The organism is Bacillus sp. JJ1773 (assembly GCF_036962035.1).
GTDB lineage: Bacteria > Bacillota > Bacilli > Bacillales > Cytobacillaceae > Cytobacillus.
Genome location: NZ_JBALNX010000027.1, coordinates 1 through 57671, shown reverse-complemented (window position 1 = coordinate 57671; position 57671 = coordinate 1). Strand labels below are relative to the sequence as shown.

The following is a 57671-nucleotide window of genomic DNA, read 5'->3' as shown; positions in this document are numbered from 1 at the left end:
TGGAGAAATCTGTTTCCTCTAACTTTCTTTGGGAACAAGTTTTAAATGAGTGGCAAGCATCTCCTTGGCTTAAGAAGCTTCAGCAGAACTTATTATTTTGGCTTCAGCTGTTAGCCCTTCTACTGTTAATGTTTTCACTTGTCCGGCCGTTTTGGTTTGAGAACGTTATAAAGGGGGATCATGTCATCATGATTATTGATTCTTCAGCCTCTATGTCAGCTAAATTTGAAAAAAGCAGCCGCTTTGATATAGCAAAGCAGAAAATGCTTAATTTAGTAGAAAAGCTTGAAGGGCAGGAGGTCACGTTGATAAAAGCGGGGAAAAAGCCGGAAATTCTTTTAAGCCATGAAAGGAATGCTGCTGTAATAAAAAAGCTAGTCAATAGCTTGCAATTGACCTATGAGCATGAGCAGATGGATAAAGCAATGAACCTAGCAGCCTCGCTTTCTACTGAAAAGGATACGTCCATCCATATTTTTTCAGACGGAGTTACGAAGTCAAATGTTGAAGAGGCTATGAAGGATCAATTTGTTGAGGTTCATAATATCGGGGAGGATGTCAACAATGCTTCACTTGTTTCATTTGGGGTTGCACCTGTTGATGGACAAATTACTGGTGTTGCTTTAATTGAAAATCAAACAAATGAAAAGACGGAAATTGATTTTATAGTGAAAAGTGAAGGAGATGAGCTTTTCGGACAAAAGTTTACTATCGAAGGGGAGCAGCAATATGTCGTGCAGATTCCTTCCCTGCCTGAGAAGCCATATTACGAAGCAATGATCTTAACTAAAGATGGATATGAAGCCGATAATTTCTCAACCTCAATTTATACAGAAAGTAATCCAAAGGTATATACAGTAGGAGAGGTAAACCCATTTGCAATAAAAGGTTTTCAAACAATCGGAGCGGAGCTGCTGCAAACAAGTACAGGAAATGCTGACCATGTCCAAGGAATCCTCTTGTCGGAAGGCACCGAGTTGCCAAAACAACTCGAACAGCCAATAATTTTTTTCAATACAAACAATGACAAAATAAAGCTGTCTGAACCGTTGGCAGCGAAAGATGATCGGCTGCTTCAATATGTTGATTATGGAAAAATATATATTGATGCAGCATCGAAGGAATTACAGGGTGATTGGGAAACGATTTTAAGAAGCGGCAATCTGCCATTAATCCAAGGGGGACAAGTAAATGGCTACCCCATCATCATCGTAAACTTTTCATTATCGGATTCTGATTGGCCACTTCAGCCAAGCTTTCCAATTTTTCTATATAACGCATACGAGTGGCTTTCGAAGCAGACAGACTTTCTAGGTTACTTTGGACCAGGTGAGGAAAAATGGTTGAACATTAGTCAAGGAAATCACAGCATCGAAATTTTCAATAACGAAGATAAGAATTTATTTTCTTTAGATTTAACGAAGGAAAGCTTTAAAGCACCTATTGAGCCAGGCACCTATCAGGCTGTTTCAGGAAATAAAATATTCTATTTTTCAGTCCTGCTTGACGATCAGGAGAAACATCCAAAGACGGAGCCAGCTTTTCATTTCAATGAGCAGCAAGCTCAAGAGAATGGGAAAAGGGAAAACCCGAATGATAAACTTTGGTTTTGGCTTGCCTTGATAGCTTTATGTTTTATTGCTTTAGAATGGGAGGTATTCAGGCGTGGGCATAGAGTTTAATTATCCCATTCTATTTTTGCTGCTAATTCCAGCGGTATTGGCAGTCTATCTATACCTTAAGCATAAAAATCAAATTCATTCCAAGGAATCCTATTGGATAGCAAGTATTAGACTGACTATATTTGCTCTATTAATTTTTGCCTTAACGGTCCCGCAAATATTACTTCCAGCAAAGGGCGAAACGGTTGTTTTTCTAGCTGACCGTTCTGCAAGTGTCAGCCAATCTGACCACCATCTTCTTGAATGGATTGAAAAGAGTGTCATGGATAAGCAACAGGATGATTCTTTCGCTGTAGTCACTTTTGGTGAAAATGTTTCACTGGAACAAAATACTGGAATCAGAAAGAATCCGGTTCAGCAATTTAATAGCGAGATTGATGATGGAGAAACAAATATAGAAGCTGGAATACAGTTTGCAGCATCATTAATTCCTCCTAATTCCAGCGGCAGAATCGTGCTGCTATCGGATGGAAATGAGACGGTAGGGAACAGTGGGGAGGCGGCTAATCTTCTTAAAAATCGCAATATTGAACTTGATTATGTTCTGTTAAAAAATCATGTCGGGGAAGATATGTCATTATCTGAGATAAATGTTCCTCCTTCACTGTATAAAGGTGAGGAGGCACTAGTTTCCTTTATCATTGATAGCAACGCTGATAAAAATGCTGTCATTCGGCTCTCAGTAAATAATCAAGAAATTCTCAAAGAGATCGTTCATGTGAAGGAAGGAAAGAATGTCTATACTTTTACTCACAAAGCGGATACATCGGGACTTACAGTATATAAGGGTGAGATTGCTGCCGAAAACGATACTTTTATAGAAAATAATATCATGCATTCTGTTGCAAACGTTAAAGGGACACCTAAAATATTAATTGTTCAAGGAAAAGATGGCGGCAATTTAGAAGCTATTTTAAGTAATTCTGGAGTAGAGGCTGAAACTATTTCGCCGGAAAAACTTCCGACTTCACTATCAAGCTATCTTCAGTACCAAGCTATTATTTTCAATAACGTACCAGCAACCGTCATCACAGAGAGCCAGATGAATATGATTGAGAAAGCAGTAAAGGAATTTGGTACTGGCTTTGTGATGGCAGGAGGGGAGGAAAGCTTTGGTCTAGGAGGGTACTTTAAAACACCTATCGAAAAGCTTTTGCCTGTAGATATGGATCTTAAAGGGAAACAAGAGATGCCTTCTCTCGGTCTGATGATTGTAATGGATCGGTCTGGAAGTATGGCAGGATCAAAGCTTGAACTCGCAAAGGAAGCAGCGGCAAGATCTGTAGAATTATTGCGGGAAGAGGATACCCTTGGCTTTATTGCTTTTGATGACCGTCCTTGGGTAATTGTTGAAACAAAGCCCTTAAAAGATAAGAAAAAAGCGGCCGATCAAATTCGATCTGTTACACCAGGCGGCGGAACTGAAATTTATTCTTCTTTGGAGCTCGCTTTTCAGGAGCTAGAGGATCTGAAGCTGCAGCGAAAGCATATTATCCTGCTGACGGATGGTCAAGCGCCCGGCGGTGATTATGAGGGATTAATTGAAAGGGGAAAGGAAAAAAATATTACCCTGTCAACAGTAGCGTTAGGAAGCGATGCTGATCGAGGTCTCCTAGAGGATTTAGCCAATATGGGATCTGGCCGTTTCTATGATGTGACAGATTCTTCGGTGATCCCAAGCATTCTCTCTCGTGAAACTGTCATGGCAACTAGAACATATATTGAGGACAATCCTTTTTTTCCTAGTATCCAGCCCTTTCCTGACTGGTCAAAATTATTTCAGGATGGGGTTCCGAAGATGAACGCATACATTGCCACAACACCAAAGGGCCGAGCACAGGTGCCTATTTTAAGTGAAAAAGAAGATCCGATCGTTGCAGAATGGCAATATGGTATGGGGCATACGATTGCCTTTACATCTGATTTTTCAGGAAAATGGTCAGGTGACTGGGCTCGCTGGGAAAATTGGCCGCTATTTATTAATCAGCTTGTGACAAAGACTCTTCCTCAGTATGAAAGCGAGCCATACCGAATTCAATTTTCTAAGGAAGATGGCAATCCGATTTTAACATTAGAATCAGCAACAAACCAGACTTTGCCAATTGAAGCTTCTCTCGTTTCAGAGAGCGGGGAAGTCCTTAATACGAATACGAAGCTTGTGGCTCCAGGAAAATACGAGCTTTCTATGCCAAATTCGTCAGGTATGTTTTTTCTAAGTGTAAAGCAAACAAATCAAGACGGATCGATTCATACTTATCAAACTGGATTCACTGTTCCATATTCAGATGAGTATTTAATCAATGGTCCGAATGAAGCCCTTCTTACGGAATTAGCTAAAAAGACCGGGGGAAAAGCTTTAGTGACCGAAAAGGAAACCTTTAGGCCCTTATTGTCCAAAAAATATGAGAAGCAGCCAATAAGTCAATGGTTAATTCTAGCTGCCTTTTTGCTATTTTTTATCGAAATCGCAATCAGACGATTTGGGTTAATTACTATATTCAGTCACAATAGAAAAACGAAATTGGAAAAACGGGAAAGCAGTTTGGATAGGAAAGAAAAAATAAAACAGGCATTTCCTATTAAGGAGGAGCCCACTGTTAATATTGAAGAAAAATCGGTGAAGAACCCGCAAACAAATGGCAAAATGAAACAAGTTAAGCCGAAGAAAGCACAAAAAGAGGTTCAAGCTTCAGCAGAAGAACGTGCTGAAAGAATGAAGAGGCTGCTTGAAGCAAAAAAACGGAAGAATTAAAGATTATGGCTATTAAGACAATATTTACAAGTTTACTTTTGACTAATTCGGAATGTAAAGATAATTTCTTGACATATTCAAATGTCCTAGGTAAACTATGTTTGTAAAGGCTTTTCACTTAACAAGGGGGAGTAGGGATGTTAGAAAAGACAACGAGAATGAATTATCTTTATGATTTTTATCAATCGTTGTTGACTCCTAAGCAACGAAGCTATATGTCCCTTTATTACCTGGATGATTTTTCGCTTGGAGAGATTGCAGAGGAGTATGATGTCAGTCGTCAAGCAGTTTACGACAATATTAAACGCACCGAAGCAATGCTTGAAGAGTATGAAGAAAAGCTGTTATTATTTCAAAAATTTCAAGAGCGAAGTAAGCTGATTGCAAGCATGAAGGACATTCTTAAAGAAAATCCCGAGTTTCAAAAGGTAATGGATTCAATGATTGCTGAGCTTGAGAAATTAGATTAGGAGGCGGCAACATGGCATTTGAAGGATTAGCCGACCGACTGCAGAATACAATCCAGAAGATCCGCGGCAAAGGGAAAGTAAATGAAGCGGATGTAAAAGAAATGATGCGAGATGTTCGTCTTGCATTATTAGAAGCAGACGTTAACTTTAAGGTCGTCAAAGAGTTTGTCAAAAAAGTTAGTGAACGGGCTGTCGGCCAGGAAGTGTTAAAGAGCTTAACACCAGGGCAGCAGGTTGTTAAAGTCGTTAAAGAAGAATTGACTCAGTTAATGGGTGGCGAGCAAAGCAAAATTGCTGTCTCTAACCGTCCGCCGACTGTCATTATGATGGTTGGTTTACAAGGGGCAGGTAAAACAACTACAACTGGTAAGCTTGCGAACTTGCTTCGTAAGAAGTACAACCGAAACCCATTGCTAGTTGCAGCTGATATTTATCGTCCGGCTGCTATCAAGCAGCTCGAAACTCTTGGGAAACAGCTAAGTATGCCTGTTTTTTCATTAGGAGACAAGGTGAGCCCTGTCGAAATAGCTAAGCAAGCCATTGCAAAGGCAAAGGAAGATCATAATGATTATGTCTTGATTGACACGGCGGGACGATTACATGTTGATGAAGCGTTGATGGATGAGCTAAAGCAAATTAAAGAGTTGTCTAAACCAGATGAGATCTTCCTAGTCGTTGATGCAATGACAGGTCAAGACGCTGTTAATGTTGCGCAAAGCTTTAATGAGCTGCTTGGATTAACTGGTGTCGTGCTGACAAAGCTTGATGGTGATACTCGTGGAGGAGCTGCTCTATCTATTCGCTCCGTCACGAATACTCCTATTAAATTTGTCGGTTTAGGTGAGAAATTGGATGCGCTTGAGCCATTCCATCCTGAAAGAATGGCATCAAGAATTTTAGGCATGGGTGATGTTCTTACTCTTATTGAAAAAGCCCAGGCGAACGTTGATGAAGAAAAAGCGAAAGAAATGCAGCAAAAAATGCGCACAGCTTCCTTAACGTTTGATGACTTTTTAGAGCAGTTAAGCCAGGTTCGCAGTATGGGGCCATTGGATGAATTGCTGAAAATGCTTCCCGGAGCCAGCAAAATGAAAGGCTTAGACAAGCTTCAAGTTGATGAAAAGCAAATTTCACAGGTTGAAGCCATTATTAGATCGATGACAAAGGATGAGAAAATTCATCCAGAAACGATTAATGCAAGCCGTCGGAAGCGAATTGCAAAGGGAAGCGGCACAACTGTACCTGAAGTAAACCGTTTGCTGAAGCAATTTGAAGATATGAAGAAAATGATGAAGCAAATGTCAGGAATGCAGCAAAAAGGGAAGAAAAAGGGCGGATTTAAACTTCCATTTAATCCTTTTTAATCAAAATGAAACTTTTTCTTATGCTGTAAAGAAAAAACCCTTTACAAACTTATTGAATATCTGATAATATACTATCTTGTGTGAAACTATTCGGAGGTGCTTTAAATTATGGCAGTAAAAATTCGTTTAAAACGTATGGGAGCAAAGAAATCTCCTTTCTATCGTATCGTTGTAGCTGATTCTCGTTCACCACGTGATGGACGTTTCATTGAAACAGTAGGAACTTACAATCCAGTTACTGAGCCAGCTATCGTTGATATTAATGAAGAGCTTGCTCTTAAATGGCTTCAAACTGGTGCAAAACCATCTGACACTGTTCGTAACTTATTCTCTAAGCAAGGCATTATGGAGAAATTCCATAACGCTAAAAACGGCAAGTAATTTCTAATAAGATGAAAGAGCTTATCGAAACGATTGTTAAGCCCCTTGTTGATTTTCCGGACGAAGTGCATGTGAATGTACTTGAAGAAGACAACCGCGTAACCTATCAGCTTTCTGTCAACAAGAATGACATGGGGAAAGTAATTGGGAAGCAAGGGCGCGTTGCGAAAGCAATACGAACTGTTGTTTATGCAGCAGGATCATCACAGCAGAAAAAGGTTTTTCTAGAAATCAGTGAATAATGCTTCTCTAAGCGCTATAACTGAAACATACGAAAGTATTGGCAGATTTTATGCCATGCTTAATTAGCAAAAAGGAGGGGTCCCTTTAGGTCCCCTCCTTTTTGCCAATTACATGATTCTTCAGTCACTTATTCAGAACTAATGCACGATTAAAGCCTTAGGAGGCATTAAAGATGAAAATCATTCAATCTGTCGTGGTTAAACAAGTTCTTACCGAAAATAGTAAAAGTGAACTATTAAATAAATATCACTCTAACAAGCTGCAGCTCCAAAAAGAATGCGATCAGCTTCGATTCGAGATGAAAAAACAAGAAAAGTCTAAAAAATTCAATGCAGCCAATTTAAAGAAGCAATTTGAGAAAGAAATTCAAACGCGCAAGGAAAAGATTAAGCTTCTCGATTTTCAAATTGAACAATTACATATACTACCACTAGGAAGCGAACTTAAAGAAAAAGAAGTCAATGCCATTATTGATATTGAAATTGGAGATCGCTGGGAAGATATTCAAAGCGGAAAAACAATCATTATTAAAGACGGAATCGTTCAGGACATACGTTAGAGGTGAAGGCAATTGGAAAAATGGTTTAATGTTGGAAAAATAGTGAACACCCATGGCATTAGAGGAGAAGTGAGAATCATTTCAAAGACTGATTTTGCAGATGAAAGATATAAGTCTGGGAATCGATTATTTTTATTTATGCCTCAATCTAAGAGCCCTCTTGAATTAACCGTTAAAACGCATCGAACACATAAAAACTTCGATTTAGTTACATTTGATGGCTACAACAATATTAATCAAGTTGAAAACATGAAAGGTGGAATTTTAAAGGTTCCAGAGAGCCAGCTTGGTGCTTTAGATGAGGATGAATTTTATTACCATGAAATTATCGGCTGCATCGTAACCACGATAGATGGCGAAGAAATTGGGAAAATCAGTGAAGTTCTCTCGCCAGGAGCAAATGATGTATGGGTAATAAAAGGCAAAGGCGGCAAGGAAGTTCTAATTCCATATATTGAATCGGTTGTAAAAGAGGTTAATGTGAATGCAAAGATGGTCATAATTGATCCAATTGAAGGACTGCTATAATGATGAAAATCGATGTTCTAACACTTTTTCCCGAAATGTTTAATGGAGTCTTTGGCCATTCTATTTTAAAAAAGGCAGCAGAAAATAATGCTGTTGAATATAATGTCGTTAACTTTAGGGAGTATGCTGATAATAAGCATCAAACCGTAGATGACTATCCTTATGGCGGCGGTGCAGGAATGGTGTTAAAGCCACAGCCGATTTTTGATGCTGTTGCAGATTTACGTGAGAAAGGCAAATCCAATCCAAGAGTCATCCTTCTCTGTCCGCAAGGGGAAAGATACACTCAGAAAAAAGCAGAAGAGCTCGCAGGGTTGGATCATCTTATTTTTGTTTGCGGCCATTACGAAGGTTATGATGAGAGGATTCGTGAGCATGTGGTGACGGATGAAATATCCATCGGTGATTTTGTCCTAACTGGTGGGGAACTCGGAGCTATGGTAGTTATTGACAGTGTAGTTCGTCTCCTTCCTGGTGTCCTTGGAAATGAGGAATCCCACCGCAAGGATTCTTTTAGTACAGGCCTTCTTGAGCATCCGCATTATACCCGGCCTGCTGACTTCAGAGGAATGAAAGTGCCAGATATTCTAATTTCAGGCAATCATCGCTTAATAGATGAATGGAGAACGAAGGAATCATTAAGAAGAACATTCACTCGCAGACCAGATTTATTAGAACATATTCATTTAACTGATGTGCAAAAAAAATGGCTGGAAGAAATAAAAAATGAACAGAAATAACATTGAAGTTGGACCTTATTTATGATAGAATACTCTTTGTGACTTAGGCTGGACTATTTCAGTTTTTTGTCCTATAAAGATGTTCCGCTGCAATGTAGAAGAAAAGATGTGCATGAGCGTCTGTTGGAAGGAGTTGAAAACGATGCATAAATTAATCGAAGAAATCACAAAAGAACAACTTCGTTCGGATGTTCCTGCGTTCCGTCCTGGTGATACTGTACGTGTACACGTAAGTATTGTTGAGGGAACTCGTGAGCGTATTCAGGTTTACGAAGGAGTCGTGATTAAGCGTCGTGGTGGTGGAATTAGCGAAACTTTCACAGTTCGTAAGATCTCTTACGGTGTAGGCGTAGAGCGTACATTCCCTGTTCACACACCAAAGATTGCGAAGCTTGAAGTTCTTCGCCGCGGTAAAGTACGCCGTGCGAAACTTTACTACCTACGTAACCTACGTGGTAAAAAAGCTCGTATTAAAGAAATCCGATAATCTAAGAAAAAGGAAGGAGCTTGTAATTACAAGCTCCTTTTTCTTAGCTTATAATATTACATAATTGTTAAATAATAATGACATAAGTTCCAAAGTGTGAATGTTGACGAGGATTTTTGTACAATAAAAACGCGGGTACAAAAGTGCCCTCAGTTGATAGGACATGCTATTGATTTTTACTGAGATTGGTGGGGAAATAATGACAAAGAAGAAAAATGAATTATGGGAATGGTCTAAAGCGTTAGTAATTGCAGTTTTATTAGCGGCAATTATTCGATACTTTTTATTCGCTCCTATAGTGGTAGATGGATTATCAATGATGCCAACCTTGCATGATCAAGATCGGATGATTGTAAATAAATTTAGCTATAAGGTTGGAAAGCCAGACCGTTTTGATATTATTGTTTTTCATGCACCGGAAAATAAAGACTACATTAAGAGGGTAATTGGGCTGCCGGGAGATCGCATTGAATACAAGGATGATGTTCTTTATGTTAACGGAAAACCGTATAATGAACCTTATTTAGATGAGTATAAGCAACAAATCATTGACGGACCACTAACAGAACCATTCACGCTTCAAGAAAAGATTGGCCAAGAGACGGTTCCAGAAGGCCATCTGTTTGTTATGGGAGATAACCGTAGATACAGCAAGGACAGCCGTCATATTGGGACAGTGCCAATGGAAAAGGTATTAGGCAATACAGGTATTATTTATTGGCCAATAGAAGACATTCGAATTGTAAAATAATCTGCAATTCAATTTTGAAAGAGGTATAAGTTATGACGATTCAATGGTTTCCGGGACATATGGCAAAAGCCCGCAGACAAGTTACAGAAAAACTAAAGCTAGTCGATATTATTTTTGAATTGGTAGATGCCAGAATCCCATACTCTTCTCGTAATCCGATGATTGATGAGATTATTCAGCATAAGCCGCGGATTGTCCTTTTAAACAAGGCTGATATGGCCGACAAAGAAGTGACAAAGCAATGGATCAAACATTTTCAGGCCGAAGGAACGAGAGCACTTGCCATTAATTCGCAGGCAGGACAAGGCATGAAGGAAATCGTGGCCGCCTCTCAAGATATTCTGAAAGAAAAATTTGACCGAATGAAGGCAAAAGGGGTAAAACCGAGGGCTATTCGCGCCATGATTGTAGGGATCCCTAATGCTGGAAAATCAACTTTAATTAATAGGCTGGCGAAAAAGAATATTGCAAAAACTGGCAACACACCAGGAGTTACTAAGGCCCAGCAGTGGATAAAGGTCGGGAAGGAATTAGAGCTCTTAGATACACCAGGTATTCTATGGCCTAAATTCGAAGATCAAAAAGTCGGTTTAAAGCTCGCTCTTACAGGAGCCATTAAGGATACGATATTAAACTTACAGGATATTGCTATTTATGCTTTAAGATTTCTCGAGCAGAAATACCCTGATCGGCTGAAGGATCGTTATAAGCTAAATGAGATTCCCGAAGATATTGTAGAATTATTTAATGAAATAGGAAAACTTCGAGGCTGCTTAATGGCTGGCGGAGAAATTGACTATGATAAAGTAACTGAACTCGTTATAAGGGAGTTTCGAACCGAAAAGTGGGGATATATTTCCTTAGAGGAGCCTAAAGACTTGGCAGCAGAACAAACGGAAGAAAATGAATAAAAATTCCATAAATAACTCACGGCCCTTCCTTTAATAGAGAGGGCTTTAATATTTTCTGAAAAAGGCCGATACATAGATTATGGAAATAAAGGGGAATCAACATGGAGAAACTAAACATACGAGAGATCGAGAGCCGGCTTGCAAATGAAAAGGATCTTCATAGCTCATTTGTGAAAATGCTCGAAAAGGATGAACGAAAAGGTGTACAACAGCTATTAAAAAAATGGCATAACAAAAAAGATAAAGAAGTTAAAGCCTATGAAAAATATGTTCAAATGACATACTATGAAAAAAAATATCGATCTGAAGGCTTTGTTCATATTGCTGGGGTTGACGAGGTAGGTCGAGGTCCTTTGGCTGGTCCTGTTATTGCGGCTGCCGTTATTTTACCGCCTGATTTCTTTTTGCCTGGGCTTGATGATTCTAAGAAGCTATCAGAACAAAAACGGATTGAATATTATGAGAATATTATAGAATCGGCATTAGACTATCATGTGGGAATGATTAATTCGGAAGAAATTGACCGGATTAATATTTATGAAGCTTCGAAAAAAGCTATGCATTCAGCTATTTCAGGTTTGAAGGTTAAACCTGATTTTCTTCTTATAGATGCTGTTAAACTAAGTACACCGTATCCAGAGGAAGCAATTATTAAGGGTGACGGCAAAAGTATATCAATTGCAGCTGCCTCCATTATTGCCAAAGTGACTCGTGACCGATTAATGGTTGATTTAGGAAGGGAATATCCCGTTTACGGCTTTTCTACAAATATGGGATACGGGACAAAAGAACATTTATCAGCCATTCAAATGTTTGGTATCACTCCTCATCACCGAAAAAGCTTTGCGCCAGTAAAGAATTATATAGGTCAAGAGAAATAAGAAGGTGAAAATTTGCAGCCTCTAAATTTTGTTCAAACCCTATTAAATCAGAATCAATTAAGTGACAATCTTGCATTAACTTTAAGGACAGGGCAAATCGTTAGCGGTAAGGTCATGAAGTTATTTCCGAATCAGATTGCTGAGGTTTTAGTTGGGGCTAATAAAGTAATCGCCCAGCTCGAAGTTCCATTATCGGTTCATGAGCGACATTGGTTTCAAGTACAGTCAGGTGAAGGGAAAGTGCACCTGAGAGTGCTGGAGGCAAATAGCGGCAATGGTAATGCTTCTGCTAATGGGAATATATTAAAAGAACTTGCACTCCCAAATTCAAAAGAGAATACTGCCTTACTGGAATTCTTTCAAAATAAACAACTCCCAATAACGAAAGAAACGATGCATATAGCGGCTGACTGGCTAAAAGACAAAACATTGCTGGACGGATTGAAGATTATTGATGCAGTTTTGTCTAAGCAGTTGCCCTTTACAAAAAATGTGTTAAATTCCTTATACACAATCCAAGAGGATGAACCCATTTCCACATTGTTAGACAAACTTCAATCTCTATTAAAAAAAGGCGAGTTATCCGATGCTTCCAAACGGCTGAGCTTAATTCTCGATCAGCTTCGTTTATCTGAAAGCAAAACCACGTCTTCATTATTTCAAAACAACGAGGCGTCACATACACAATTCATAAAGGATGAATTAAAGACCGCTATTAAAACGATAGGATTTTCATACGAAAATGAAATGATAAAGCTAATAAAAGACAATGAGCCATTCAATATTAATAAATTGGAGACTCTCAAACCGATTCTAATGCATCTATTAAGTGAGGAAGCAGCTGGTCCCGTTCAAAATGCTGCCGAGAAACTATTAAACAAAATAACAGGGTATCAGGTACTCTCGCAGGAGGCTGGTCCCATCCAGCAATTAATCTTTCAAATACCATTGACCTTTTTGGATAAAAGGACAGATTTGACGATGCAATGGAGCGGAAGAAAAACCGAAAATGGTCAGATAGATTCTAATTTTTGCCGAGTTTTATTTTATTTAAATCTTGAAAATTTAAAGGAAACAATTGTCGATTTACATGTTCAAAATAGGGTCATTTCAATTTCCGTAGTAAATGATCGTGAAGATTTAAAAAACCTGGCTCATAGGTATATCCCGTATTTAAAGGAAAGATTACAAGACATTAAATATCACCTTTCCACTATTCATTTTGAAAAACCAATAGATAAAAAGAGCAATCATATTGAAAAGAAAAAAAACTTATCCGGCTTAAAGCTGCCAAATCAATATAACGGGGTTGATTTTCGGATATGAGAAAACAAAATAATGTGCATCGTAAAGAAGCTGTAGCATTGACTTACGATAAGAATGGTGTGGATGCGCCATATGTTTCCGCGAAGGGAAAAGGATTAATAGCAGAAAGTATACTTGCAAAAGCGAGTGAGCATGATATACCTGTCCAAGAAGACCCATCTTTGTTAGAACTTTTAGGAAAGCTTAATATTAACGAGCAAATTCCTGAGGAATTATATGAAGCAGTTGCTGAGGTTTTTGCATTTATCTATAAAGCTGATAAAGAGGCGGGAAAAAATAAAATTTAATAAAGATAATATTTTGTTAATAATGGTGGACAAGGAATGTGTCATTATATAAAATGGTATCGCAGTCTATTTTACGATTGACCAAATAGGAGGATGGAAATGAATATACATGAGTACCAAGGGAAAGAGGTCCTCAGACAATATGGGGTATCAGTTCCAAATGGGATCGTTGCTTTTACAGTTGAAGAAGCAGTGGAAGCCGCAAAGAAATTAGGCACAGAGGTTTGTGTAGTTAAAGCACAAATTCATGCAGGGGGACGCGGTAAAGCTGGCGGTGTAAAAGTCGCAAAAAATATAGATGAAGTTCGTACATATGCAAATGAAATTTTAGGGAAAACACTTGTTACTCATCAAACGGGTCCAGAGGGTAAAGAAGTTAAGCGCCTGCTTATTGAAGAAGGCTGTGACATAAAGAAAGAATACTATATTGGTTTAGTTTTAGACCGTGCAACTTCACGCGTTGTATTAATGGCTTCTGAAGAAGGCGGAACTGAAATCGAAGAAGTTGCTGAAAAAACACCAGAAAAAATCTTCAAAGAAGAAATTGATCCGGTTATCGGTTTAACAGCTTTCCAAGCTCGCCGTATTGCCTTTAACATCAATATTCCGAAAGAGCTTGTTAACCAAGCGGTTAAATTCATGATGGGGTTATATACAGCTTATATTGAAAAGGATTGTTCTATTGCTGAAATTAACCCATTAGTTGTTACTGGTGATGGAAAGGTAATGGCATTAGATGCAAAATTAAACTTTGACAGCAATGCGATTTACCGTCAAAAAGATATTTTAGAATATCGTGATCTTGATGAAGAGGATCCAAAGGAAATCGAAGCATCTAAATACGATCTAAGCTATATTTCATTAGATGGAAATATCGGCTGTATGGTAAACGGTGCTGGATTAGCAATGGCAACGATGGATATCATTAAGCATTATGGCGGAGATCCTGCTAACTTCCTTGATGTTGGCGGCGGTGCTACAGCAGAAAAGGTAACGGAAGCATTTAAAATCATCCTTTCTGATAAGAATGTTAAAGGTATTTTTGTTAATATCTTTGGCGGAATAATGAAATGTGATGTAATCGCAACAGGTGTAGTAGAGGCTGCAAAACAAGTAGGTTTACAAGTGCCTTTAGTTGTTCGCTTAGAAGGTACGAATGTGGATTTAGGTAAGAAAATTCTTGCTGAGTCTGACATTGATATTGTTGCAGCTGACTCTATGGCTGACGGCGCACAAAAAATCGTTTCATTAGTAGGGTAATGACCTAAACCATCTGAAAGCTATTAAGCTTTAAACAGCGGTGTACCTGAAAACCAGAAAGGGGAATAATCGTGAGTGTATTTATTAACAAAGATACAAAAGTTATAGTGCAAGGAATTACAGGTTCTACAGCACTATTCCATACAAAACAAATGTTAGAATACGGTACAAAAATTGTCGGAGGAACATCACCTGGTAAAGGCGGTTCTGAAGTAGAAGGTGTACCAGTATTTAATACTGTTCAAGAAGCTGTTAAAGCTACTGGTGCAACGGCTTCAGTTATCTATGTTCCTGCTCCATTTGCTGCAGATGCAATCCTAGAAGCTGTTGACGCTGAGCTTGACCTTGCTATTTGTATAACAGAGCATATTCCTGTACTGGATATGGTGAAGGTTAAACGCTATATGGAAGGCAAGAATACTCGTCTAGTTGGTCCTAACTGTCCTGGAGTTATTACTGCTGATGAGTGCAAAATTGGAATTATGCCAGGCTACATCCATAAAAAAGGTCATGTTGGCGTTGTTTCACGTTCTGGAACATTAACATATGAAGCTGTTCATCAGTTAACTCAAGCAGGTATCGGTCAAACGACCGCGGTTGGTATTGGCGGAGACCCTGTTAACGGAACAAACTTCATCGATGTTCTGAAAGCTTTTAACGAAGACCCAGAAACTTATGCGGTTATCATGATCGGTGAAATCGGCGGAACAGCCGAAGAAGAAGCTGCAGAGTGGGTTAAAGCGAATATGACGAAACCTGTTGTCGGCTTTATTGGCGGACGTACTGCACCTCCAGGAAAGCGTATGGGACATGCTGGTGCAATCATTTCAGGCGGAAAAGGAACAGCTGACGAAAAGATCCGCGTCATGAATGAATGTGGAATTGAAGTTGCTGAGACCCCATCTGTAATGGGTGAAACATTAATTAAAGTCCTTAAAGAAAAAGGGCTTTATGAGAAGTGTAAAACACATTAACCCGCTAATGAAAATTAGCTAAAACTTCATGCAGACCCCCCTTTTTTAGGGGGGCTATTCTGCATGAGCAATATTTATGATTAGGAGGCTTCCAATGGACGATTTTAAATTAAGATTAATTCATTTACACCACTGCAGGGGAATAGGCTGGAAAACCATATTAAATATTTTAAAGGCTGATCCAGAGCTTAAGCGGCTTTACAACCTTTCTCTCCATGATCTTTTTCTCCAGAATACAAACACCACTACTGCTTCTGCCATTCTTCATGATCTTCATTCCGATTTTATCCTTCAGCAAATTAGCCAGTATCAATCAAATGGAATTAGCATGATTACAATATTTGATGTTGAATACCCAGAATTATTAAAGGAAATTTATCAGCCCCCTTGGGTCCTCTATGGGAAAGGCGATCTATCATTACTGAAAAATCATTTGCATTTAGCAGTTGTTGGCTCAAGGCAGTATAATGACTATGGGGAAGATGCTATTCAAAGGTTCTTTCCTAAATTAATTGAAAATGAAATTGTGATTGTAAGCGGACTGGCAGCGGGAATTGATAAGATAGCCCACGAAACTGCCATTCATTTAAAGGGAAAAACAATCGGTGTCATTGCGGGAGGATTGTACAACATTTATCCCCAGGAGAATAGAGAACTTTCTATTAAAATGATGAAAAACCAATTAATCCTTTCAGAGTATCCGCCTATTACGAAGCCAATGAAATGGCAATTCCCTATGAGGAACAGAATCATTAGCGGGATTTGCAAAGGTACATTTATTGTACAAGCTAAGAGTAAGAGCGGCTCATTAATTACGGCTAACTATGCTGTTCAGGAGGGAAGGGAAGTCTTTGCCCTTCCAGGAAATATCTTTAGTCCATATTCAGCTGGCACGAACGAGCTAATTCAACAAGGGGCAAAGCTTGTCAAATCTTCTGAAGATATAATAGAAGAATTAGTTTATTAAACAAATATGTATTTTTTGTTTGAAATTGTTGTATAATTCTAAAAAAAGAATATTTACTTTTATTAGAATAGAAATATTGAATTATTTTTTCTGATTTTATTCAAAAGGCTTGAATTTACTTCGGAACTGTTATACATTGTGCAACAGACGTTCGAAATTAGAAATGAAAAATTCCATAATAAATCGTTNNGGATAATAATGTTTGACAAAGATGAAACTGTTGTACAATAATAATTGATATTTCTTTTAAAATCACCTCTTAAGGAGGACTATTGATGTCTGAGTTTTTAGTAATCGTTGAGTCGCCGGCAAAGGCGAAAACGATTGAGCGTTATCTTGGAAAAAAATATAAAGTTAGAGCATCCATGGGACATGTTAGAGATCTTCCGAAAAGTCAGATGGGTGTTGACATAGAAAATCAGTACGAGCCGAAATACATTACAATACGCGGAAAAGGCCCTGTATTGAAGGAGTTAAAAACAGCAGCAAAAAAAGCAAAGAAAATTTATCTCGCAGCTGACCCCGACCGTGAGGGAGAGGCTATTGCCTGGCACTTGGCACACAGCCTTAATATGGATATTTCATCTGATTGCCGAGTTGTCTTTAATGAAATAACGAAGGATGCGATTAAAGAATCGTTTAAACATCCAAGACCTATTAATATGGATCTCGTTGATTCCCAGCAAGCGCGACGGCTGCTTGACAGGCTCGTTGGATATAATATTAGCCCTTTATTATGGAAAAAAGTAAAAAAGGGCTTAAGTGCCGGCAGAGTACAATCTGTAGCAGTTCGTTTAATTATTGACAGGGAAAAAGAAATTAAAGCTTTTGAACCTGAGGAGTATTGGTCCATTGAAGGTGATTTCCTAAAAGGAAAAGACAGCTTTGAAGCATCTTTCTATGGAATAGGAACTGATAGGCTAGAATTAAAATCAAATGATGATGTCCAGCTTGTATTAAGCAAGATGAAAGGGAACAAATTTAAAGTAACATCAGTTACAAAAAAAGAACGTAAAAGGAATCCTGCTGCTCCATTTACTACTTCGTCACTTCAGCAGGAAGCAGCAAGAAAATTAAATTTCCGGGCGAAAAAAACAATGATGCTTGCCCAGCAGCTTTATGAAGGAATCGACCTTGGCAAAGAGGGAACAGTCGGGTTAATTACGTATATGAGAACGGATTCTACTCGAATTTCAGAGGTTGCTCAAGGAGAGGCTTCCCAATTTATCGAAGAAGCTTATGGCAAGGATTTTCTGCAGGTTGATAAAAAGAAAGAGAAAAAGAAATCGAATACGCAAGATGCACATGAGGCAATTCGACCGACAAGTGTAACGAAAGAGCCAGCTAGTTTAAAAGAATTTCTCTCAAGAGATCAGCTGCGATTGTACAGGTTAATTTGGGAGCGATTTGTGGCAAGTCAGATGGCTTCAGCCGTTATGGATACGATGAGTGTAGACTTAATGAATGGCGATGTTATTTTTAGAGCTACGGGATCTAAGGTGAAATTCCCTGGGTTTATGAAAGTGTATGTAGAAGGCACTGATGATCAGGCTGAGGAAAAAGATAAAATGCTTCCTGATCTTAAAGAGGGTGATGAGGTCATTAAAAAGGATATTGATCCGAAACAGCATTTCACGCAGCCTCCGCCAAGGTATACTGAAGCACGATTAGTAAAAACACTTGAAGAGCGTGGGATTGGACGCCCTTCCACATTTGCGCCTACTCTGGATACCATTCAAAAGCGCGGATATGTAGCGTTAGATAATAAGCGATTTATCCCAACTGAGCTTGGAGAAATTGTTCATGAGTTAATGTTTGAATTTTTTCCGAATATTCTAGATGTTGAATTTACCGCAAAGATGGAAAAAGATCTGGATTATATTGAAGAAGGAAAGGTAAATTGGATAGAAATTATCAATAATTTTTACGTTAATTTTGAAAAACATCTAGAAATAGCAGAAAAAGAAATGCAAGAGATCGAAATTAAGGATGAGCCTGCAGGAGAAGATTGTGAACAATGTGGAAACCCAATGGTCTTTAAAATGGGTCGCTACGGAAAATTTATGGCTTGCAGCAATTTCCCTGATTGCAGAAATACAAAACCAATTGTTAAAGAGATTGGCGTTACATGTCCGAAGTGTAAAGAAGGAAATATTATAGAGAGAAAAAGTAAAAAACGGCGAATTTTTTATGGCTGTGACCGTTTCCCTGAATGTGACTTTATTTCTTGGGATAAGCCTTTACCGCGCAGCTGTCCAAAATGCGAGAATCTTCTTATAGAAAAGAAGCTGAAAAAAGGTGTTCAAGTTCAATGCATCGAATGTGATTACAAGGAAGAGAAGCAAGGTTAAGGGTGGGCTATTGGCTCACTCTTTTCTTATGGGGACTGAAATCTTCCTCATTTTAGGATATTTAGGGAATGATAATAGAAAAAATCATAAATCTGTGTATTGTTTAATTGCAAAATGATATCGATTAGGTGTAAAGTAAGATAGCTATGTTTTTGAAACGTGGAGGTCAGAAAATGAAGGATAAAACAGTAAATGTTATAGGTGCTGGGTTAGCTGGAAGTGAAGCTGCATGGCAACTTGCTAATAGAGGGATTCATGTTAGGCTTTATGAGATGAGACCTGTGAAGCAAACACCTGCTCATCACACAGATAAATTCGCGGAACTCGTATGCAGCAATTCGCTTCGTGCAAATACGCTTACGAATGCGGTAGGAGTTCTAAAAGAAGAGATGCGAAAATTAAATTCAATTATTATTGAGTCAGCTGATGCTAGTGCTGTGCCTGCTGGCGGGGCATTGGCTGTTGATCGCCATGACTTTGCGGCACGAGTAACGGATAAAGTGAAAAATCATCCCAATGTGACTGTCATTCAAGAAGAAGTTACTAATATTCCTGATGGTACTACTATCATCTCTACAGGACCATTAACAAGCGAATCATTATCTTTGAAGCTTAAGGAATTGTCAGGTGAGGAATACTTATATTTCTATGATGCGGCAGCACCAATTATTGAAAAAGAATCGATTAATATGGATAAGGTTTACCTTAAATCACGCTATGACAAAGGAGAAGCCGCCTATTTAAACTGCCCGATGACAGAGGAAGAATTCAATAAATTTTACGAAGCCTTAATTAGCGCTGAAACCGTTCCATTAAAAGAATTCGAAAAAGAAATCTTTTTTGAAGGGTGTATGCCAATTGAGGTTATGGCAAACAGAGGAAAGAAAACAATGCTTTTTGGTCCGATGAAACCAGTTGGTTTAGAGGATCCAAAAACGGGAAAAAGACCATATGCAGTAGTTCAGCTTCGTCAAGATGATGCAGCAGGAACACTATATAATATTGTTGGGTTTCAAACTCACTTAAAATGGGGTCCGCAAAAAGAGGTTATTCAATTAATACCGGGATTAGAAAATGCTGAAATTATCCGCTATGGGGTTATGCATCGTAATACTTTTATTAACTCCCCGAAGGTATTGAAGCCCACGTATCAATTCATTAACAGAGAAGATTTATTTTTTGCAGGACAAATGACTGGTGTTGAAGGCTATGTTGAATCTGCTGCGAGCGGATTGGTAGCAGGAATAAATGCAGCCAGATTGCTTAATGGTGAGGATCTTGTAGAATTTCCGCATGAAACGGTCATTGGAAGTATGGCAAGATATATCACATCAGCTAACGAGAAAAGCTTTCAGCCAATGAATGCTAACTTTGGGTTGCTGCCTGAACTTCCTGTTAAAATTAGAGGAAAAAAAGAACGTAACGAACAGCATGCAAACCGAGCGTTAGAAACAATTCAGAACTTTGCGAAAAGTAAGGGAATTTAATTGCAAGGGCTTCTAAAATATGATACTATTTAGAAGCCCTTGTGAGGTGATAATGAATGGACCAAAATGTGAACAATTCGTTAAAGATGTTTATTGAATATTTACAAATTGAAAAAAACTATTCACAATATACTATTGAGTATTATCAACAGGATATTAACGAATTCTTTTTGTTCACAAATGAACAAGCAATTAACAATTTGCAGGATGTAAAGTATTCTGATGTCCGTATTTATCTTACAAAGCTTTATGAAAGAAAATTTGCAAGAAAATCGGTGGCTAGAAAAATTTCTTGTTTGCGAAGTTTTTTTAGATTCCTTGTCAGGGAGAAAATAGTTAGTGAAAACCCTTTTGCCCTAGCTTCCATTCCAAGGCTTGAAAAAAAGCTTCCGGAATTTTTTTATGAGGAAGAATTGGAAGAGTTATTTAATGCATGTGAAACGGAAACGATATTAGGGCAAAGAAATAAAGCGTTATTAGAGCTTCTATATGCTACTGGTATGCGCGTAGGCGAATGCAGCAATATTCAATTAAAAGATATTGATATGTACTTATCAACTGTTTTGGTTCATGGAAAGGGAAATAAGCAAAGGTATATCCCTTTTGGCAGCTTTGCACATGATGCTTTGGAATATTACATAAATAACGGTCGCAGAAGCTTGCTAACAAAAGAAGCTCCGAATGATTATTTATTTCTGAATAGCAGAGGGAGACCATTAACGCCTCGAGGGATAAGGCATATCCTTAGTAAACTAATTGAACAATCGTCTTTAAATGGCAAAATTCATCCACATATGCTAAGACATTCGTTTGCCACACATTTACTATCTAATGGAGCGGATATGAGAACCGTCCAGGAATTGTTAGGCCATGCCTTTTTATCATCAACACAAGTATATACGCATGTTACTGGCGAATATTTAAGAAATTCTTATTTAGCACACCATCCAAGAGCTTAAGATACAGATTTACGAAAACTTGAATTTGTAAATCAAAGCTTTAGTTTACGTATAAACGGCAAAGGAGGATATAAGAATGTCTCAATTTCATGCAACAACTATTTTCGCTGTGCATCACAAGGGGAATTGCGCAATGGCTGGAGACGGTCAAGTGACCTTTGGAAATGCGGTAGTCATGAAACACACTGCACGTAAGGTTAGGAAGCTATTTAATGGGAAGGTAATTGCCGGCTTTGCAGGTTCAGTTGCAGATGCCTTCACGCTATTTGAAATGTTTGAAGGCAAGCTTGAAGAATACAATGGAAATTTGCAGCGAGCCGCTGTGGAGCTAGCTAAACAATGGAGAAGCGATAAGATATTGCGTAAGCTTGAAGCAATGCTTATTGTCATGAACGCGGAAAGCCTCCTGCTTATTTCTGGCACCGGTGAGGTTATTGAACCTGATGATGGGATATTGGCAATCGGCTCCGGCGGACATTATGCACTTGCAGCAGGAAGGTCATTAAAACGTTACGCTGGGGATCATTTAACTGCAAAAGAAATTGCAAAAGCCTCTCTTGAAATGGCAGCTGAAATTTGTGTTTACACGAATCACAATATTATAGTAGAAGAACTTTAAGGGATGGTGAGCTGACTGATGGTTAAAGGAACGGATTTAACACCCCGTCAAATTGTTGAAAAACTTGATCAATTTATTATTGGCCAAAAGGATGCAAAAAAGGCAGTAGCTGTAGCATTAAGAAACAGATATCGCCGTGGATTACTAGAAGATAAGCTCCGTGATGAAATTAGTCCTAAAAACATATTAATGATCGGACCTACAGGTGTTGGAAAAACTGAAATTGCCCGCCGAATGGCAAAGTTAGTCGGGGCTCCTTTTATTAAAGTGGAAGCGACTAAATTTACAGAAGTCGGATATGTTGGAAGAGATGTTGAATCAATGGTTAGAGACCTTGTAGAAACATCTGTAAGACTCGTTAAGGAAGAAAAGATGAATAGCGTGAAGGAACGTGCAGAAGACAGTGCCAATCGGATCATAGTAGAATTACTAGTTCCTTCAAATAAAAAGACTGTAAATTATAAGAATCCACTGGAAATGCTATTTGGTGGAGGCAATGATCAGTCAGATCAAGATTCAACAACTTCAGATGATATGAATATTCAAGCAAAACGCAAGGTAGTGAAAGAAAAACTCGCCTTAGGTGAACTTGAAAATGAATTCATTACTGTAGAGCTAGAGGAACAGCCTCCATCCATGTTTGATATGCTGCAAGGTTCTGGAATGGAACAAATGGGCATGAATATGCAGGATGCATTAAGCGGGTTAATGCCTAAGCGCCGAAAGAAAAGAAAACTGACTGTAAGTGAAGCAAGAAAGGTATTAACAAATGAGGAAGCGCAAAAATTAATAGATATGGACGAAGTAACTCAAGAAGCTGTTTTCCGTGCTGAGCAGTCCGGCATCATATTTATTGATGAAATTGATAAGATTGCAAGCCGCAATAACGGAGGATCATCTGCAGATGTATCACGAGAAGGTGTTCAAAGAGATATTCTGCCAGTCGTAGAAGGGTCTACAGTCGTAACCAAATATGGCACAGTAAAAACTGATCACGTTCTGTTTATGGCAGCTGGAGCGTTTCATATGGCGAAGCCTTCAGATTTAATTCCGGAGCTGCAAGGGCGTTTTCCAATCCGTGTAGAATTAACGAAGCTAACCGTTGAGGATTTCTTTAACATCTTAGTTGAGCCTGATAATGCTCTTATTAAACAATATCAAGCTTTATTGGAAACTGAAGGTATACAAATTGAATTTTCTGACGATGCTATTCGTAGGATTGCTGAATTTGCCTTTGAAGTGAATCAAAATACCGATAATATTGGAGCGCGACGTCTTCACACGATAATGGAAAAGCTGCTTGAAGATTTATCTTTTGAGGCGCCAGATGTAACGATGGAAAAGATATCGATTACGCCTCAATATGTTGAAGAGAAATTAGGTGCAATTTCGCGGAACAAAGATTTAAGCCAATTTATATTGTAAAGTTTTTGTTAAGTTATATGTGAATAGATAGACAAATAATTTTTATTATTTCAAGATAAAATAGAATAAGCTTTTTTGTTAAGCAAAATGGAGGAAAAACTAATGGATTTATTATCAAGAACTAGAAAAATTAATGCGATGCTGCAAAAAGCAGCTGGCAGACCCGTTAACTTTAAAGAAATGGCAGAAACATTAAGTGATGTCATAACGGCTAATATTTTTGTACTTAGTCGACGCGGAAAATTACTAGGCTTTGCAGTTAACCAGCAAATTGAAAATGATCGTATGAAGCAAATGCTTGCAGATCGTCAATTCCCTGAAGAATATACGAATAATCTATTTAATATTCAGGAGACATCACCTAATCTTGACGTAGAAAGCGAATATACAGCTTTCCCTGTAGAAAACAAAGATCTTTTCAGCACAGGATTAACAACAATTGTTCCAATTAACGGAGGCGGGGAACGTCTTGGTACGTTAATTCTTGCAAGATTGAATGGACAATTCCATGACGATGATTTTATTTTGGCCGAATATGGAGCAACAGTAGTTGGTATGGAAATCTTACGTGAAAAAGCAGAGGAAATCGAAGAAGAAGCCCGCAGTAAAGCAGTTGTACAAATGGCCATTAGTTCGCTTTCTTACAGTGAATTAGAAGCAATTGAGCATATTTTTGAAGAACTAAATGGCAGTGAAGGCTTGCTCGTAGCTTCGAAAATTGCAGACCGCGTAGGGATTACAAGATCAGTAATCGTTAACGCTTTACGCAAATTAGAGAGCGCAGGAGTGATTGAATCTAGATCACTTGGAATGAAAGGAACCTATATTAAGGTTCTGAATGATAAGTTTTTATTTGAACTTGAGAAATTAAAATCTCATTAATTTCTAACCAAACCCCTTTTTCGACAAGAAAGGGGTTTTTTTTATTACATATTTTTTACAAATTTTAAGTAAAATGAAAATTTGCTTTATTTTTGTTACAATTTATCATTTAATAAAACTCAGGACTATTTTACCTGGAAAAATAAAAAAACGATCAGATTTTTGTTCGATAAATTGTAATTATTTACAGTGATTTGCTGTTTCGCAAAGAGGTTTCTTTTTTTATAATGAAAAATGGGAAGAAGGTCATGTTAAAAGTAACCCAAGTATGATAGACATATTATTTCATTTTCATTACAATAAAAGGTAAGCGACATATAAGTTTCTTTTTCTTCAAAATTCTACATATTAAACGGATTGTGGTTTGACATTGAAAATAGCAATAATGAGGTGCGTTTATGAAGTTATTTTCTAATTCAATTACGACTATTGAAAATGGTCTAAATTATTCTTCTCTAAAACAAAAAGTTATATCACAAAATATAGCAAATGAAGCAACTCCTGGATATAAAGCAAAAGAGGTTAGCTTTAAGCAATCATTGGAAACGGCAGTTAACCGATCAATAGAAGCTAATCGGACCGATCAAAGACATTTTTCCTTTAAAAGCAGTCCGCTTTCGAATGCGGGAATCATAAATCGGAAAAACGTTTCTTATAATCATAACGGTAATAGCGTGGATATTGATAAGGAAATGACAGACTTAGCCGGAAACCAAATTTATTACAATGCACTTATAGACCGAATTAGCGGTAAGTTTTCAAGCTTGCAGACTGTTATAAGGGGAGGTAAGTAGACATGTCCATTTTTCATAGCATGAATAATTCTGCTTCTGCTTTAACAGCACAAAGATTAAGAATGGATGTCATCTCATCGAATATGGCGAATGCGGAATCAACGAGAGGAAAGCTAGTTAATGGCGAATGGCAGCCCTATCGCCGTAAATCGGTCGTACTTGAACCGAAAGAAGCGCAGTTCTCCAACTTTCTAAATAAAGCAATTAATCGTTCAAGTGCCGGTAATGGAGTGAAGGCTACAAGAATTATTGAAGACGAAACACCGTTTAAGCTCGTTTATAATCCGGAGCATCCGGATGCAAATGATGAAGGATACGTTGAGCTGCCGAATGTTGACCCTTTGCGGGAAATGGTAGACCTAATAAGTGCAACAAGATCATATGAAGCGAACGTGACCGTTCTTAATGCTTCCAAAAGCATGTTAATGAAAGCATTAGAAATTGGAAAATAGAGGAGCAGAATAAATGAATAATGTCGGATTCCCTTCTGTTAGCAATATTTTAAAGCCACAGGAAACTAAACAGACTCATACATATACACCATTCGAAGCTCACAAGAGTTTTGCGTCCGTACTAAAAAATTCAATTCAAGAATTAAATAAGCTCCAAAATGAATCAGACAAAATGACTGAAAAACTCGTTAATGGTGAAAATGTTGATTTGCATCAAGTTATGATTGCCTCCCAAAAAGCAAGCGTTACATTGCAGGCAACACTCGAAATTCGCAATAAAGTAATTGAGGCTTATCAAGAAACAATGAGAATGCAAGTATAGTAGAATCAATGTTTTTATTCTAATTAAAACATTTTAAAGGCTAAAAACTTCTGTTTTGCGGTTATTAGCTGCCAAAGAGTGAGACAGAATAACCGGGGGATTGAAATGAAAGAATCGTTTCGGAAATATAAAGAAAATATCCAAGGATTTTGGCAAAGTCGAACCAAAAAGCAGAAGGTTTTGCTTTTTGGTTCCGTCCTTTTATTTATCATAATTGTTACAGGTGCATCGTTATTAGCGACTAGAACTACATTAGTTCCGCTTTACAGCAATCTTACACCCTCTGAAACAGGGACTATTAAAGAGAGTTTAGACGGCAGAGGCATTAAATCAGAAATAGCAGACGGTGGAACAACGATTAAAGTGCCAGAGGAAGTAGTAGATACACTTAAAGTTGAACTTGCAGCTGAGGGGATACCGAAATCTGGTAATATCGATTATTCATTTTTCAGTCAGAACGCCGGTATAGGTACAACGGAAAATGAATTTAAAATGATCAAATTAGATACAATGCAAACAGAATTAGCAAATTTAATAAGAGGGATTGAAGGGGTTACTGACGCAAAGGTCATGATTAACCTCCCCGAAAAAGGAATTTTTGTTAAAGATCCTTCTGAAGAAGCATCAGCTTCTATTGTTTTAAATACAAAATCAGGTTATCAATTTGAAGAATCTCAAATTCAAGCACTGTATCATTTAGTATCAAAAAGTATCCCTAATCTGCCTACTGATAATATCGTCATTACTAATCAATTCTTTGAGTACTTTGATTTAAAAAATAATCAAAATTCTACACCTGGCTCAACATTTGCCGAACAACATGAAATTAAAAAGCAAATTGAGCGAGATGTGCAGCGACAAGTACAAGGAATGTTAGGCACATTAATGGGACATGACAAAGTTGTTGTGTCTGTGACGGCTGATGTTGATTTTACACAGGAGAACAGAGAGGAAAATCTAGTCACTCCAGTAGACGAAGAAAATATGGCTGGCATTGCTATTAGCGCCCAAAAAATAACAGAAACCTTTACAGGAAATGCAGATCAAGCAGGTGGCCTTGCTGCTGCTGAGGATCCTGCGGATGTTCCGGGTTCTTCTTATTTAGAAGGAAATGGGGCAAATGGTGATTATGAAAAAATTGAAGAAACGATCAATAATGAAGTAAATAAAATTCGCAAAGAAATAGTTGAGAGCCCATATAAAGTAAGAGATTTAGGCATTCAAGTCATGGTTGAGCCGCCACAGCCAGAGGATCCAGCTTCACTACCTCAGGAAAGAGTAGATGATATAACCAAGATTCTTGCCACGATTGTTCGTACGACAATCGATAAAAAAGCAGGATCAGAAGAATTAACGGATGAAGCGATTAATGACAAAGTTGTCGTTTCAGTTCAGCCATTTAAAGGAAAAGTAGAATTCCCTAATGATGTTAAGCAAGTTCTGCCACTATGGGCTTACATTGTAGCTGGTGTGCTTCTTGCCATAATCGTTCTACTAATCTTCTTATTTATTAGGGCAAGAAGAAAACAAAAAGCAGAAGAACAGGAACTATTGGAAGTTGAGGAAGTCATTCATGTTCCAGACGTTAATGAGGAGCACGAGACAGAAAGCACAATGCGCAAAAAACAGCTTGAAAAAATGGCAAAGGAAAAGCCAGAGGATTTTGCAAAGCTTCTGCGTACTTGGATTGCTGAAGATTAGGGGGTATGGGTAATGGCAAAAAAAGATCAAAAAGAGCTATCGGGTAAGCAAAAAGCGGCCATACTTCTAATATCACTTGGACCTGATGTTGCATCATCTGTATATAAGCATTTAAGTGAAGAAGAAATAGAAAAATTAACCTTAGAAATCTCTGGTGTCAAAAAAGTTGATTCACTGGCAAAAGAAGAAGTCGTAGAGGAATTTCACAATATCGCCTTAGCTCAGGATTATATCTCCCAAGGTGGTATTGGGTATGCAAAAACGGTTTTAGAAAAAGCACTTGGGAATGAGCAGGCAGCTGTTATCATTAATAGGCTAACATCTTCTTTGCAGGTGAGACCTTTCGACTTTGCAAGGAAAGCAGACCCGGCTCAAATCCTTAACTTTATCCAAAATGAGCATCCGCAAACGATAGCATTAATATTATCGTATTTGGATGCAGCTCAGGCAGGGCAAATCCTATCGGAGCTTCCGCAGGAAATGCAAGCAGATATTGCTAAAAGAATTGCCGTCATGGATAGCACAGCGCCAGAAATTATTAATGAAGTGGAACAAATACTCGAAAGAAAACTTTCAGCAACTGTTACACAGGACTACACACAAACTGGCGGAATTGAAGCAGTCGTTGACGTCTTAAATGGGGTTGACCGTTCTACTGAGCGGACAATTTTAGATGCTTTAGAAATTCAGGATCCAGAGCTTGCGGAAGAAATTAAGAAAAGAATGTTTGTTTTCGAGGATATTGTTACCCTCGATAACCGCGCAATACAGCGAGTTATCCGCGATTGTGAAAGTGAAGATCTTATGCTTTCACTTAAAGTTTCAAGCGATGAAGTTAAGGAAATTATTTTCAAAAATATGTCTAAGCGTATGGTTGAAACGTTTAAAGATGAGATGGAATATATGGGGCCAGTTAGACTTCGAGATGTAGAAGAGGCCCAATCACGAATTGTTGCCATTATCCGCCGCCTAGAGGAAGCTGGAGAAATAGTCGTTGCCCGCGGTGGAGGAGATGATATCATTGTCTAGGTTAATCAAAGGAGTGCCGCCTTTAGCTAATCCTGTCCAAAACGACAAAAAAGTCATCGCAATCAAGGTTTTTAAACCGGAAGTTCTAGAAGATGAATTCGTTTCATCTCCAATAATTATGGAAGAACAAGTGCAATCACTGATTGAAGAGGCACAAAGGAAAGCCGAAGAAATATTAAACAGCGCAAGACATGAAGCGGAATTGATTCGTCAGCAGCTAGATGAAAACATTCAAGCCTTTGAGCAAGAAAAAGAAAGAATGGCTGCAGAAGCACATCAAACCGGATTCGAAGCAGGATTAACAGAAGGCCGAGAAAAAGGATATGTAGAATACCATGAAGTCATTCAATCAGCACATGATATCGTAGAATCGTCCAAAAAAGACTACCGAAGCCGTGTTGAATCTTCAGAAAGAGAAATACTTGAGATTGGGATCAAAGTAGCCCAAAAGATATTAGGGAAAACGATCGAAGAGAATGAGGAAGAAATTTTATTTATTGTCAGACGGGCGTTAAAAGAAGCAAGGGACAATCAAGAGGTTCAATTGCATGTTCATCCAAGTCACTATGATTTTCTTCTTTCAAATAAGGAAGAACTAAAAATGATTTTTCCAAAAGAAATAGATTTATTTATTTATCCAGATGATGAATTAGCAGTATCAAGCTGCATCATTGAATCCGTAAATGGGAGAATTGATGCCAGTATTGATAGTCAGCTAGAAGAAATAAAACGAAAGCTTATTGAAATGCTAGAGGGTGAGCAGGAATGAAGCTTTTGGATGTCATTGAGCAAATTGATCAGCTAGACTCCTTTAAACGCTATGGAAGAGTAAAGAGAGTAGTAGGTTTAATGATTGAGTCCCAGGGACCACCTGAAAGCTCGATTGGCGATGTTTGCTATATTCATGTAGGCAATAATCGAAAAAGAACCATTCAGGCGGAAGTAGTCGGTTTTAAAAACGAAGAAGTTATTTTGATGCCATATACAACTATTAATGATATTTCGCCTGGCAGCCTGGTAGAAGCGACATCAAGGCCATTGGAAATAAAAGTTGGGGCTCAGCTGATCGGCTCAGTCATTGACTCGATGGGGCAGCCTCTTGATGGAACCCCATTGCCGAAAGGACTTTCTTCTGCGCCAACTGAGCAGGCTCCGCCCAATCCGCTCCAAAGACCGCCTATTTCTTCCGCTATGGAAGTCGGAGTTCGGATGATCGATAGTTTATTAACTGTTGGAATCGGACAGCGGGTTGGGATTTTTGCAGGAAGTGGTGTAGGGAAGAGTACTCTGCTAGGCATGGTTGCCAGGAATACAACTGCAGATTTAAACGTAATTGCCTTAATTGGAGAGCGTGGCAGGGAAGTGCGTGAATTTATTGAGCGTGACCTTGGTCCAGAAGGCTTAAGCCGTTCTATTGTCGTTGTGGCAACGTCTGATCAACCAGCATTAATGAGAATTAAGGGTGCTTATACAGCAACAGCCATTGCCGAATATTTTCGCGATAAGGGTCTAAATGTCATGATGATGATGGATTCGGTCACAAGGGTGGCGATGGCGCAAAGGGAAGTTGGACTTGCAATAGGTGAGCCTCCAACAACAAAAGGATATACCCCTTCTGTTTTTGCCATTTTGCCAAAGCTTCTCGAAAGAACTGGTACAAATGAAAAAGGATCCATTACAGCATTTTATACTGTTTTAGTAGATGGTGATGATATGAATGAACCCATTGCTGATACAGTCCGAGGGATATTGGATGGTCACTTTGTTCTTGATCGCGCTCTTGCTAATAAAGGTCAATATCCGGCGGTTAATGTGCTGAAAAGCGTCAGCAGGGTAATGAATAATATCGTTCCACCAGAACATATACGAGCAGCTGAGAAATTACGAGAGGCATTGAGTACTTATATGAATGCCGAAGATTTAATTAATATCGGAGCATATAAAAAAGGGTCATCCAGTGAAATTGATGAAGCTATAAGGCTCTATCCTAATATTATTTCCTTCTTAAAGCAGGGAACGCATGAAAAAATAACTTTTCAAGAAAGTGTTTACCAATTAAATAGCCTTTTAGGGAAAGGAGATTAATTTTCATGCAATACCAATTCAAATTTGAAAAAATCCTTACGATTAGAGAAAGAGAGAAGGATGAAGCACTAAACGTTTATAACCAATCAGTCAAAAGATTTGAAACAGCCGCTGAAAAATTGTATGAACTCCTTAAGAAAAAAGAGGATTTAGAAGACTATCAATCTTCAAGGCTAGTTAACGGGTTGCCAGTACAAGAAATTAGGCATCATCAGCACTTTATTCATCAATTGGAAAGAACGATCGAGCATTATCAGCAAATTGTTATGAATGCACGAAATCACATGAATTTTCAGCAGGAAAGGCTGCTGGAGAAAAATGTAGAAGTGAAAAAATATGAGAAAATTAAAGAAAAAGACATGACGAATTTTGCTGAAGATGTAAGGCTGCAAGAGGGAAGGCAAATGGATGATATCTCGATTCAGCATTATATGTATCGGGGAAATTAGGTGGTAAAGTGGACAAAGTACTAGAAGAAAAAAAGCAATCAAAATTTCAAGGCTTCATATTTGTGGTCTTAATTCCTTTATTATTTGCTATTACAGTAGCTCTTATTGTGATGACTATTCTTGGGATTAATGTTTTCGAACTATCAAAGGAATACGGTCAGAAGATTCCGTTTATATCTTCTGCCTTAAATGAAGAAGGTTCCCAAAGCATTGAAGACATAGAGTCAAAAATGATTGAACTTGAAGCGGAAATTAAAGACCGGGAAGCGAAGATTTCTAAGCTTGAAACGGAGATAGAGAATAAAGACGAGGAAATTTCACAAGTGCAATTAGAAAAGGAACGTCTGGAAGAAGAAATTCTTGAACTAACAGCGATGAAAGATGAAAACAAACGTGCATTTAAGGATATTATCAAAACCTATGAAACGATTTCAGCAAAGAAAGCTGCTCCGATACTTTCACAAATGGGTGAGGAAGAAGCTTTACAAATCCTTTCAAGCATTAAAGCAGATACACTAGCAGCTATTATGGAAAAAATGAATCCGGAAGATGCAGCTAGGTATACGGAGCTGTTAACTGCCAATGCTGAAAATCAATTGGAAAACTCTCCGTAATGTAAAAGAGTTAAATGAAAGGGGGTGAAAAAATGGAAATGAGCGGATTAGGAGCAATTAATACGATTGTATCCAACAACGGAAATTCTGGTACAATCGGCAAAATACCAACTGGGTTTGGGGCTTTGGTTGCAGGATTGATGGGGAATTCAACAACCCCTGTACAAGATGAGAAAGCAACAAATAATTTACCTAGTGATGAGCTTGGAAGCTTACTTCAATTTCTGCAGACAACAGATGTTTTTGCACTGGAAAATGGGACTGAGCTAATTGATGGATCAAATCTTAATTCTTCGGAAGTCATCAAAATAATAGAAAATGAATTAAATCTATCCACTGATGAACTTTACGACCTGCTAAGTAAATTTTTCAATGATATTAGTTCTTCTGCAAAGAGTGATAAGTCAAGTGATAAGGATGTTGCCCAAATAGATATGGTCCTTGCACTGATCCAATCGATTATTTCTTTACAAAAGCAAGATATGAAAATAGAACCGAATAAAGACTTTGGACAAGCAATGAAAGCTATCAAACTATTTGAGTTGTTATCTGCACATGAGAATTCTTTAGGGAATCAGTTAAAGTTAAAAGAATTTATAAAGAATATCTCTGAAAAGCTAGAAATGGCATTAAATAGTATGAATTCCTCTGATAGAGGTGAATTTGTAAGGAAAACCTTTCAAACTCTTGTAAATGAATTGAATGGAAAAGTAGTTTCGGGCACTGATAAGGCGGGAGAACAAATCGCAAAAGCATTGAATAAATCTGAGCCTGTTAATCATCAAGGATTCATTCAATTTCAGCAATTATCCAAACCTGAGCAGTTAACTATGCTATCAAGTTCTGGCAGACCTGTTTCAGCTGAGCAGCTGATTGAACAATTTGAATCCATTTTATCAAAAAGCCAATTGTTGAAAAGCGGAGGCACTCAAAGACTATTCCTTAAGTTAAATCCAGAAAATCTCGGATCACTTAGAATAGAGTTAATTCAGAAGGATTCAACAATCATAGCCCGGATTCTTACATCGACCGCAAATGCAAAAGATATGATGGAGTCGCATTTGAACGGGTTAAGACAAGCATTCCAATCGCAAAATATTCAAGTAGAAAGAATTGAGATATCTCAAGCCTTTACTTCTCAGGAGCGTAGCTTGAATCGTGAACAGCAGCAACATGGACAGGAAAGGCAGCAGCAACAGGAAGAGCGTCAAGAAAAACAATCAGGAGATTTTAACCATTCATTCGAAGAAGCACTTCTTAATACAGAAGCGTAGGTGTGATAAACATGACTAATACAATTGATTCGTCCTTAATGCTATCAAGTTATCAAAAGGATCAGAGAAAGACCGGCTCGGATATTTTAGGAAAAGATGACTTTCTAAAAATATTAATGGTCCAGCTCCAAAACCAGGATCCAATGAATCCGATGCAGGATAAAGATTTTATTGCCCAAATGGCCACTTTTTCAACATTAGAGCAGATAACGAATATGGGAAAATCAATGGATAAATTTGTGAAGGTCCAGGAGCAGAGTCAATTAATTGCCTATAACCAATTTGTCGGCAAGGACATTACATGGCATAAAGTTTCTGAAGCAAAGGAACAGGGTGGAACTCCTGTAATTGAGGAAGGAAAAGGGAGAGTAGCATCCGTTCAGTTTAAGGATAATAATGTCCTATTTATCCTTGATGACGGAACGAAACTAGAACCGGGCAATATTTCGCAAATCAACGAAACATCAAAAGAAAATTCGATGGTTCAAGCGAGCATGATGATTGGAAAATCAGTTACATACTTAGCAGATAAAGCAGAAAAAACAGGATTAGTAAAATCAGTTTCCTTTAAAGATGGGAAAACACTGTTTCAATTAGATGATGAAAAGACTACAATCACTGCTTCGCAAATAACAAAAATAGAATAATGAGAAGGTGATTGAATGGATAAAATGATGTTTCATCCGATTCAATCGAAAGCCGTTATAAGCCCGAAGGCCAAACCATTTAAGCCGGAATTGCAAAGCTCTCAAAAATTTGCCGCCCATCTACATACGGCTCTTCAGCCCCAAGGTAAATTAGTAGTGAGTAAACACGCACAGGATCGCATGCAGCAAAGAGGAATTCAAATTAATGAAACTCACTGGAAGCAAATTGCAGACAAAGTTCTCGAAGCTAGAAAAAAGGGTGTAAATGAATCACTCGTATTGCTAAAAGATGCGGCACTCATTGTCAGCGCAAAAAACAATACAGTGATTACGGCAATGGATCGGGAGGAAGCCCGAACACAAATATTCACGAATATTAATGGCACCATTCTATTAGATCAATAAACAAAGGCTGGACCTTTTTAGGGAGCCTAACGCTGCCGACTGACAGAAGCAGCTACATACGAAAGGAGCAATTATATAATGCTACGTTCAATGTATTCAGGGATAAGCGGAATGAAAAACTTCCAAACAAAGCTTGATGTAATTGGTAATAATATTGCTAACGTAAATACTTTTGGATTCAAAAAAGGCCGTGTGACTTTTAAAGATACGATGAATCAAATGGTGGCGGGAGCAAGTGCTGCAACTGAAACTCGTGGTGGCACAAATCCGATGCAAGTTGGACTTGGTTCCTCATTAGCATCTATAGATACCATTCATACAGGATCTAGTTTGCAAACGACTGGTCGTTCTCTTGATTTAGGAATCGATGGTGATGGCTACTTTGTGGTTAAACAAGGTGACCAAACTTTATATTCTAGAGCAGGTAACTTTTATCTTGATGACAATGGAACACTTGTAAATGCGAATGGACTTAAAGTACAAGCTTATAAATCTGGTGTTCTTGAAGATATTACAGTGAATGTGAACGCAACATTACCTGCTCTTGCAACAGGGAATATGAAACTAGAAGGTAGTTTGCCTGATCCAACTACAATACCACCAGGTGAGGGTAGTGAAGTTCAACAGTTGAAAGTTGTAGATTCGAAAGGTGTTGAACATACTTTAGATTATCAATATGTAGTTAATACTGATGGGGATGGCTGGGAAGTAGTATTTACAAATCAAATGGATCCTAATAAAACATCTTTTACAATTGAATTAGATTATTCAGCACCACCTACTTTTTCACTGGACCCAGTTACTATCGATTTAAGTGCTGATTTAAACTTAGCAGATGGAGGTACCGTTACACTAATTGCAGATAAATTGAAACAAGAAGGGGATTCGATTACTGCGCTAGTAAACCCAGATGGGAATTTATCGGGCAAATTAGAAAGCTTTAATATAGGTCCTACCGGAGAAATAAGTGGTGTTTATTCAAATGGCCAAATTAGAAATCTTGGAACAATTGCATTGGCGAAATTTAGTAATACATCCGGTCTATTGAAGGCGGGAAATAATTTATTCCAGGAAACAATTAACTCAGGTACTGCAAACATTAATGTTCCTGGAAACGGCCGTGGTTCGATCGCACCAGGAGCTCTCGAAATGTCCAACGTCGACCTTTCAGAAGAATTCACTGAAATGATCACAGCCCAACGTGGTTTCCAAGCAAATACTAGAATTATCACAACATCTGACGAAATTTTACAAGAGTTAGTTAACCTAAAACGATAGGTAAGGGAGGGACAGGGCCTTAAGGCTTAACGTCCTAAGGCCCTGAACATAATATTGATTAAAGTTAGTCGCCTAAATGGAAAACCATTTACACTAAATGCAGTGTTTATCGAAACGATAGAGTCTTTTCCCGATACAACAATTACGTTAACGAATGGCCGAAAGTATGTTGTGAAAGAATCGGAGGATACTGTATCGAAGCTTGTAAAGGAATTCTATCAATCTGTCAGCCTTTTGGGGCAGCAGCAAATGGGAGAAAGAGAGAATGAAGAATAATAAGCTGGTCATGATCATGTTAATATTGCTTGTGGCTATTGCCTTAGTTGGAGCTGTCGCGATTATTATTGTTAAACAGCTTAATGATAATTCTGGCCCGAAAGAACCGTCAATTGATGAAGTATTAGAGGCATCTGTTGACGTTCCGCAAATTACAACTAATTTAGCAAGCAATGATTTTATCCGTATTTCATTTAAAATTCAAACAGATAGTAAAAAAGCAAAAGAGGAACTAGAAAAAAGAGATTTTCAAGTAAAGGACATCATTATCCAAGAATTATCTGAAATGGCAGCTGAAGATATTCAGGGTAAAGAGGGTCAGAAAAAGCTAAAAGAGGATTTAAAGGGAAAAATCAATACGATTTTGCAAAAAGGTGAAGTTGAACAGGTATATATTACTGAAAATCTCCTCCAATAGAACAACAATATTAAAATTTATAGTCAAAGGCTGGAGGTGAGGTTTCATGTCAGGTGAAGTTTTATCACAGAGTGAAATAGATGCGCTCCTTTCTGCATTATCAACAGGTGAAATGGATGCAGACGAGCTTAAAAAAGAGCAGACTGAGAAAAAAGTTAAGGTCTATGACTTTAAAAGGGCGCTGCGCTTTTCAAAGGATCAAATTAGAAGTTTAACTAGAATCCATGAAAATTTTGCACGGCTGTTAACTACTTTCTTCTCTGCACAATTAAGAACTTATGTCCAAATTACTGTCGCATCAGCCGATCAGATTCCATATGAAGAGTTTATTAGGTCCATCCCGAAAATGACGATATTAAATGTTTTTGAGGTGCCCCCTTTAGATGGAAGAATCCTGATGGAAGTCAATCCCAATATTGCTTACGCATTAATGGACAGAATGATGGGCGGCAAAGGCTCGAGTATAAATAAGGTTGATAATTTAACAGAAATTGAAACAAAAATTATGTCTACCACTTTTGAACGAGCATTTGAGAATTATATGGAAGCCTGGAGCACGATTGAAGAAATTGATCCTCAGCTAATGGATTTCGAGGTCAATCCTCAATTTCTGCAAATGGTGTCGCCGAATGAAACAGTTGTAGTGATCTCGTTAAATACGACAATTGGTGAAACGAGCGGAATGATGAATATTTGTATTCCACATGTCGTCCTTGAGCCAATTATCCCTAAACTATCTGTACACTATTGGATGCAAACAGATAAAAAGGAGAGAGCTCCTGAAGAGTTAAACAGGCTTGAAAATCATATCCAACGTGCGGAAGTATCCGTTGTCGGAGAACTTGGCCATTCGGAAATCAGCATTCAGGATTTTCTTATGTTAGATATCGGTGATGTTATCGAGCTAAATAAACCAATTGATCAGCCTTTACTGATTAAAGTAGGGGATATACCTAAATTTCTCGGACAGCCAGGAAAAGTAAACAAAAAACTTGCAATTCAAGTATTAGACATTGTGAAAGGGGGAGGCGACGATGATGAGCGATGATATGCTTTCACAAGATGAAATAGATGCGCTATTACGCGGGGTAGATGACGATGATGAGTCTGATTTATTTGATGATACTTTAAATGTAGAAGACTACCTATCTCCAATGGAGCAGGATGCTTTAGGAGAAATTGGGAACATTTCGTTTGGAAGCTCAGCAACAGCATTGTCAACCTTACTAAACCAAAAAGTAGAAATTACGACACCATCAGTAACGACCATACCGCCTAAAAAATTACATGATGAATTTCCGCATCCTTATGTTGCGATCCAGGTTAGTTATACGGAAGGATTTTCGGGAAGTAATTTATTAGTCATTAAACAAACAGATGCTGCGATTATTGCAGATTTAATGTTGGGTGGAAATGGACAAAACCCAGCCGATCTTTTGGGGGAAATTCAGCTAAGTGCTGTGCAGGAAGCGATGAACCAAATGATGGGTTCTGCGGCAACTTCAATGTCTACCATTTTTAGCAAAAGAGTAGATATTTCACCTCCTACCATTGATATTTTAGATATTCCCCAGGGAGAGGGTACAAATCGCATTCCTGGAGAAGATATATTGGTTAAAATCTCCTTCCGTTTGAAAATTGGGGACTTAATTGATTCTAATATTATGCAGCTTTTGCCACTGCAATTTGCTAAAAGTTTAGTCAACGAATTGTTAAATCCGGGAGGAGAACCGGAGAATATTTCAGGTACAATGAAAGAAGTTGAGGATTCCGTCCCAATGTACCAAGATTCCGAGGTTACACTGGATAAACAGCCTGTAGACACATTCGCTCAGGAAAATAGTTTTTCTCAGAACCCGTATTCAGAAAGAGAAATGGTTCCGCCAAATGGGGGATGGCAGCAAGCTCCTCAAGGGCAGCATGTACAACAGGTACATCAAGCTTATCAGGCACAGCCAGCATACTATCCGCCACCACAAGCAGCGAGCCATCAAAATGGTCCGCAGCATTTTGGTTCTGCGTTACCTGGCGGAGTACAGCCAACTGTTCAGCCTGCAGTTTTTTCAAGCTTTGAACCATATTCACTTCAAGAATCTGAATCGAAAAATTTAAACATGCTACTTGATATTCCACTGCAAGTAACCGTTGAACTAGGAAGAACAAAACGATCAGTGAAAGAAATCCTAGAGTTATCTGCTGGATCGATCATTGAATTAGATAAACTTGCAGGGGAACCCGTTGATATTCTAGTCAATAATCGCTTAATTGCTCAAGGAGAGGTAGTTGTGATTGACGAGAACTTCGGAGTACGTGTAACAGACATCATTAGTCAAAGTGACCGAATAAAAAAACTTAAATAAGCACGGGGGTTAACAGTAATGGCGCACAAAATTTTAATTGTAGATGATGCAGCTTTCATGAGAATGATGATTAAGGATATTCTTTCAAAAAATGGGTATGAAGTAGTCGGAGAAGCAGCAGATGGTGCTCAGGCAGTTGAAAAGTATAAAGAGTCTCAGCCAGATTTAGTAACAATGGATATTACAATGCCCGAAATGGATGGAATTACTGCTCTTAAAGAAATTAAAAAAATTAATCCGAATGCTAAGGTTATTATGTGTTCCGCGATGGGACAGCAGGCAATGGTTATTGATGCCATTCAGGCAGGGGCAAAGGATTTTATCGTAAAACCATTCCAGGCTGACCGTGTGATCGAGGCTATTTCCAAAACTTTAGGCTAATGAATATTTCATTTAGAGGGTGCAGTATATTGCTATATTTCAAGCGGACAATTTTTACGCTGTTTTTAATGAGCTTTGCTCTGCTAGGGATTCATGCACCAGCCTACGCAGAGCAAGTAAATAGTGTAAAAGATTGTATAGAACATCCAGATACATGCGATCAAGATCAGCTTCCTCAAAAACAGGATACAGCCAAGAATGAACAACCCGTTAAGGTTGGATTAAATCTTTTTGATTTTGTCAAAATGATTTTTGCCACTGTCTTTGTTGTAGGACTATTATATTTCATGCTTAAAATTATTAATAAGAAAAGTAAAATGTATAAAAGCTCCCAGCTTGTTGAGAATTTAGGCGGAACGGCATTAGGCACAAACCGTTCAGTACAATTAATAAAGGTTGGGAAGAGGATCTTAATTGTTGGTGTAGGAGAAAATATACAGCTTTTGAAAGAAATCGAAGATCAAGAGGAGTATAATCAGCTTCTGACCGATTATAACGAAAAGATGGAACAGCTTGTACAACCAAGCGATATTGTGACAAGGGTACTTCAAAGAAGAAAAAGTGTACATCAAGATGAGAAACAAGGGAACCAATTTCAAAGCATACTCAAACAACAATTGGAAGATATCACAAAAGGAAGAAAGCAATTATATAAAGAAATGGAGAAGAAAGGGTCAGACGAGCGATGAATGAATTTATGGAGTTTTTTAACAATAGTTCGCCTGCCAATGTTTCAACATCTGTGAAGCTTATATTAATGCTTACAGTTTTATCATTGGCACCCAGCATTCTCATTTTAATGACTTGCTTTACAAGAATCATAATTGTTCTCTCCTTTGTCAGAACGGCGCTTGCCACTCAGCAAATGCCTCCTAATCAAGTACTAATCGGATTAGCTTTATTTCTTTCATTTTTTATCATGGCACCTACCTTTCAGCAAGTAAATGAAGAAGCACTTACACCATTATTTAATGAAGAAATTAATTTAGAACAAGCATACGAAAAAGCATCGATCCCATTTAAGGAATTTATGAGTGCCCATACGAGACAAAAGGATTTAGCCTTGTTCCTTGAATATTCGAAAGCAGAGCCACCTAAATCAATTGAGGAAATTCCATTAACAGCTCTTGTCCCGGCTTTTGCCATTAGTGAAATAAAAACAGCTTTCCAAATTGGATTTATGATTTTTATTCCATTTCTTGTAATTGACATGGTGGTTGCGAGTGTTCTTATGTCGATGGGAATGATGATGCTGCCTCCAGTGATGATTTCATTGCCATTTAAAATATTATTATTTGTTCTTGTGGATGGATGGTATCTCGTTGTTAAATCTCTTTTACAAAGCTTTTAAGCAGGTGAAAATAATAAATGACTCCTGAATCCGTAATAACAATTGCAGAACAAGGAATTATGACGGTTTTATTCATAAGTGGTCCATTGCTGGTGCTCGCGCTAGTTGTCGGGTTAATCGTCAGTATCTTTCAAGCAACAACACAAATACAAGAACAGACACTAGCTTTTATTCCAAAAATTGTTGCCGTATTAGCAGGACTCGTTTTCTTCGGTCCGTGGATGCTCAGCCATATGCTTTCATATGCTGGAGAAATATTTTCGAATTTAACTAGATTTGTAGGATGATCATATGGTGAATTTCTTACCGGCGTTCCCGGCCTTTTTACTTATTTTCGTAAGGGTAACATCTTTTTTTCTGATGATGCCCCTTTTTTCATATCGCTCTATACCAACAGCTGCAAAAATTGGCTTAGGCTTTTTCATGTCATTGGTTATGGTGTTTACCATAGATACACCTGCGTTAGAAATAGACAATCATTATTTTTTATTAATTATCAAAGAAGCGCTTGTAGGGCTTTTAATTGGATTTATAGCGTATTTAATTTTATCGGCCATACAAATTGCCGGCGGTTTTATTGACTTTCAGATGGGATTTGCCATTGCAAACGTCATCGATCCGCAAACAGGTGCACAAAGCCCGCTTATGGGTCAATATTTATACACGATTGGACTCTTTTTCTTACTCACTGTCAATGGCCATCATCTATTATTAGATGGGGTATTTTATAGCTATCAGTTTATCCCTTTAGAACAGCCATGGATTTCATTTGGGAATGAAAACATGGCGGAATATGTAGTAAAAGCATTTAATTCTATGTTTATTATTGCCTTTCAAATGTCAATCCCAGTAGTAGGCAGTTTGTTTTTAGTAGATATTGCTTTGGGAATTGTTGCGCGGACAGTTCCCCAACTCAATGTATTTGTCGTGGGACTTCCATTGAAGATAGGTGTAAGCTTTATTGTTCTTTTAACAGTAATGAGCATTATGCTGCTCGTAGTTTCCCAATTATTCGAAATGATGTTAAGCACGATGCGCGGCCTAATGGATATTATTGGGGGAACCTAACAGATGAAACGATTAATTGCCTTAGACCTGCAATACTTTGCAGGAGAAAAAACGGAAAAAGCAACACCGAAGAAAAGGCAGGATTCAAGGAAAAAGGGACAAGTAGCAAAGAGCCAGGATGTTAACACGGCCGTTGTCCTATTAGGTGTTTTTACATTCCTTCTATTTGCAGGGTCTTATTTAAAGGATATTGTTTTTTATATTATGACACATACTTTTAATCAGTTAATGCTAATGGAATTGACTGAAGCAAATATACAAATCCTATTTTTAGCCATCCTGAAGGAACTTGTGTTCTTATTAGGCCCGATCATGCTTGTTGCCATGCTTTCGGGAATTATCGCCAATTATGCCCAGGTAGGATTTTTATTTTCTACAGAAGCTATTCAGCCGAAACTAGAAAAGCTGGATCCAATTAAAGGTTTTAAACGGATTTTTTCAGTAAGAGCCATCGTTGAACTTTTAAAATCAATCTTAAAAATTGGCTTTGTAGGGATTATCACCTTTATGGTTTTATGGAACAGAATTGATGAAATCCTGATCCTATCACAAAAAACAGTAGGGGCCGCACTGGCAACGATTGGCAGCTTAACGGTGCAAATGGGTTTGTATGCCTCAGGTGCCCTGCTATTTCTATCAATATTAGATTTCTTATATCAGAAATATGATTTTGAAAAAAACATCCGAATGTCGAAGCAAGATATTAAAGACGAGTATAAAAATATTGAAGGGGATCCCCTTATCAAATCAAAAATAAAACAGAAACAACGGGAAATGGCAATGAGAAGAATGATGCAGGAGGTTCCGAATGCGGATGTCGTCATAACTAATCCAACTCATTTCGCCGTTGCTTTAAAATATGATGAGGCAAAACTCGATGCACCCTATGTTGTCGCAAAAGGGGTCGACTTTGTTGCTCAAAAGATAAAAATGATTGCTAAAGAAAAGGATATTATAACTGTTGAAAATCGGCCTCTAGCGAGAGCTTTATATAGTCAGGCAGAAATTGGTGATGCGATTCCTGAGGAATTTTTCAAAGCAGTCGCGGAAATTCTTGCCCATGTATATAGAATGAAAAAGAAAATTTAATGATCTCTATACATTTATAGAGTGCTTTAGAAAAACTTTGGATACGAATAGTCAATCAGCTTTAGCCAGGTTTTTCTTTTTAGGAGAGGAATTTTATGTCAGGAAGAGATTTATCCGTATTAGTAGCCGTCATTTTAATTGTAGCTATGCTTATTATCCCTTTTCCAACGTGGCTTCTAAGTATACTAATCTTAATTAATATTACATTGGCACTCATAGTCTTACTGACGACAATGAATATGAGTGAGCCGCTTCAATTTTCGATATTTCCATCATTATTGTTATTATTGACACTTTTCCGATTAGGATTAAATGTATCTACAACACGTTCGATCCTTTCAACAGGTGATGCAGGCGGAGTTGTCCATACTTTTGGTACGTTCGTTGTCGGTGGGAATCTTGTTGTCGGACTAGTTGTATTTTTAATTTTGGTCATTATTCAATTTATCGTTATTACAAAAGGAGCTGAGCGTGTTTCTGAGGTCGCTGCAAGATTTACCCTTGATGCGATGCCAGGGAAACAGATGAGTATTGATGCCGATTTAAATGCTGGTATGATTTCAGAGCAAGAAGCCCGTGCACGCCGTGAAAAGGTAAGTAGAGAAGCGGATTTTTATGGTTCAATGGATGGTGCAAGTAAATTCGTTAAAGGGGATGCAATTGCAGGAATCATTATCGTCTTAATCAACCTGATTTTTGGGATTGTGATCGGTGTAATGCAGCTAGGACTGTCGGTAGCTGATTCTGCCTCAAAATTTTCACTATTAACGGTAGGGGATGGCCTAGTTAGCCAAATTCCTGCACTTCTTATTTCGACTGCAACAGGTATTGTTGTAACAAGAGCAGCTTCGGACGGAAATCTTGGTAAAGATATTACAACTCAATTATTTGCATTTCCAAAAATGCTATATGTTACTGCGGGAACGATATTTTTATTAGGGCTGTTTACTCCAATTAGTGATTTGCTAACGATTCCAATTGCGGCGCTTCTTTGTTTTGGGGGATATATGATAAACCGTACACCTGAGCAAGGAAAGGAACAGCTGCTGGAAATCGATGAAGAACAAGAAGCCGGTGAAATGAAAAGTCCGGAAAGCGTTGTTAGTTTATTAAACGTGGATCCAATTGAATTTGAATTTGGATATGGGCTTATTCCGTTAGCCGATGCCAACCAAGGCGGAGATCTCCTTGATCGGATCGTTATGATAAGAAGGCAGCTAGCGATTGAATTAGGTTTAGTTATTCCAGTGGTACGAATACGAGATAATATTCAGCTGCAGCCCAATGAATATAGACTAAAAATCAAGGGAAATGAAATGGCTAGGGGCGAGCTGCTGCTTGATCATTATTTAGCGATGAGCCCTGGTATTGATGACGATTCAATTGAAGGCATTGATACGATTGAACCTTCCTTTGGACTGCCAGCTAAATGGATTACAGAGGATATGAAGGAACAGGCAGAAATATTTGGCTATACAGTAGTGGATCCGCCTTCTGTCGTTTCAACTCATATTACAGAAGTGATTAAGGGAAATGCGCATGAACTAATCGGACGACAAGAAACGAAACAATTGATAGATCACCTTAATGAGAGCTATCCAATTCTTGTTGAGGAAGTTACACCAAACCCACTATCAGTTGGAGAAGTGCAGAAAGTACTGGCAAAGCTGTTAAAAGAAAATGTATCCATTCGAAACTTGCCAATCATCTTCGAGACACTAGCTGATTTTGGAAAAGTAACTAGCGACACTGAATTACTTACAGAATATGTACGGCAAGCATTAGCAAGGCAAATCACAAATCAATTTTCTCAAGGAGCTGAATCACTGAAAGTGGTAACACTTTCCGGGAAAGTGGAGAAACTAATTGCTGAAGGGATCCAACAAACGGAACATGGTAATTATTTATCGATGGATCCGACTGTTTCCCAATCCGTCTTAGAATCAATCGCTTCACAGGTAGAGCAATTGTCTTTAATGGAACAAACACCGATTGTATTATGTTCACCTGCAGTAAGAATGTATGTACGTCAATTAACCGAAAGATATTTCCCGCAAATTCCAATTCTTTCGTACAACGAACTTGAAGCAAATGTAGAAGTACAGAGTGTAGGGGTGGTGAATTTAGATTGAAGGTAAAAAAATTTATTGCTCCTTCCATGTCTGAAGCCATGAAGCATATCCGAGCAGAGCTTGGGAGTGATGCAGTTATTTTAAATTCGAGAGAGGTTCATTCTGGCGGTTTTCTAGGGCTTTTCAAAAAACGTAATATCGAAGTAATTGCAGCTACTGATCAACTGGGAGGTTCCCAACCGAAATCAATCACAAAAACAAAGTCTTCGGCCACTCCGGATTCGAATCGGAATTTTAAGATAGAGAACGTAATGAAATATAATATTAATAGTGAAAATAATAAGCCTTCTGATGACGTAATGAAAGAAATCAATGAATTAAAGTTACAGCTAAAGGCAATGTCTGTTTCGAATTCGGAATTAGGACCTGTCTACCCTGAACACTTAAAGCTGATGCAGAAATTATTAAAGGAACAGGACATTCAAGAATCCATTCAGAACAAAATACTAACGTTACTTCTTGAAAAATGGTATGTAAATGGGGCAAATGCATCGATTAATGAGGTATATTCTTGGCTAGAAAGGTACATGGCTGACCAGCTTACTGAAATACCATTTGGAGGAATTTCCTTTAAGAAAAAGTATATTAATGTAGTCGGACCTACAGGTGTCGGAAAAACAACCACTCTGGCCAAGATTGCAGCTGAATGTGTGATCAATCATAAAAAGACAGTTGCCTTTATCACTACAGATACGTATCGTATTGCAGCGATTGACCAATTAAAAACATATGCAAAAATTTTAAATGTGCCAATGGAAGTTTGCTATACAGTTGATGATTTTAAAAAGGCAGCAAATCAGTTCAATGATTATGATCTTGTTCTAATTGATACAGCAGGCAGAAACTTTAGAAACAAGCAGTATGTAGAAGATTTAAAACAGGTAATTGATTTTGATCATGACATGGAAACCTATCTAGTTCTCTCACTTACTTCAAAACAAAGGGATATGGAAGATATATATAAACAGTTCTCAATTATAGAAATTGATAAATTTATTTTTACAAAAGCGGATGAAACCTCTAGCTACGGAGCGATGTATAATTTGATCACAAAATACAACAAGGGTGTTGCCTATATGACAAATGGTCAAAATGTTCCAGACGATATGATTGAAGTAAAGCCAAGTACAATAGCAAAAACCATTATTGGGGTCGAATAAAATGAAAGACCAGGCAGAAGAATTACGATTACGATTAAGAGCAAATAAATTAAGGAAAAATCCTAGAACGTTAGCGGTTGTAAGCGGTAAGGGAGGAGTAGGTAAATCTAACTTTTCTCTCAATTTTGCAATATCCTTAACGAAGAAGGGATTCGCTGTACTACTTTTCGATATGGATTTAGGCATGGGTAATCTCGATATATTGATGGGAACGTCATCAGAGTATTCAATCGTTGATTATTTTGAAGGACGAGTTTCATTAAAGCAAGCGATAATGCATGGTCCTGAGGGGCTAAAATATATTGCAGGTGGTTCTGGACTTTCCCACATCGTACATTTAGATGAAAACAGGGTAGAACATTTTACAGAAGAGCTCTCTGTTTTATTTTGTGAATATGACTATGTCATTTTTGATATGGGTGCTGGTATTACAAATGAATCAATTAAATTTATCCTTTCAGCTCAAGAGATTGTGTGTATCACAACCTCAGAACCTACAGCGATTACAGATGCCTATTCGATGCTGAAACACATTCATTTAGTTGACTCTTCAATCCCCTACTATATTGTCATTAATCGAGTCGAGAGTGAAAAGGAAGGGCAAATTACCTATAACCGTATTTCTAAAGTATTGCAGAATTTTCTTGGGAGGGAATCCTTCTATCTTGGAATGCTCCCGGATGACCGAGCGATCCAGCAAGCTGTTAGAAGGCAAACCCCTTTTATTCTAAATAATGAAAAGTCCCCAGCTTCAAAGTCAATTATTGAAATTGCTGAACGGTATAAAGACAGGCATTTTCAAGATAAACAGTCAGTAAATGGCTTTCCATTTATAACAAAACTAAAGCGATTTCTCTTCGAAAGGTAGGCGTCCTCATTGAGAAAAATTAATGTACTAGTTGTAGATGATTCGGCCTTTATGAGGAAGCTAATTTCTGATTTTCTTAAAGCAGACCCCCGAATAGAAGTAATTGGAACGGCGAGAAATGGTGAAGATGGACTAAAAAAGGTAAGAGAATTGAATCCAGATGTTGTCACAATGGATGTTGAAATGCCCTTATTAAATGGACTGGATGCTCTTAAACAAATTATGATTGAACATCCAGTTCCAGTTATTATGCTTTCTAGTACGACAAAAGAAGGTGCAGAAAACACGTTAACAGCTATACAAAATGGCGCTTTTGATTTTATTGCTAAGCCTTCAGGTGCGATATCTCTCGATTTACATAAAATTAAAGAAGAATTAGTTCAAAAAGTCATCTTAGCAAGCAAAGTAAGCAGGAAACATTTGATAAATTTAGCATCTAATAGAAATTTATCTATAAAACATGAAGAAAGATATAGTAAAATAGAACTAAGTGAAACTAGTAATAATATTAGGAATCCATATACAAAAAAAATAATTTGTATTGGAACATCTACAGGTGGCCCGAGAGCTCTGCAAAAGGTCTTAACCAGAATTCCGTCTACTATTGATGCTGGCATCCTTATCGTTCAGCACATGCCCGCTGGATTTACGAAATCATTAGCAAACAGATTGGATTCACTTTGTGGAATATCTGTAAAAGAAGCAATCGATGGTGAAATTGTTCAAAAGGGAACTGCCTATATAGCTCCGGGCGGTTTTCATCTAAAAGTAAAGCAATCGGGCAATAATTTGCTTACATGCTTGGAAAAATCAGATTTAAGAAATGGCCATAGACCTGCAGTGGATGTCCTCTTTGAATCAGTAAGCGAAATTAAGGATTACAAGAAGGTAGCTGTCATCATGACTGGAATGGGGTCAGATGGATCACATGGACTTATTACTCTTAAAAATTCCGGTAAAGTAACTGCCATCGCTGAATCACAAGAAACGTCAATCGTTTTTGGAATGCCAAAAGCTGCTATTGCTACAAGATTAATAGATGAAATTCAAGATGTGGATAAAATTGCAGATTCAATTTTGAAATATGTTTAATGCGGAGGGCTGAGGGCTCATGGATATGAACCAATATTTAGAAGTCTTTATTGAGGAAAGTAAAGAGCATTTGCAAGCTTGTAATGAACAGCTGCTTGAGCTTGAAAAGAACCCAGAGAATATTTCGATTGTTAATGAAATTTTCCGCTCGGCACATACGTTAAAGGGAATGTCAGCAACGATGGGATATGAAGACTTAGCAAAATTAACCCATCAAATGGAAAATGTTCTTGACGCCATTCGAAATCATAAGCTTACATTTAATCCTGAGATACTTGATGTCATTTTCCTTGCTGTTGATGACCTTGAAGCAATGGTCCAATCAATTGCAGAAGGCGGAGACGGAAAAAGAGACGTAGCAGAAGTAGTAGAAAAATTATTAATGATAGAAAAGGGAGAAAGCGTAAACCAAATAGCAAAATCCGAGGTGGCAGCTGCTGTTGCAGAGCATAAACCAACAGTTAAAAGTGTTTATGATGAGTTTGAACTGACTGTTATGCAGCAATCAAAGGAACAGGGCTTTGAAACTTTTGAAGTAACGGTTTCATTGAGAGAAGATTGTTTACTGAAAGCAGCAAGAGTGTTTATGGTTTTTGAAATTCTTGAAAAAATCGGTGAAGTGATTAAGGCAAATCCCTCGGTTGAGCAATTAGAGGAAGAACAATTTGATCAAGAATTTACAGTCACAATCGTATCTAAAGAAGTTAAAGAAGATATTCATAAGAAAGTGATGAAGGTTTCTGAGGTAGAAAGAGTTGATGTTCATATTTTATCATTGGAAGCCATTCGTCAATCTGAGTTAGATGCACCTGAATTAATTAAGAGCAACGGGCCAATTTTCGAAGAAAAGGAAACGGCAGAAAATAGTGTTGCAAAGCAGCAGGAAGAAAAGAAGGCCGGAGCATCTTCTTCATCAGCTAAAAACTCTAGTAGTAAAACAATCCGGGTAAATATTGAAAGACTTGATATTTTAATGAATTTATTTGAAGAATTAGTCATTGACCGGGGGCGTCTTGAACAAATTTCCCGTGATTTAAATAATCAGGAGCTGCATGAAACAGTTGAGCATATGACTAGAATTTCAGGTGATTTACAAAATATTATTTTAAACATGCGCATGGTTCCTGTGGAAACAGTATTTAATCGATTCCCGCGGATGGTTCGTCAATTAGCCCGTGACTTGGACAAGAAGATCAATCTTGAGATAATCGGGGCTGAAACGGAATTAGACAGAACAGTTATTGATGAAATTGGCGATCCGCTCGTCCATTTAATTAGAAACGCCCTTGACCATGGGGTTGAAACACCTGAAATTAGAAAAGCTAACGGAAAGAACGAAGAAGGCACAGTTATTCTTAAAGCTTACCATAGTGGAAATCATGTCTTTATTGAAATAGAAGATGATGGTGCTGGAATTAATCGGGATAAGGTGCTTGCAAAAGCGATTAAAAATGGAATCGTCACCGGGCAGGCAGCTGTAACGATGACTGACAAGCAAGTGTTTGAGCTTATACTTGCTTCTGGCTTCTCAACTGCCGAGAAGATTTCTGACGTTTCAGGCCGAGGAGTAGGTCTAGACGTTGTAAAAAGCACAATTGAATCATTAGGCGGTACCATATCAATCGATTCAACCCTAGGCAAAGGCTCGATCTTCTCGATCCAATTGCCGCTTACTTTATCGATTATTTCGGTCATGCTTACTGAAATACAAAAAGAAAAATTTGCTATCCCTTTATCTTCAATTATTGAAACAGCCATTGTGAAAAAATCTGATATTCTAAATGCCCATAATCAAAGAGTCATCGATTTTAGAGGCAAGGTTGTGCCGCTTCTTTTCCTAAAAGAAATCTTCGAGGTACCGGTTTTTGAAGAAGAGGATGAATTTTACTCTGTTGTCATTGTTAGAAAAGGGGACAAGATGGCTGGACTTGTTGTTGATTCTTTTATTGGCCAGCAGGAAGTTGTCTTAAAGTCTCTCGGTAACTATTTAACAAATGTATTTGCTATCTCTGGGGCTACTATCCTTGGTGATGGTCAGGTAGCATTAATTGTAGATTGCAACTCGTTAATTAAGTAAACCGTTTTCTTCGTACCATAAATTTTCGATTGTCTAGTAAGGAGTGGGTCAGGATGGCTGAGACAATAGCTTCTGATATTAAATTAATCGTTTTTCAGCTTATGAATAAGGAGTATGCAATCCCAGTAAATCAAGTTCGGTCCATTGAGAAAATTGAGCATATTACGAGAGTGCCAGGAACAGAAAAGTTTATTAAAGGGGTCATTAACCTTCGAGGAGTCATAACGCCAATCATTGATCTTCGCAGCAGATTTGGGCTTGATGAAGTAGGCTATTCGGACAGTACCCGAGTCATCATTGCAGGTCTTAATGATTTAGAGGTCGGTTTCATCGTTGATTTAGCTAATGATGTTATCGACATTCCAGTTCACTCTATTGAACCGCCACCCGAAGTTGTAGGTGTGCTTGAGGCTGATTATATTAATGGTGTTGCTAAGATCGGAAATCGTTTATTAATACTAATTGACCTTGAAAAGATCTTAAATACAGAAGAACGTTTAAGTTTACTAGGAAATGAAGGATGAACAAATGAATTTTCTTGAAAAAATTTCATCAATGCACCTCGATATATTGAAAGAGATTGGAAATATTGGGGCTGGACATGCTGCTACTGCGCTATCTAAGTTATTAAATAAAAAAATCGACATGAAAGTGCCAGACGTCAGAATCGTTTCATTTGATGAAATGATGAATATGATGGGCGGAGCAGATAATGTTGTTGCAGGGGTGTTCCTCAGAATTGAAGGTGATGCCCCTGGCAGCATGTTTTTTGTCTTGCCGGTTGAACAGGCTTCTAGATTTATTCGGGAAATGATCGGGGATGAAAGCTTTAGCTTTGATTCTCAGCCTTATAATGAATTGGGATTATCTGCTTATCAGGAGCTTGGAAACATCTTATCCGGATCGTATTTATCCTCTCTTTCTGATTTCACGAATTTATCATTATATCCTTCTGTACCAGCATTAAGCATCGATATGGCTGGTGCAATAATAAGCTATGGACTGATCGAATTATCACAAGTCAGCGATTTCGCCATTGTTATTGATACAGCACTTAATGATGATGGGGCAGATAAAGAAACAGTAAAGGGTCATTTTTTCTTACTGCCGGATCCAGAATCCTTCGATACAATTTTTAAATCTTTGGGAGTTTAACAAAATGATTGAATGTAAAGAAGTTATTAAAGTGGGAATTGCAGATTTGAATATTGTTAAAACCCCTAATACGATACGCACCTCTGGATTAGGTTCTTGTGTTGGAGTGGTGGTATATGATCAGCAGCGGGAAATTGCAGGACTTTCACATATTATGCTTCCTGATTCGACCCTTGCAAAGGCTGGCAATATAAATATTGCCAAATATGCAGATACAGCTGTGAAAGAATTAGTGTCGAAACTTATTCAAAATGGTGCAAGAGCGTATTCTTTAAAGGCAAAAATTGCAGGCGGGGCTCAAATGTTTCATTTTTCTTCAGGCAGTGATGTTATGCGGATTGGTCCTAGAAATGTAGAAGCTGTAAAGGCAGAGCTATCATCACTTAAAATTTCAATTGTTTCTGAAGATGTCGGCGGAAATAGCGGAAGAACGATAGAATTCAATCCGCAGACATGCATTTTGCATATCCGGACAGTAAATAAGGGTGTACAGGAAATTTAGTCAGCTTCTTTCAAAGCGAGATGGCTGTTTTTCCTTTTTTACTATATTCGGTAATGGATTGTTTTTGACTAGAGTATTTATGATCATTCAAGGAATAGGAAACGTTTGAGGAGGATGACCATGGCGCATCAAACGACAGAGGACCAACGATATTGGCATAATTGGGTCAGCTCACGTGATAATCAAGCAGGGGATTACCTTGTAAAAAAATATATGCCGCTAGTGAGTTATCATGTCCAGCGGATTTCCGTAAATCTTCCTAGAAATGTTTCACGAGATGATTTACGAAGTTTGGGGATGATGGGATTATATGATGCCTTGGAAAAATTCGATCCAAATCGGGATCTAAAGTTTGATACATATGCATCCTTCCGAATTAGAGGTGCTATTTTAGACGGTTTAAGAAAAGAGGATTGGCTCCCGCGGAATACGAGGGAAAAGGCGAAAAAAATTGAAGCTGCAATTGAAAAACTCGAGCAGCGTCTGATGAGAAATGCTAGTATTGAGGAAATCTCCTCTGAACTAAATATGAGTGAAGAAGAAGTGCAATCTGTAATAAATGAACATTTTTTTGCAAACATTCTTTCAATGGATGAAAAGTTAAATGATCAAGATGATAAAGAGGGCAACTCTTATATTATTAAAGATGATCGTGCGGAAATTCCTGAAGTGAAAATAGTGAAAGATGAAATGATTCGTGAGCTGATTGAAATGATTTCTTTACTCAATGAAAAAGAACAGCTTGTGATAAGTTTGTTTTATAAAGAAGAATTGACTTTAACAGAAATTGGTCAAGTGATGGGTCTATCGACTTCAAGAATTTCACAGATTCATTCAAAGGCAATTTTTAAACTAAGAAATGCATTAATAAAAGTTATTTAGGATTGCCACTTATGAAGGAGGAAGCTTAAATGGAAGAGCATTATCGAATAATTATAACGAAGGATCGTTTAACAGCAAAAATTGATTTAGTTTCGAATGTAGAAAATGACTTTTCCATTAAAAAGAGTGATATTGAACAATTTCTTTTTAAAGAAAAGATATCTTTCGGAATCATTGAGGATGTGATGAATCAGATTTGTGAAAACCCACAATCCTTAAGTTATCCATCCATTATTGCTGAAGGCATCCCGCCTAAAAATGGGGTGGATGCCTACCTTCTAAATGAAGTTCAACATGACAAAAAAGAGGTAAGAGAAAAATTTAACTTCCGAAAAGTTCTTCAAATCCCATCTGTTTCAAGTGGCCAGCCTCTTGCTTCAGTTGTCCCGCCCACTCCAGGTACAGAAGGAATGGATGTATTTGGAAAAAGGATTCCCGCTAAAAATGGAAAACCCCTTAAAATAAGACCAGGAAAAAATGTAATATTAAATAATTCAAGATTTTATTCAACTTCTGATGGTCAATTAAGCCTTACAGACAAAATGATCACCGTGAATCCCGTTTTTGAAGTCAATGGTGATTTGGATTTAAAAACAGGAAATGTAGATTTTATTGGCAATGTCGTTATTAGAGGAAATGTACCTAGCGGATACGAAATAAAGGCTGGCGGAGATGTTAGAATATTCGGATTAGTAGAGGCTGCAAATATTCACGCTGAAGGAAATATCATTATTTCTGGAGGAATTACAGGAGGAAATAAAGGGATGATCTCAAGCGTAGGCAATGTTCAGGCAGTTTACTTAAATCAGGCAAATGTGCATGCTGGTCACGATGTCATCATAGAGTCCTCCATTTTACACAGTAAAATTCGAGCAGGCTCCTCCATTTTAGGCAAAAATGCATTCGTAATTGGCGGAATTCTTACAGCTAATAAAGAAATACATGTAAAAGAAGTTGGAAACCACTTGTTTACAAAAACGGAACTACAAGCTTATTTAGATACGTCTTTAACTGAAAGAGAGAAAGAGTTACATTTAGAAAGAGCGAAATTACATGGTAATCTTGAGAAATTATCAAATATTGAGCAGAAGCTTGCAAAGCTAACCGGGAATTTATCACAGGAACAAAAAGTTGTTATTCTCAAGCAAAGATCTACAAAACAACATATTGTTGAGCAGATCATAAAAGTAGATGATGAGCTCAGGCAATTGGAGGAAGCAATAAACGAAAGACAAGACTCTTCCATTTATATTTATGAGACTGTATATCCAAATACTACTTTGCGTTTTGGGAAGTATGCTATGCAATTGCAGCACAAACAATCATCGGCTCGTTTTCTACTTCAAGGCGGGGAAATCATGTCTGAGCCTATTCTATAGACAGTAAAAATGACTTATTAGAGATGGGTGTGGAACTATGAGTTTGAAGTCGATTGAAATGCAAGTTGCTTTACCAAGGACAATAGAAGCGGGGAAAATCCAAGAGCAATTGCAGCAGCGAGGCCAAAACATCAATGATTTTGCCACAGAGCGAACCCATAAAGAAGAAAAACAGCAAAGAGAAACTGTCATAAAACATGAACAAAAAGCGAATGTCAAACTAATGCAAGATGAGAGCAATGGCAATAATGGGGAAAATAAAGAAAATCACCAAAAAAAGAAAAGCAGCAAGCCTGTTGAAAAAGAGAAACACCCATATAAAGGAAAAATTATTGATTACAGTGGATAGAGGGATTATATGACCACTTTTTTATTATTAATTAGCTTGTTTTTAAATGTTCTTGCCCTTTTTTCAATTATCATTTTATTTCTGCGTCAAAACCGGTTTTTACAAGTAGAGAAAAAACAAGAAAAAATGATTCAAGAAATGGAAGAAGTGATTTCTGCTTATTTAGTTCAGATGAAGGAAGAAAACGATGATTTTATTAAACGAATTGGTCATATTGAACGGAATGCTCAATCATCCAATAATGCAGAAAGTCGTAAGACGATTAAGAAAGCTCAAGATGAGCCCGGGCTTGAAAGGAACATAAGCCTTCATAGCCGAAAGGGAAAAGTCAATGCTTATAGTGCTGCAAAGGCTTATAAACAAAGTGCTGTCGTTCCAAGTAATAGTTCCAACCGGACGGTACGTGACGAGATAGAATTGCCGCCGCTAGAAATCGACCCTATTTTTGCAGAAGTAAATGAAAAAGAGAATTCACAGGAACAATCATTATTAAATGATATTCTTCTATTAAAAAATCAAGGATATAATGAGACAGAAATTGCTCAAAAGCTAAATAAAGGTAAGACTGAAATTAATCTTTTATTAAAATTTAATCAAAACAATTAAGGAATAACTTGATACTTCATTATTTTTATGCTATATTAACAAATGGTGTTAATACACACGCTTATAGATTTAGTCGGACGGTGCTGAAACCCTTTCAGTTCCCGATTGAAAATGAAATAAGCGGAGGAAAACAAACCATTAGGAGGAAAAACAATGTCAGTCATTTCAATGAAACAATTGCTTGAAGCTGGTGTACACTTTGGTCACCAAACACGCCGTTGGAACCCTAAGATGAAGAAATATATCTTCACTGAGCGTAACGGTATCTATATCATCGACCTTCAAAAAACTGTTAAAAAGGTAGAAGAAGCTTACAATTTCGTTAAAGAACTTGCTGGAAACGGCGGTACAATGCTATTCGTTGGTACGAAAAAACAAGCTCAAGACTCTGTTAAAGAAGAAGCAATCCGCTCTGGTATGTACTATGTTAACCAACGCTGGTTAGGTGGTACTTTAACAAACTTCGAAACAATCCAAAAACGTATTCAACGTTTAAAAGATATTGAAAGAATGTCTGAAGATGGAACTTTTGAAGTGCTTCCTAAGAAAGAAGTAGTTCAATTGAAAAAAGAGCAAGAGCGATTAGAAAAATTCTTAGGCGGAATCAAGGATATGAAGACTCTTCCAGATGCTTTATTTATCATTGACCCACGCAAAGAGCGCATTGCTGTTGCAGAAGCACATAAATTAAATATCCCTATCGTAGGTATTGTTGATACAAACTGTGATCCGGATGAAATTGATGTTGTTATCCCTGCAAACGATGATGCTATCCGTGCTGTTAAATTATTAACTGCAAAGATGGCTGATGCGATCCTTGAAGCAAAACAAGGCGAAGAAGTTACTACTGCTTAATATAAGTGATCCTGGTTTATGAAATCAAATCTTATTTAAGTTTTGAGGGATTAGGCCAAGAATCAAGGCTAACAATAATAAAGGTGATAAGGGAGCACCCTTTATCACCTTTTTTTAAAGAGTTATTGTTTGTATGTGAAAATATAGGTAAAAATATTAATACATAAAGATTTAAGGAGGATTTTCATAATGGCTATTACTGCACAAATGGTTAAGGAACTTCGTGAAAAAACAGGCGCAGGTATGATGGATTGTAAAAAGGCTCTTCAAGAAACTGATGGTGATATGGAAAAAGCAATTGATTTCCTTCGTGAAAAAGGAATTGCAAAAGCAGCTAAAAAAGGTGACCGTATTGCAGCAGAAGGTCTTACATCTATCAAGGTTGAGGGAAATGATGCTGTTATTCTTGAAGTAAACTCTGAAACAGACTTCGTTGCAAAAAATGAAGGCTTCCAAGTTCTTGTTAAAGAATTAGCTGATCATCTTTTAGCGAAAAAGCCTGCTTCAGTTGAAGAAGCTCTTGCACAAACTATGGATAATGGTGCAACAGTTGAAACTCATATTAATTCTGCTATCGCAAAAATTGGTGAAAAGCTTACACTTCGCCGTTTTTCTGTTAATACAAAAACAGACAGTGATGCATTTGGCGCATACTTGCATATGGGTGGACGCATTGGTGTATTAACTGTAGTTGAAGGTACAACAGATGAAGATGCTGCTAAAGATGTATCTATGCACATTGCAGCATTAAACCCTAAATATGTGTCACGTGACGAAGTTTCAGCAGAAGAAGTAGAGCGTGAGCGCCAAGTATTAACACAACAAGCTTTAAATGAAGGAAAACCTGAAAATATCGTTGCAAAAATGGTAGAAGGCCGTATAAGCAAATATTTCGAAGATGTTTGTGTAAACGACCAAGCATTTGTTAAAAACCCTGACCAAAAAGTTGGTAAGTTTGTAGAATCAAAAGGCGGAAAAATCCGTGAGTTCGTTCGCTACGAAGTTGGAGAAGGCATCGAAAAGCGTGAAGACAATTTCGCAGAAGAAGTAATGAGCCAGGTTAAAAAATAATAAACTTACTATAATACATCAAGATATGCTTAAATAGGGAACACACTGTGTTCCCTATTTTTCAAAGTGCGTTTACGCATTTCGATTTTTTACATATGGAGGTCTTTATGAGTAACCCAAAATACAAACGCGTCGTTTTAAAATTGAGTGGAGAAGCTTTAGCAGGAGAGCAAGGCTTTGGAATTAACCCTGCCGTCATTAAGTCAGTTGCAGCACAAGTAAGAGATTTAGCTCAATTAGGAGTTGAGGTTGCAGTTGTTGTTGGCGGTGGAAATATATGGCGTGGGAAGATTGGGGAAGAAATGGGAATGGACAGAGCAAATGCCGACTATATGGGCATGCTTGCAACTGTTATGAACTCTTTAGCACTTCAGGATAGCCTTGAGCAGCTAGGAGTTGAGACAAGGGTTCAAACCTCAATTGAGATGAGACAAGTAGCGGAGCCATATATTCGCAGAAGAGCAATTCGCCACCTAGAGAAAAAGCGAGTTGTTATTTTTGCAGCTGGTACAGGCAACCCTTATTTCTCAACAGATACAACTGCCGCTTTACGTGCAGCGGAAATAGAAGCGGAAGTTATCTTAATGGCGAAAAACAATGTTGACGGTGTATACTCTGCTGACCCGCGTATTGATTCGAATGCCAAAAAATATGAAGAATTATCATATTTAGACGTCTTAAAAGAAGGGTTGGCTGTAATGGATTCAACAGCATCTTCTTTATGCATGGACAATGATATTCCATTAATTGTTTTCTCCATTATGGAACAAGGGAATATTAATCGTGCCGTTATGGGTGAAACAATCGGAACAATTGTGAGGGGGAAAAAATAATGGCAAAACAAGTAATTGCGAATGCAAAGGAAAAAATGACAAAAGCAATTCAAGCATATACTCGTGAATTAGCAGCGATCCGTGCAGGGAGAGCCAATGCTTCCTTACTTGATAGGATTACTGTTGATTATTACGGGGCGCCAACGCCAATTAATCAATTAGCAGGCGTTTCTGTTCCTGAAGCACGACTTCTAGTCATTCAGCCTTATGATAAATCAATTCTTGGTGATATTGAAAAAGCCATCCTGAAATCAGATATCGGTTTAAACCCATCAAATGATGGAAATATTATTCGACTATCTATTCCGCAGCTTACAGAGGAGCGCCGAAAAGAGTTGGTTAAACAGGTGAAAAAGGAATCAGAAGAAGCAAAAATTGCTATTCGTAATATTCGTCGTGATGGAAATGATGAATTAAAGAAGCTGGAGAAA

63 protein-coding genes (1 of these 63 running past the window's edge) are annotated in these 57671 nt (G+C 37.9%); all 63 read left to right on the top strand.

Annotation, left to right across the window (positions count from 1 at the left end; all coding sequences use genetic code 11):
• Positions 1 to 1682, top strand: the 3' portion of a protein-coding gene (locus V7127_RS06515; RefSeq protein ID WP_335484394.1) for a vWA domain-containing protein. It extends 85 nt beyond the left edge of the window; only the last 1682 of its 1767 coding nucleotides appear in the window; its start codon lies beyond the left edge, outside the window; it ends in the stop codon at positions 1680 to 1682.
• Positions 1666 to 4434 (top strand): VWA domain-containing protein, encoded by a 2769-nt coding sequence (locus V7127_RS06510; RefSeq protein ID WP_335484392.1) that lies wholly within the window; start codon positions 1666 to 1668, stop codon positions 4432 to 4434. Before V7127_RS06515 ends, V7127_RS06510 begins: the two co-directional genes overlap by 17 nt.
• Before the next feature lie 137 nt (positions 4435 to 4571).
• Entirely contained in the window at positions 4572 to 4904 is a 333-nt protein-coding gene (locus V7127_RS06505; RefSeq protein ID WP_335346980.1) for a putative DNA-binding protein, read from the top strand.
• An 11-nt stretch (positions 4905 to 4915) separates the two neighbouring features.
• Positions 4916 to 6268 carry a signal recognition particle protein gene (ffh, locus tag V7127_RS06500; protein ID WP_335484389.1) on the top strand — a complete coding sequence of 451 codons (1353 nt, stop codon included), beginning with the start codon at positions 4916 to 4918 and terminating at the stop codon, positions 6266 to 6268.
• A 108-nt stretch (positions 6269 to 6376) separates the two neighbouring features.
• A complete protein-coding gene (rpsP, locus tag V7127_RS06495; RefSeq protein ID WP_335346982.1) occupies positions 6377 to 6649 on the top strand; it encodes a 30S ribosomal protein S16 in 273 nt (90 codons plus the stop codon).
• An 11-nt stretch (positions 6650 to 6660) separates the two neighbouring features.
• A complete protein-coding gene (locus tag V7127_RS06490; protein WP_066289126.1) occupies positions 6661 to 6891 on the top strand; it encodes a KH domain-containing protein in 231 nt (76 codons plus the stop codon).
• Positions 6892 to 7064: 173 nt separating this feature from the next.
• A complete protein-coding gene (locus tag V7127_RS06485) occupies positions 7065 to 7451 on the top strand; it encodes a YlqD family protein (protein ID WP_335484388.1) in 387 nt (128 codons plus the stop codon).
• A 12-nt stretch (positions 7452 to 7463) separates the two neighbouring features.
• On the top strand, positions 7464 to 7979 hold the full coding sequence (gene rimM, locus V7127_RS06480; RefSeq protein WP_335484386.1) for a ribosome maturation factor RimM: 516 nt from the start codon (positions 7464 to 7466) through the stop codon (positions 7977 to 7979).
• Positions 7979 to 8719: a tRNA (guanosine(37)-N1)-methyltransferase TrmD gene (gene trmD / locus V7127_RS06475; protein ID WP_335346985.1), complete on the top strand. Its 741-nt coding sequence runs from the start codon at positions 7979 to 7981 to the stop codon at positions 8717 to 8719. The genes rimM and trmD overlap by 1 nt, the downstream gene beginning before the upstream one ends.
• Positions 8720 to 8861: 142 nt before the next feature.
• Positions 8862 to 9206, top strand: a complete 345-nt coding sequence (gene rplS, locus V7127_RS06470; RefSeq protein WP_335346994.1) for a 50S ribosomal protein L19 — start codon at positions 8862 to 8864, stop codon at positions 9204 to 9206.
• A 199-nt stretch (positions 9207 to 9405) separates the two neighbouring features.
• Positions 9406 to 9957 carry a signal peptidase I gene (gene lepB / locus V7127_RS06465; RefSeq protein ID WP_335346986.1) on the top strand — a complete coding sequence of 184 codons (552 nt, stop codon included), beginning with the start codon at positions 9406 to 9408 and terminating at the stop codon, positions 9955 to 9957.
• A 32-nt stretch (positions 9958 to 9989) separates the two neighbouring features.
• Positions 9990 to 10868 carry a ribosome biogenesis GTPase YlqF gene (ylqF, locus tag V7127_RS06460; RefSeq protein WP_335484383.1) on the top strand — a complete coding sequence of 293 codons (879 nt, stop codon included), beginning with the start codon at positions 9990 to 9992 and terminating at the stop codon, positions 10866 to 10868.
• Between the two features lie 101 nt (positions 10869 to 10969).
• Positions 10970 to 11749, top strand: coding sequence for a ribonuclease HII (locus V7127_RS06455; protein WP_335484381.1), 780 nt, complete (start codon positions 10970 to 10972; stop codon positions 11747 to 11749).
• A 12-nt stretch (positions 11750 to 11761) separates the two neighbouring features.
• Positions 11762 to 13075: a hypothetical protein gene (locus tag V7127_RS06450; protein WP_335484379.1), complete on the top strand. Its 1314-nt coding sequence runs from the start codon at positions 11762 to 11764 to the stop codon at positions 13073 to 13075.
• Positions 13072 to 13362: an EscU/YscU/HrcU family type III secretion system export apparatus switch protein gene (locus tag V7127_RS06445; RefSeq protein ID WP_335484377.1), complete on the top strand. Its 291-nt coding sequence runs from the start codon at positions 13072 to 13074 to the stop codon at positions 13360 to 13362. The genes V7127_RS06450 and V7127_RS06445 overlap by 4 nt, the downstream gene beginning before the upstream one ends.
• 99 nt (positions 13363 to 13461) lie before the next feature.
• Entirely contained in the window at positions 13462 to 14622 is a 1161-nt protein-coding gene (sucC, locus tag V7127_RS06440; protein WP_335346991.1) for an ADP-forming succinate--CoA ligase subunit beta, read from the top strand.
• Between the two features lie 71 nt (positions 14623 to 14693).
• The gene (sucD, locus tag V7127_RS06435; protein ID WP_335484375.1) at positions 14694 to 15596 is read left to right on the top strand and encodes a succinate--CoA ligase subunit alpha; all 903 of its coding nucleotides are present in this window, start codon (positions 14694 to 14696) and stop codon (positions 15594 to 15596) included.
• A gap of 94 nt (positions 15597 to 15690) precedes the next feature.
• Positions 15691 to 16563: a DNA-processing protein DprA gene (gene dprA / locus V7127_RS06430; protein WP_335484373.1), complete on the top strand. Its 873-nt coding sequence runs from the start codon at positions 15691 to 15693 to the stop codon at positions 16561 to 16563.
• Between the two features lie 275 nt (positions 16564 to 16838).
• On the top strand, positions 16839 to 18914 hold the full coding sequence (gene topA, locus V7127_RS06425) for a type I DNA topoisomerase (RefSeq protein ID WP_335484371.1): 2076 nt from the start codon (positions 16839 to 16841) through the stop codon (positions 18912 to 18914).
• Between the two features lie 173 nt (positions 18915 to 19087).
• Complete coding sequence (gene trmFO / locus V7127_RS06420) at positions 19088 to 20401, top strand: FADH(2)-oxidizing methylenetetrahydrofolate--tRNA-(uracil(54)-C(5))-methyltransferase TrmFO (RefSeq protein WP_335484369.1); 1314 nt, start codon at positions 19088 to 19090, stop codon at positions 20399 to 20401.
• 56 nt (positions 20402 to 20457) lie between these two features.
• Positions 20458 to 21360: a tyrosine recombinase XerC gene (gene xerC / locus V7127_RS06415; RefSeq protein WP_335346314.1), complete on the top strand. Its 903-nt coding sequence runs from the start codon at positions 20458 to 20460 to the stop codon at positions 21358 to 21360.
• Between the two features lie 76 nt (positions 21361 to 21436).
• On the top strand, positions 21437 to 21979 hold the full coding sequence (gene hslV, locus V7127_RS06410; RefSeq protein ID WP_335484367.1) for an ATP-dependent protease subunit HslV: 543 nt from the start codon (positions 21437 to 21439) through the stop codon (positions 21977 to 21979).
• 18 nt (positions 21980 to 21997) lie between these two features.
• Positions 21998 to 23404: an HslU--HslV peptidase ATPase subunit gene (hslU, locus tag V7127_RS06405; RefSeq protein ID WP_335484365.1), complete on the top strand. Its 1407-nt coding sequence runs from the start codon at positions 21998 to 22000 to the stop codon at positions 23402 to 23404.
• Positions 23405 to 23506: 102 nt separating this feature from the next.
• Entirely contained in the window at positions 23507 to 24286 is a 780-nt protein-coding gene (codY, locus tag V7127_RS06400) for a GTP-sensing pleiotropic transcriptional regulator CodY (RefSeq protein ID WP_335346317.1), read from the top strand.
• A 398-nt stretch (positions 24287 to 24684) separates the two neighbouring features.
• Positions 24685 to 25080, top strand: coding sequence for a flagellar basal body rod protein FlgB (flgB, locus tag V7127_RS06395; protein WP_335347258.1), 396 nt, complete (start codon positions 24685 to 24687; stop codon positions 25078 to 25080).
• A gap of 2 nt (positions 25081 to 25082) precedes the next feature.
• Positions 25083 to 25532, top strand: a complete 450-nt coding sequence (gene flgC / locus V7127_RS06390; protein WP_335484363.1) for a flagellar basal body rod protein FlgC — start codon at positions 25083 to 25085, stop codon at positions 25530 to 25532.
• 13 nt (positions 25533 to 25545) lie between these two features.
• Complete coding sequence (gene fliE / locus V7127_RS06385) at positions 25546 to 25854, top strand: flagellar hook-basal body complex protein FliE (RefSeq protein WP_335484361.1); 309 nt, start codon at positions 25546 to 25548, stop codon at positions 25852 to 25854.
• A 105-nt stretch (positions 25855 to 25959) separates the two neighbouring features.
• Positions 25960 to 27555, top strand: coding sequence for a flagellar basal-body MS-ring/collar protein FliF (fliF, locus tag V7127_RS06380; protein ID WP_335353191.1), 1596 nt, complete (start codon positions 25960 to 25962; stop codon positions 27553 to 27555).
• 12 nt (positions 27556 to 27567) lie between these two features.
• Positions 27568 to 28584 (top strand): flagellar motor switch protein FliG, encoded by a 1017-nt coding sequence (fliG, locus tag V7127_RS06375; protein ID WP_335347254.1) that lies wholly within the window; start codon positions 27568 to 27570, stop codon positions 28582 to 28584.
• On the top strand, positions 28568 to 29353 hold the full coding sequence (gene fliH / locus V7127_RS06370; protein ID WP_335484461.1) for a flagellar assembly protein FliH: 786 nt from the start codon (positions 28568 to 28570) through the stop codon (positions 29351 to 29353). The genes fliG and fliH overlap by 17 nt, the downstream gene beginning before the upstream one ends.
• Positions 29350 to 30669 carry a flagellar protein export ATPase FliI gene (fliI, locus tag V7127_RS06365; protein WP_335347252.1) on the top strand — a complete coding sequence of 440 codons (1320 nt, stop codon included), beginning with the start codon at positions 29350 to 29352 and terminating at the stop codon, positions 30667 to 30669. Before fliH ends, fliI begins: the two co-directional genes overlap by 4 nt.
• A gap of 5 nt (positions 30670 to 30674) precedes the next feature.
• A complete protein-coding gene (gene fliJ / locus V7127_RS06360) occupies positions 30675 to 31118 on the top strand; it encodes a flagellar export protein FliJ (RefSeq protein WP_335484358.1) in 444 nt (147 codons plus the stop codon).
• An 8-nt stretch (positions 31119 to 31126) separates the two neighbouring features.
• Positions 31127 to 31732, top strand: coding sequence for a MotE family protein (locus V7127_RS06355; protein WP_335353190.1), 606 nt, complete (start codon positions 31127 to 31129; stop codon positions 31730 to 31732).
• Between the two features lie 32 nt (positions 31733 to 31764).
• On the top strand, positions 31765 to 33006 hold the full coding sequence (locus V7127_RS06350) for a flagellar hook-length control protein FliK (RefSeq protein WP_335484356.1): 1242 nt from the start codon (positions 31765 to 31767) through the stop codon (positions 33004 to 33006).
• A gap of 11 nt (positions 33007 to 33017) precedes the next feature.
• Positions 33018 to 33653: a flagellar hook assembly protein FlgD gene (gene flgD / locus V7127_RS06345; RefSeq protein ID WP_335484354.1), complete on the top strand. Its 636-nt coding sequence runs from the start codon at positions 33018 to 33020 to the stop codon at positions 33651 to 33653.
• A gap of 15 nt (positions 33654 to 33668) precedes the next feature.
• Complete coding sequence (locus V7127_RS06340) at positions 33669 to 34058, top strand: TIGR02530 family flagellar biosynthesis protein (protein WP_335484352.1); 390 nt, start codon at positions 33669 to 33671, stop codon at positions 34056 to 34058.
• A 78-nt stretch (positions 34059 to 34136) separates the two neighbouring features.
• Entirely contained in the window at positions 34137 to 35336 is a 1200-nt protein-coding gene (locus V7127_RS06335; RefSeq protein WP_335484350.1) for a flagellar hook protein FlgE, read from the top strand.
• A 54-nt stretch (positions 35337 to 35390) separates the two neighbouring features.
• Complete coding sequence (locus tag V7127_RS06330) at positions 35391 to 35612, top strand: flagellar FlbD family protein (RefSeq protein WP_335347259.1); 222 nt, start codon at positions 35391 to 35393, stop codon at positions 35610 to 35612.
• Entirely contained in the window at positions 35602 to 36030 is a 429-nt protein-coding gene (fliL, locus tag V7127_RS06325) for a flagellar basal body-associated protein FliL (RefSeq protein ID WP_335347245.1), read from the top strand. The genes V7127_RS06330 and fliL overlap by 11 nt, the downstream gene beginning before the upstream one ends.
• Positions 36031 to 36076: 46 nt before the next feature.
• A complete protein-coding gene (fliM, locus tag V7127_RS06320) occupies positions 36077 to 37078 on the top strand; it encodes a flagellar motor switch protein FliM (protein WP_335347244.1) in 1002 nt (333 codons plus the stop codon).
• Complete coding sequence (fliY, locus tag V7127_RS06315; RefSeq protein WP_335353186.1) at positions 37065 to 38390, top strand: flagellar motor switch phosphatase FliY; 1326 nt, start codon at positions 37065 to 37067, stop codon at positions 38388 to 38390. Before fliM ends, fliY begins: the two co-directional genes overlap by 14 nt.
• Before the next feature lie 18 nt (positions 38391 to 38408).
• The gene (locus V7127_RS06310) at positions 38409 to 38771 is read left to right on the top strand and encodes a response regulator (RefSeq protein WP_315668554.1); all 363 of its coding nucleotides are present in this window, start codon (positions 38409 to 38411) and stop codon (positions 38769 to 38771) included.
• A gap of 29 nt (positions 38772 to 38800) precedes the next feature.
• Positions 38801 to 39460, top strand: a complete 660-nt coding sequence (locus V7127_RS06305; protein WP_335353185.1) for a flagellar biosynthetic protein FliO — start codon at positions 38801 to 38803, stop codon at positions 39458 to 39460.
• Entirely contained in the window at positions 39457 to 40122 is a 666-nt protein-coding gene (gene fliP / locus V7127_RS06300) for a flagellar type III secretion system pore protein FliP (RefSeq protein ID WP_335353184.1), read from the top strand. Before V7127_RS06305 ends, fliP begins: the two co-directional genes overlap by 4 nt.
• Before the next feature lie 17 nt (positions 40123 to 40139).
• The gene (fliQ, locus tag V7127_RS06295; RefSeq protein ID WP_335347241.1) at positions 40140 to 40409 is read left to right on the top strand and encodes a flagellar biosynthesis protein FliQ; all 270 of its coding nucleotides are present in this window, start codon (positions 40140 to 40142) and stop codon (positions 40407 to 40409) included.
• A gap of 4 nt (positions 40410 to 40413) precedes the next feature.
• Positions 40414 to 41190 carry a flagellar biosynthetic protein FliR gene (gene fliR, locus V7127_RS06290; protein ID WP_335484347.1) on the top strand — a complete coding sequence of 259 codons (777 nt, stop codon included), beginning with the start codon at positions 40414 to 40416 and terminating at the stop codon, positions 41188 to 41190.
• Positions 41191 to 41193: 3 nt separating this feature from the next.
• The gene (gene flhB / locus V7127_RS06285; protein ID WP_335347239.1) at positions 41194 to 42279 is read left to right on the top strand and encodes a flagellar biosynthesis protein FlhB; all 1086 of its coding nucleotides are present in this window, start codon (positions 41194 to 41196) and stop codon (positions 42277 to 42279) included.
• A gap of 95 nt (positions 42280 to 42374) precedes the next feature.
• Positions 42375 to 44411, top strand: coding sequence for a flagellar biosynthesis protein FlhA (gene flhA / locus V7127_RS06280; protein WP_335484345.1), 2037 nt, complete (start codon positions 42375 to 42377; stop codon positions 44409 to 44411).
• On the top strand, positions 44408 to 45571 hold the full coding sequence (flhF, locus tag V7127_RS06275) for a flagellar biosynthesis protein FlhF (protein WP_335484343.1): 1164 nt from the start codon (positions 44408 to 44410) through the stop codon (positions 45569 to 45571). The genes flhA and flhF overlap by 4 nt, the downstream gene beginning before the upstream one ends.
• A gap of 1 nt (position 45572) precedes the next feature.
• Positions 45573 to 46439 carry a MinD/ParA family protein gene (locus V7127_RS06270; protein WP_335484341.1) on the top strand — a complete coding sequence of 289 codons (867 nt, stop codon included), beginning with the start codon at positions 45573 to 45575 and terminating at the stop codon, positions 46437 to 46439.
• A gap of 9 nt (positions 46440 to 46448) precedes the next feature.
• Positions 46449 to 47531: a protein-glutamate methylesterase/protein-glutamine glutaminase gene (locus V7127_RS06265; RefSeq protein WP_335484339.1), complete on the top strand. Its 1083-nt coding sequence runs from the start codon at positions 46449 to 46451 to the stop codon at positions 47529 to 47531.
• Positions 47532 to 47550: 19 nt separating this feature from the next.
• Positions 47551 to 49608 (top strand): chemotaxis protein CheA, encoded by a 2058-nt coding sequence (locus V7127_RS06260; RefSeq protein ID WP_335484337.1) that lies wholly within the window; start codon positions 47551 to 47553, stop codon positions 49606 to 49608.
• 53 nt (positions 49609 to 49661) lie between these two features.
• Complete coding sequence (locus V7127_RS06255; RefSeq protein ID WP_335346243.1) at positions 49662 to 50132, top strand: chemotaxis protein CheW; 471 nt, start codon at positions 49662 to 49664, stop codon at positions 50130 to 50132.
• Positions 50133 to 50136: 4 nt separating this feature from the next.
• Positions 50137 to 50763 carry a chemotaxis protein CheC gene (locus tag V7127_RS06250; protein ID WP_335346242.1) on the top strand — a complete coding sequence of 209 codons (627 nt, stop codon included), beginning with the start codon at positions 50137 to 50139 and terminating at the stop codon, positions 50761 to 50763.
• Between the two features lie 4 nt (positions 50764 to 50767).
• Complete coding sequence (locus V7127_RS06245) at positions 50768 to 51265, top strand: chemotaxis protein CheD (protein WP_335346241.1); 498 nt, start codon at positions 50768 to 50770, stop codon at positions 51263 to 51265.
• Between the two features lie 120 nt (positions 51266 to 51385).
• Complete coding sequence (locus tag V7127_RS06240) at positions 51386 to 52147, top strand: FliA/WhiG family RNA polymerase sigma factor (protein ID WP_335346240.1); 762 nt, start codon at positions 51386 to 51388, stop codon at positions 52145 to 52147.
• Between the two features lie 29 nt (positions 52148 to 52176).
• Positions 52177 to 53526 carry a DUF342 domain-containing protein gene (locus V7127_RS06235; RefSeq protein WP_335484335.1) on the top strand — a complete coding sequence of 450 codons (1350 nt, stop codon included), beginning with the start codon at positions 52177 to 52179 and terminating at the stop codon, positions 53524 to 53526.
• A gap of 37 nt (positions 53527 to 53563) precedes the next feature.
• Positions 53564 to 53875, top strand: coding sequence for a hypothetical protein (locus V7127_RS06230; RefSeq protein WP_335346238.1), 312 nt, complete (start codon positions 53564 to 53566; stop codon positions 53873 to 53875).
• Positions 53876 to 53884: 9 nt separating this feature from the next.
• Entirely contained in the window at positions 53885 to 54481 is a 597-nt protein-coding gene (locus tag V7127_RS06225; protein WP_335484333.1) for a hypothetical protein, read from the top strand.
• Positions 54482 to 54634: 153 nt separating this feature from the next.
• Positions 54635 to 55336 (top strand): 30S ribosomal protein S2, encoded by a 702-nt coding sequence (rpsB, locus tag V7127_RS06220; RefSeq protein ID WP_335353175.1) that lies wholly within the window; start codon positions 54635 to 54637, stop codon positions 55334 to 55336.
• A gap of 189 nt (positions 55337 to 55525) precedes the next feature.
• Positions 55526 to 56407, top strand: coding sequence for a translation elongation factor Ts (gene tsf / locus V7127_RS06215; protein WP_335484331.1), 882 nt, complete (start codon positions 55526 to 55528; stop codon positions 56405 to 56407).
• Positions 56408 to 56514: 107 nt separating this feature from the next.
• On the top strand, positions 56515 to 57240 hold the full coding sequence (gene pyrH / locus V7127_RS06210; RefSeq protein WP_335346555.1) for a UMP kinase: 726 nt from the start codon (positions 56515 to 56517) through the stop codon (positions 57238 to 57240).
• Positions 57240 to 57671, top strand: a 432-nt coding sequence (frr, locus tag V7127_RS06205; protein ID WP_335484329.1) for a ribosome recycling factor, incomplete at its 3' end; no start/stop codon positions are given. The genes pyrH and frr, both read left to right, overlap by 1 nt.

What these genes read in the sequence shown, in the direction of transcription:
- V7127_RS06505 (WP_335346980.1), top strand. Translation starts at nt 4,572, where the DNA reads ATGTTAGAAAAGACAACGAGAATGAATTATCTTTATGATTTTTATCAA.
- ffh (WP_335484389.1), top strand. Translation starts at nt 4,916, where the DNA reads ATGGCATTTGAAGGATTAGCCGACCGACTGCAGAATACAATCCAGAAG.
- rpsP (WP_335346982.1), top strand. Translation starts at nt 6,377, where the DNA reads ATGGCAGTAAAAATTCGTTTAAAACGTATGGGAGCAAAGAAATCTCCT.
- V7127_RS06490 (WP_066289126.1), top strand. Translation starts at nt 6,661, where the DNA reads ATGAAAGAGCTTATCGAAACGATTGTTAAGCCCCTTGTTGATTTTCCG.
- V7127_RS06485 (WP_335484388.1), top strand. Translation starts at nt 7,065, where the DNA reads ATGAAAATCATTCAATCTGTCGTGGTTAAACAAGTTCTTACCGAAAAT.
- trmD (WP_335346985.1), top strand. Translation starts at nt 7,979, where the DNA reads ATGATGAAAATCGATGTTCTAACACTTTTTCCCGAAATGTTTAATGGA.
- rplS (WP_335346994.1), top strand. Translation starts at nt 8,862, where the DNA reads ATGCATAAATTAATCGAAGAAATCACAAAAGAACAACTTCGTTCGGAT.
- lepB (WP_335346986.1), top strand. Translation starts at nt 9,406, where the DNA reads ATGACAAAGAAGAAAAATGAATTATGGGAATGGTCTAAAGCGTTAGTA.
- ylqF (WP_335484383.1), top strand. Translation starts at nt 9,990, where the DNA reads ATGACGATTCAATGGTTTCCGGGACATATGGCAAAAGCCCGCAGACAA.
- V7127_RS06455 (WP_335484381.1), top strand. Translation starts at nt 10,970, where the DNA reads ATGGAGAAACTAAACATACGAGAGATCGAGAGCCGGCTTGCAAATGAA.
- V7127_RS06445 (WP_335484377.1), top strand. Translation starts at nt 13,072, where the DNA reads ATGAGAAAACAAAATAATGTGCATCGTAAAGAAGCTGTAGCATTGACT.
- sucC (WP_335346991.1), top strand. Translation starts at nt 13,462, where the DNA reads ATGAATATACATGAGTACCAAGGGAAAGAGGTCCTCAGACAATATGGG.
- dprA (WP_335484373.1), top strand. Translation starts at nt 15,691, where the DNA reads ATGGACGATTTTAAATTAAGATTAATTCATTTACACCACTGCAGGGGA.
- topA (WP_335484371.1), top strand. Translation starts at nt 16,839, where the DNA reads ATGTCTGAGTTTTTAGTAATCGTTGAGTCGCCGGCAAAGGCGAAAACG.
- trmFO (WP_335484369.1), top strand. Translation starts at nt 19,088, where the DNA reads ATGAAGGATAAAACAGTAAATGTTATAGGTGCTGGGTTAGCTGGAAGT.
- xerC (WP_335346314.1), top strand. Translation starts at nt 20,458, where the DNA reads ATGGACCAAAATGTGAACAATTCGTTAAAGATGTTTATTGAATATTTA.
- hslV (WP_335484367.1), top strand. Translation starts at nt 21,437, where the DNA reads ATGTCTCAATTTCATGCAACAACTATTTTCGCTGTGCATCACAAGGGG.
- hslU (WP_335484365.1), top strand. Translation starts at nt 21,998, where the DNA reads ATGGTTAAAGGAACGGATTTAACACCCCGTCAAATTGTTGAAAAACTT.
- codY (WP_335346317.1), top strand. Translation starts at nt 23,507, where the DNA reads ATGGATTTATTATCAAGAACTAGAAAAATTAATGCGATGCTGCAAAAA.
- flgB (WP_335347258.1), top strand. Translation starts at nt 24,685, where the DNA reads ATGAAGTTATTTTCTAATTCAATTACGACTATTGAAAATGGTCTAAAT.
- flgC (WP_335484363.1), top strand. Translation starts at nt 25,083, where the DNA reads ATGTCCATTTTTCATAGCATGAATAATTCTGCTTCTGCTTTAACAGCA.
- fliE (WP_335484361.1), top strand. Translation starts at nt 25,546, where the DNA reads ATGAATAATGTCGGATTCCCTTCTGTTAGCAATATTTTAAAGCCACAG.
- fliF (WP_335353191.1), top strand. Translation starts at nt 25,960, where the DNA reads ATGAAAGAATCGTTTCGGAAATATAAAGAAAATATCCAAGGATTTTGG.
- fliG (WP_335347254.1), top strand. Translation starts at nt 27,568, where the DNA reads ATGGCAAAAAAAGATCAAAAAGAGCTATCGGGTAAGCAAAAAGCGGCC.
- fliH (WP_335484461.1), top strand. Translation starts at nt 28,568, where the DNA reads ATGATATCATTGTCTAGGTTAATCAAAGGAGTGCCGCCTTTAGCTAAT.
- fliI (WP_335347252.1), top strand. Translation starts at nt 29,350, where the DNA reads ATGAAGCTTTTGGATGTCATTGAGCAAATTGATCAGCTAGACTCCTTT.
- fliJ (WP_335484358.1), top strand. Translation starts at nt 30,675, where the DNA reads ATGCAATACCAATTCAAATTTGAAAAAATCCTTACGATTAGAGAAAGA.
- V7127_RS06350 (WP_335484356.1), top strand. Translation starts at nt 31,765, where the DNA reads ATGGAAATGAGCGGATTAGGAGCAATTAATACGATTGTATCCAACAAC.
- flgD (WP_335484354.1), top strand. Translation starts at nt 33,018, where the DNA reads ATGACTAATACAATTGATTCGTCCTTAATGCTATCAAGTTATCAAAAG.
- V7127_RS06340 (WP_335484352.1), top strand. Translation starts at nt 33,669, where the DNA reads ATGGATAAAATGATGTTTCATCCGATTCAATCGAAAGCCGTTATAAGC.
- V7127_RS06335 (WP_335484350.1), top strand. Translation starts at nt 34,137, where the DNA reads ATGCTACGTTCAATGTATTCAGGGATAAGCGGAATGAAAAACTTCCAA.
- fliL (WP_335347245.1), top strand. Translation starts at nt 35,602, where the DNA reads ATGAAGAATAATAAGCTGGTCATGATCATGTTAATATTGCTTGTGGCT.
- fliM (WP_335347244.1), top strand. Translation starts at nt 36,077, where the DNA reads ATGTCAGGTGAAGTTTTATCACAGAGTGAAATAGATGCGCTCCTTTCT.
- fliY (WP_335353186.1), top strand. Translation starts at nt 37,065, where the DNA reads ATGATGAGCGATGATATGCTTTCACAAGATGAAATAGATGCGCTATTA.
- V7127_RS06310 (WP_315668554.1), top strand. Translation starts at nt 38,409, where the DNA reads ATGGCGCACAAAATTTTAATTGTAGATGATGCAGCTTTCATGAGAATG.
- fliP (WP_335353184.1), top strand. Translation starts at nt 39,457, where the DNA reads ATGAATGAATTTATGGAGTTTTTTAACAATAGTTCGCCTGCCAATGTT.
- fliQ (WP_335347241.1), top strand. Translation starts at nt 40,140, where the DNA reads ATGACTCCTGAATCCGTAATAACAATTGCAGAACAAGGAATTATGACG.
- fliR (WP_335484347.1), top strand. Translation starts at nt 40,414, where the DNA reads ATGGTGAATTTCTTACCGGCGTTCCCGGCCTTTTTACTTATTTTCGTA.
- flhB (WP_335347239.1), top strand. Translation starts at nt 41,194, where the DNA reads ATGAAACGATTAATTGCCTTAGACCTGCAATACTTTGCAGGAGAAAAA.
- flhA (WP_335484345.1), top strand. Translation starts at nt 42,375, where the DNA reads ATGTCAGGAAGAGATTTATCCGTATTAGTAGCCGTCATTTTAATTGTA.
- V7127_RS06270 (WP_335484341.1), top strand. Translation starts at nt 45,573, where the DNA reads ATGAAAGACCAGGCAGAAGAATTACGATTACGATTAAGAGCAAATAAA.
- V7127_RS06260 (WP_335484337.1), top strand. Translation starts at nt 47,551, where the DNA reads ATGGATATGAACCAATATTTAGAAGTCTTTATTGAGGAAAGTAAAGAG.
- V7127_RS06255 (WP_335346243.1), top strand. Translation starts at nt 49,662, where the DNA reads ATGGCTGAGACAATAGCTTCTGATATTAAATTAATCGTTTTTCAGCTT.
- V7127_RS06250 (WP_335346242.1), top strand. Translation starts at nt 50,137, where the DNA reads ATGAATTTTCTTGAAAAAATTTCATCAATGCACCTCGATATATTGAAA.
- V7127_RS06245 (WP_335346241.1), top strand. Translation starts at nt 50,768, where the DNA reads ATGATTGAATGTAAAGAAGTTATTAAAGTGGGAATTGCAGATTTGAAT.
- V7127_RS06240 (WP_335346240.1), top strand. Translation starts at nt 51,386, where the DNA reads ATGGCGCATCAAACGACAGAGGACCAACGATATTGGCATAATTGGGTC.
- V7127_RS06235 (WP_335484335.1), top strand. Translation starts at nt 52,177, where the DNA reads ATGGAAGAGCATTATCGAATAATTATAACGAAGGATCGTTTAACAGCA.
- V7127_RS06230 (WP_335346238.1), top strand. Translation starts at nt 53,564, where the DNA reads ATGAGTTTGAAGTCGATTGAAATGCAAGTTGCTTTACCAAGGACAATA.
- V7127_RS06225 (WP_335484333.1), top strand. Translation starts at nt 53,885, where the DNA reads ATGACCACTTTTTTATTATTAATTAGCTTGTTTTTAAATGTTCTTGCC.
- rpsB (WP_335353175.1), top strand. Translation starts at nt 54,635, where the DNA reads ATGTCAGTCATTTCAATGAAACAATTGCTTGAAGCTGGTGTACACTTT.
- tsf (WP_335484331.1), top strand. Translation starts at nt 55,526, where the DNA reads ATGGCTATTACTGCACAAATGGTTAAGGAACTTCGTGAAAAAACAGGC.
- pyrH (WP_335346555.1), top strand. Translation starts at nt 56,515, where the DNA reads ATGAGTAACCCAAAATACAAACGCGTCGTTTTAAAATTGAGTGGAGAA.